Source organism: Actinomadura sp. BRA 177 (genome assembly GCF_013372625.1).
GTDB lineage: Bacteria > Actinomycetota > Actinomycetes > Streptosporangiales > Streptosporangiaceae > Spirillospora.
Map to the genome: position 1 here is coordinate 1 of NZ_JABXFD010000328.1, position 56,233 is coordinate 56,233.

48 protein-coding genes, 1 rRNA gene and 2 pseudogenes are annotated in these 56,233 nt (G+C 71.3%); 26 read left to right on the plus strand and 25 right to left on the minus strand.

All coding sequences use genetic code 11. The annotated features are described in order from the left end of the window. The first annotated feature begins 495 nt into the window (after positions 1 to 495). Positions 496 to 1,404, plus strand: coding sequence for a ParB/RepB/Spo0J family partition protein (locus tag HUX53_RS16970; protein WP_217919528.1), 909 nt, complete (start codon positions 496 to 498; stop codon positions 1,402 to 1,404). Between the two features lie 202 nt (positions 1,405 to 1,606). Next, a complete protein-coding gene (locus tag HUX53_RS16975; protein WP_309237279.1) occupies positions 1,607 to 2,362 on the plus strand; it encodes a helix-turn-helix transcriptional regulator in 756 nt (251 codons plus the stop codon). Between the two features lie 83 nt (positions 2,363 to 2,445). On the opposite strand, the gene HUX53_RS16980 is transcribed toward HUX53_RS16975, so the two are convergent. From HUX53_RS16980 to HUX53_RS17045, 14 genes are all read right to left on the minus strand, one after another. Next, the gene (locus HUX53_RS16980) at positions 2,446 to 3,825 is read right to left on the minus strand and encodes a cytochrome P450 (RefSeq protein WP_176404174.1); all 1,380 of its coding nucleotides are present in this window, start codon (positions 3,823 to 3,825) and stop codon (positions 2,446 to 2,448) included. 50 nt (positions 3,826 to 3,875) lie between these two features. After that, positions 3,876 to 4,409, minus strand: a complete 534-nt coding sequence (locus HUX53_RS16985) for a flavin reductase family protein (protein WP_309237280.1) — start codon at positions 4,407 to 4,409, stop codon at positions 3,876 to 3,878. Continuing rightward, entirely contained in the window at positions 4,406 to 4,867 is a 462-nt protein-coding gene (locus HUX53_RS16990) for a thioesterase family protein (RefSeq protein ID WP_176404175.1), read from the minus strand. The genes HUX53_RS16985 and HUX53_RS16990 overlap by 4 nt, the downstream gene beginning before the upstream one ends. Positions 4,868 to 4,869: 2 nt before the next feature. Continuing rightward, positions 4,870 to 10,671 carry a type I polyketide synthase gene (locus HUX53_RS16995; RefSeq protein ID WP_176404176.1) on the minus strand — a complete coding sequence of 1,934 codons (5,802 nt, stop codon included), beginning with the start codon at positions 10,669 to 10,671 and terminating at the stop codon, positions 4,870 to 4,872. Then, on the minus strand, positions 10,668 to 11,675 hold the full coding sequence (locus tag HUX53_RS17000) for an enediyne biosynthesis protein (protein ID WP_176404177.1): 1,008 nt from the start codon (positions 11,673 to 11,675) through the stop codon (positions 10,668 to 10,670). Before HUX53_RS17000 ends, HUX53_RS16995 begins: the two co-directional genes overlap by 4 nt. Before the next feature lie 5 nt (positions 11,676 to 11,680). Continuing rightward, positions 11,681 to 13,591: a CRTAC1 family protein gene (locus tag HUX53_RS17005; protein ID WP_309237281.1), complete on the minus strand. Its 1,911-nt coding sequence runs from the start codon at positions 13,589 to 13,591 to the stop codon at positions 11,681 to 11,683. Between the two features lie 51 nt (positions 13,592 to 13,642). Next, complete coding sequence (locus HUX53_RS17010) at positions 13,643 to 14,632, minus strand: DUF1702 family protein (protein ID WP_176404179.1); 990 nt, start codon at positions 14,630 to 14,632, stop codon at positions 13,643 to 13,645. Positions 14,633 to 14,852: 220 nt separating this feature from the next. Continuing rightward, on the minus strand, positions 14,853 to 15,851 hold the full coding sequence (locus HUX53_RS17015) for a DUF1702 family protein (RefSeq protein WP_176404180.1): 999 nt from the start codon (positions 15,849 to 15,851) through the stop codon (positions 14,853 to 14,855). 131 nt (positions 15,852 to 15,982) lie between these two features. Beyond that, entirely contained in the window at positions 15,983 to 17,230 is a 1,248-nt protein-coding gene (locus HUX53_RS17020; RefSeq protein ID WP_176404181.1) for an RNA polymerase sigma factor, read from the minus strand. Next, positions 17,227 to 17,622: a YciI family protein gene (locus HUX53_RS17025; protein ID WP_176404182.1), complete on the minus strand. Its 396-nt coding sequence runs from the start codon at positions 17,620 to 17,622 to the stop codon at positions 17,227 to 17,229. The genes HUX53_RS17020 and HUX53_RS17025 overlap by 4 nt, the downstream gene beginning before the upstream one ends. 43 nt (positions 17,623 to 17,665) lie before the next feature. Continuing rightward, positions 17,666 to 18,052, minus strand: a complete 387-nt coding sequence (locus HUX53_RS17030; RefSeq protein ID WP_176404183.1) for a VOC family protein — start codon at positions 18,050 to 18,052, stop codon at positions 17,666 to 17,668. A 166-nt stretch (positions 18,053 to 18,218) separates the two neighbouring features. Then, on the minus strand, positions 18,219 to 19,517 hold the full coding sequence (locus HUX53_RS17035) for a nucleotide disphospho-sugar-binding domain-containing protein (RefSeq protein WP_176404184.1): 1,299 nt from the start codon (positions 19,515 to 19,517) through the stop codon (positions 18,219 to 18,221). 136 nt (positions 19,518 to 19,653) lie between these two features. Then, positions 19,654 to 20,805: an epoxide hydrolase family protein gene (locus HUX53_RS17040; protein ID WP_176404185.1), complete on the minus strand. Its 1,152-nt coding sequence runs from the start codon at positions 20,803 to 20,805 to the stop codon at positions 19,654 to 19,656. Positions 20,806 to 20,963: 158 nt separating this feature from the next. Beyond that, positions 20,964 to 22,451, minus strand: coding sequence for an MFS transporter (locus HUX53_RS17045; protein ID WP_217919529.1), 1,488 nt, complete (start codon positions 22,449 to 22,451; stop codon positions 20,964 to 20,966). Between the two features lie 209 nt (positions 22,452 to 22,660). On the opposite strand from HUX53_RS17045, the gene HUX53_RS17050 reads away from it, so the two are divergent. Together HUX53_RS17050 and HUX53_RS17055 are read left to right on the plus strand one after the other, a co-directional pair. Further along, positions 22,661 to 23,842, plus strand: coding sequence for an acyl-CoA dehydrogenase family protein (locus HUX53_RS17050; protein WP_309237282.1), 1,182 nt, complete (start codon positions 22,661 to 22,663; stop codon positions 23,840 to 23,842). Between the two features lie 164 nt (positions 23,843 to 24,006). Then, complete coding sequence (locus tag HUX53_RS17055; protein WP_255205336.1) at positions 24,007 to 24,546, plus strand: TIGR03086 family metal-binding protein; 540 nt, start codon at positions 24,007 to 24,009, stop codon at positions 24,544 to 24,546. Positions 24,547 to 24,624: 78 nt separating this feature from the next. On the opposite strand, the gene HUX53_RS17060 is transcribed toward HUX53_RS17055, so the two are convergent. Beyond that, positions 24,625 to 26,031: an NAD(P)/FAD-dependent oxidoreductase gene (locus tag HUX53_RS17060; protein WP_176404188.1), complete on the minus strand. Its 1,407-nt coding sequence runs from the start codon at positions 26,029 to 26,031 to the stop codon at positions 24,625 to 24,627. A 254-nt stretch (positions 26,032 to 26,285) separates the two neighbouring features. On the opposite strand from HUX53_RS17060, the gene HUX53_RS17065 reads away from it, so the two are divergent. Genes HUX53_RS17065 through HUX53_RS17080 form a run of 4 tightly spaced genes read left to right on the plus strand, consistent with a single transcriptional unit; the run spans position 26,286 to position 30,538 of the window. After that, complete coding sequence (locus HUX53_RS17065) at positions 26,286 to 27,518, plus strand: acyl-CoA dehydrogenase family protein (RefSeq protein ID WP_217919530.1); 1,233 nt, start codon at positions 26,286 to 26,288, stop codon at positions 27,516 to 27,518. A 10-nt stretch (positions 27,519 to 27,528) separates the two neighbouring features. Further along, positions 27,529 to 28,650: a DegT/DnrJ/EryC1/StrS aminotransferase family protein gene (locus tag HUX53_RS17070; RefSeq protein ID WP_176404190.1), complete on the plus strand. Its 1,122-nt coding sequence runs from the start codon at positions 27,529 to 27,531 to the stop codon at positions 28,648 to 28,650. A gap of 17 nt (positions 28,651 to 28,667) precedes the next feature. Continuing rightward, entirely contained in the window at positions 28,668 to 29,909 is a 1,242-nt protein-coding gene (locus tag HUX53_RS17075) for a class I SAM-dependent methyltransferase (protein WP_176404191.1), read from the plus strand. Then, positions 29,906 to 30,538, plus strand: coding sequence for a dTDP-4-dehydrorhamnose 3,5-epimerase (locus tag HUX53_RS17080; protein ID WP_309237283.1), 633 nt, complete (start codon positions 29,906 to 29,908; stop codon positions 30,536 to 30,538). The genes HUX53_RS17075 and HUX53_RS17080 overlap by 4 nt, the downstream gene beginning before the upstream one ends. A 24-nt stretch (positions 30,539 to 30,562) precedes the next feature. Here HUX53_RS17080 and HUX53_RS17085 read toward each other — a convergent pair whose 3' ends face one another. Together HUX53_RS17085 and HUX53_RS17090 are read right to left on the minus strand one after the other, a co-directional pair. Next, positions 30,563 to 31,558, minus strand: coding sequence for an NAD(P)-dependent oxidoreductase (locus HUX53_RS17085; RefSeq protein WP_176404192.1), 996 nt, complete (start codon positions 31,556 to 31,558; stop codon positions 30,563 to 30,565). Next, positions 31,555 to 32,466 (minus strand): putative sugar O-methyltransferase, encoded by a 912-nt coding sequence (locus HUX53_RS17090; RefSeq protein WP_176404193.1) that lies wholly within the window; start codon positions 32,464 to 32,466, stop codon positions 31,555 to 31,557. Before HUX53_RS17090 ends, HUX53_RS17085 begins: the two co-directional genes overlap by 4 nt. A gap of 129 nt (positions 32,467 to 32,595) precedes the next feature. Between HUX53_RS17090 and HUX53_RS17095 the strand changes: the two genes are divergently transcribed. Then, complete coding sequence (locus tag HUX53_RS17095) at positions 32,596 to 34,212, plus strand: FAD-binding oxidoreductase (protein ID WP_217919531.1); 1,617 nt, start codon at positions 32,596 to 32,598, stop codon at positions 34,210 to 34,212. A 6-nt stretch (positions 34,213 to 34,218) separates the two neighbouring features. Here HUX53_RS17095 and HUX53_RS17100 read toward each other — a convergent pair whose 3' ends face one another. Continuing rightward, on the minus strand, positions 34,219 to 34,668 hold the full coding sequence (locus tag HUX53_RS17100; RefSeq protein WP_176404194.1) for a helix-turn-helix domain-containing protein: 450 nt from the start codon (positions 34,666 to 34,668) through the stop codon (positions 34,219 to 34,221). Positions 34,669 to 34,743: 75 nt separating this feature from the next. Further along, positions 34,744 to 35,766, minus strand: coding sequence for a class II fructose-bisphosphate aldolase (gene fbaA, locus HUX53_RS17105; RefSeq protein WP_176404195.1), 1,023 nt, complete (start codon positions 35,764 to 35,766; stop codon positions 34,744 to 34,746). A 173-nt stretch (positions 35,767 to 35,939) separates the two neighbouring features. On the opposite strand from fbaA, the gene HUX53_RS17110 reads away from it, so the two are divergent. Next, on the plus strand, positions 35,940 to 36,665 hold the full coding sequence (locus HUX53_RS17110) for a DedA family protein (protein ID WP_176404196.1): 726 nt from the start codon (positions 35,940 to 35,942) through the stop codon (positions 36,663 to 36,665). Between the two features lie 72 nt (positions 36,666 to 36,737). Beyond that, complete coding sequence (locus HUX53_RS17115) at positions 36,738 to 37,142, plus strand: RodZ domain-containing protein (protein WP_309237284.1); 405 nt, start codon at positions 36,738 to 36,740, stop codon at positions 37,140 to 37,142. Here HUX53_RS17115 and pyrE read toward each other — a convergent pair. Continuing rightward, positions 37,139 to 37,672, minus strand: a complete 534-nt coding sequence (gene pyrE, locus HUX53_RS17120) for an orotate phosphoribosyltransferase (RefSeq protein WP_176404198.1) — start codon at positions 37,670 to 37,672, stop codon at positions 37,139 to 37,141. The genes HUX53_RS17115 and pyrE overlap by 4 nt on opposite strands. A gap of 41 nt (positions 37,673 to 37,713) precedes the next feature. On the opposite strand from pyrE, the gene HUX53_RS17125 reads away from it, so the two are divergent. Next, positions 37,714 to 38,226 carry a hypothetical protein gene (locus HUX53_RS17125; RefSeq protein WP_176404199.1) on the plus strand — a complete coding sequence of 171 codons (513 nt, stop codon included), beginning with the start codon at positions 37,714 to 37,716 and terminating at the stop codon, positions 38,224 to 38,226. Between the two features lies 1 nt (position 38,227). On the opposite strand, the gene HUX53_RS17130 is transcribed toward HUX53_RS17125, so the two are convergent. Both HUX53_RS17130 and HUX53_RS17135 read right to left on the minus strand, forming a co-directional pair. Beyond that, positions 38,228 to 38,875: a tetratricopeptide repeat protein gene (locus tag HUX53_RS17130; RefSeq protein ID WP_309237285.1), complete on the minus strand. Its 648-nt coding sequence runs from the start codon at positions 38,873 to 38,875 to the stop codon at positions 38,228 to 38,230. Between the two features lie 80 nt (positions 38,876 to 38,955). Beyond that, positions 38,956 to 39,198 (minus strand): annotated as a pseudogene (locus HUX53_RS17135) (NYN domain-containing protein); the annotation flags it as partial. 115 nt (positions 39,199 to 39,313) lie between these two features. Here HUX53_RS17135 and HUX53_RS17140 point away from each other — a divergent pair. Then, a pseudogene (locus HUX53_RS17140) lies at positions 39,314 to 39,973 on the plus strand (ATP-binding cassette domain-containing protein); the annotation flags it as partial. A 62-nt stretch (positions 39,974 to 40,035) separates the two neighbouring features. Then, positions 40,036 to 40,779: a hypothetical protein gene (locus tag HUX53_RS17145; RefSeq protein WP_255205338.1), complete on the plus strand. Its 744-nt coding sequence runs from the start codon at positions 40,036 to 40,038 to the stop codon at positions 40,777 to 40,779. A gap of 343 nt (positions 40,780 to 41,122) precedes the next feature. On the opposite strand, the gene HUX53_RS17150 is transcribed toward HUX53_RS17145, so the two are convergent. From HUX53_RS17150 to HUX53_RS17160, 3 genes are read right to left on the minus strand one after another with little or no spacing between them, the layout of a single operon-like run. After that, positions 41,123 to 41,965 carry an ABC transporter permease gene (locus tag HUX53_RS17150; protein ID WP_176404200.1) on the minus strand — a complete coding sequence of 281 codons (843 nt, stop codon included), beginning with the start codon at positions 41,963 to 41,965 and terminating at the stop codon, positions 41,123 to 41,125. Continuing rightward, entirely contained in the window at positions 41,962 to 42,936 is a 975-nt protein-coding gene (locus tag HUX53_RS17155; RefSeq protein WP_176404201.1) for an ATP-binding cassette domain-containing protein, read from the minus strand. Before HUX53_RS17155 ends, HUX53_RS17150 begins: the two co-directional genes overlap by 4 nt. Further along, positions 42,933 to 43,430: a MarR family winged helix-turn-helix transcriptional regulator gene (locus tag HUX53_RS17160; RefSeq protein ID WP_176404202.1), complete on the minus strand. Its 498-nt coding sequence runs from the start codon at positions 43,428 to 43,430 to the stop codon at positions 42,933 to 42,935. The genes HUX53_RS17155 and HUX53_RS17160 overlap by 4 nt, the downstream gene beginning before the upstream one ends. A 228-nt stretch (positions 43,431 to 43,658) precedes the next feature. On the opposite strand from HUX53_RS17160, the gene argC reads away from it, so the two are divergent. The 12 genes from argC to HUX53_RS17220 all read left to right on the plus strand — a co-directional run. Continuing rightward, positions 43,659 to 44,687 carry an N-acetyl-gamma-glutamyl-phosphate reductase gene (gene argC / locus HUX53_RS17165; RefSeq protein ID WP_176404203.1) on the plus strand — a complete coding sequence of 343 codons (1,029 nt, stop codon included), beginning with the start codon at positions 43,659 to 43,661 and terminating at the stop codon, positions 44,685 to 44,687. Further along, on the plus strand, positions 44,684 to 45,841 hold the full coding sequence (gene argJ, locus HUX53_RS17170; protein ID WP_176404204.1) for a bifunctional glutamate N-acetyltransferase/amino-acid acetyltransferase ArgJ: 1,158 nt from the start codon (positions 44,684 to 44,686) through the stop codon (positions 45,839 to 45,841). Before argC ends, argJ begins: the two co-directional genes overlap by 4 nt. Then, positions 45,838 to 46,776, plus strand: a complete 939-nt coding sequence (gene argB, locus HUX53_RS17175) for an acetylglutamate kinase (RefSeq protein WP_176404205.1) — start codon at positions 45,838 to 45,840, stop codon at positions 46,774 to 46,776. Before argJ ends, argB begins: the two co-directional genes overlap by 4 nt. Further along, entirely contained in the window at positions 46,773 to 47,957 is a 1,185-nt protein-coding gene (locus HUX53_RS17180; RefSeq protein WP_176404206.1) for an acetylornithine transaminase, read from the plus strand. Before argB ends, HUX53_RS17180 begins: the two co-directional genes overlap by 4 nt. 2 nt (positions 47,958 to 47,959) lie before the next feature. Next, positions 47,960 to 48,877 carry an ornithine carbamoyltransferase gene (argF, locus tag HUX53_RS17185; protein WP_176404221.1) on the plus strand — a complete coding sequence of 306 codons (918 nt, stop codon included), beginning with the start codon at positions 47,960 to 47,962 and terminating at the stop codon, positions 48,875 to 48,877. 8 nt (positions 48,878 to 48,885) lie between these two features. Next, positions 48,886 to 49,389, plus strand: a complete 504-nt coding sequence (locus HUX53_RS17190; RefSeq protein ID WP_176404220.1) for an arginine repressor — start codon at positions 48,886 to 48,888, stop codon at positions 49,387 to 49,389. 64 nt (positions 49,390 to 49,453) lie between these two features. After that, positions 49,454 to 50,656, plus strand: coding sequence for an argininosuccinate synthase (locus tag HUX53_RS17195; RefSeq protein ID WP_176404207.1), 1,203 nt, complete (start codon positions 49,454 to 49,456; stop codon positions 50,654 to 50,656). 228 nt (positions 50,657 to 50,884) lie between these two features. Next, positions 50,885 to 52,303 carry an argininosuccinate lyase gene (gene argH, locus HUX53_RS17200; RefSeq protein WP_309237286.1) on the plus strand — a complete coding sequence of 473 codons (1,419 nt, stop codon included), beginning with the start codon at positions 50,885 to 50,887 and terminating at the stop codon, positions 52,301 to 52,303. A gap of 59 nt (positions 52,304 to 52,362) precedes the next feature. After that, positions 52,363 to 52,998, plus strand: coding sequence for a DNA-3-methyladenine glycosylase (locus HUX53_RS17205; RefSeq protein WP_176404209.1), 636 nt, complete (start codon positions 52,363 to 52,365; stop codon positions 52,996 to 52,998). A gap of 192 nt (positions 52,999 to 53,190) precedes the next feature. Continuing rightward, positions 53,191 to 54,471: a tyrosine--tRNA ligase gene (tyrS, locus tag HUX53_RS17210; protein ID WP_176404210.1), complete on the plus strand. Its 1,281-nt coding sequence runs from the start codon at positions 53,191 to 53,193 to the stop codon at positions 54,469 to 54,471. Between the two features lie 679 nt (positions 54,472 to 55,150). Further along, positions 55,151 to 55,303, plus strand: a complete 153-nt coding sequence (locus HUX53_RS17215) for a hypothetical protein (protein WP_176404211.1) — start codon at positions 55,151 to 55,153, stop codon at positions 55,301 to 55,303. A gap of 816 nt (positions 55,304 to 56,119) precedes the next feature. Further along, a 16S ribosomal RNA gene (locus tag HUX53_RS17220) occupies positions 56,120 to 56,233 on the plus strand; the annotation flags it as partial.

The window sequence follows — 56,233 nt, forward strand, 5'->3', positions numbered from 1 at the left end:
ACCCGCGACGCCCTCCTGGGCCGGCCCTGGATGCCACCCGACCCGGCCACCGCCTGAACACCCATCCGCGTTGCGCTCACGCAACGCCATCTCGCCATGCCTCAAAGCGCCTGCGCTGAATGCTTACCGCCCAGGCTGATCATGATGAATGGAGACGGGTGGAGATGATCGATGGGGCGACCATTTAATGGCCGATGTCAAGGCCCGTCATGGAGTAAGCCACTTATATCCTGAAGGTAATGTTTAATGGTCAACGGAATCGTCTCCGCCGAGGGGTCCGTCCCGTTACACCAGGGCAGGTCGCCGAGGGTGCCTTTCGTAGCGCCCTGTGATCACCGAGCGTAGTCGGGTACGGGCTTGTCAAAAGCCGGGCGGTCGGTATCTTTCTAGATGATCGAGCGTGTGCGTACTGAGATCGTCGACTGTTCCCCGATCGGCCATGCATGTCCGAAGCGGGCGATCTCCAGGTGAGCTGGAACGAAGCAGGAGAGGCCCGTGGGTGACGAGCGTGCAATGACATCGCCGGACCTTGTCATGATCAGCTCGTTGCAGTTCGGGTACTCGCCGCGCAGGTTCGTCGACGAGGAGCACGTCCATCGGCTGGCGCAGACGGAATGCGCATTGCCGCCGATCACCGTGCACCGGAGCACCATGCAGGTCATCGACGGCGTTCATCGCTCGCGCGCGGCCGTGCTGCGCGGCCGCCGGCATATCGAGGTGGTCTATTTCGAGGGCAGCGGCGAGGACGCGTTCCTGCAGGCGGTGACCGCGAACATCTCTCATGGCCTGCCGCTTTCGCTGCCCGAGAGGAAGGCGGCGGCGATGCGCATCGTCAGCACGCATCCGCACCTGTCCGACCGTGCGATCGCGCGCCATGCCGGCCTCGCCGCCAAGACCGTGGCGGCGCTGCGGGAACGTTCGACCGATGAATCCGCCCAGTCGAACGCCCGGCTGGGCGTCGACGGGAGGGTCCGCCCGCTGAGCGGGGAGGAGGGCAGGCGCCGTGCCGCCGAGGTGATCACGGAGCGGCCGCACGCCCCGATCCGGGAGATCGCCAAGGTCGCGGGCGTCTCCGTCGGCACCGCGCACGACGTGCGCGGCCGGATGCGCCGCGGGGAGGATCCGGTGCGCCCCCAGAGCCGCGGCGGTGCGGTGCCGGACGACCCCGTCGACGTCTCCCCGTTGCTGCGGAGGCTGGTGCTGGATCCGGCGATGCGGCACACCGAGGCCGGCCGAAAACTGCTGCACCTGCTGCATACCCGGTCGGTGCCGGTGCCCGACTGGTCGCAGCTGGTGGGCGGGGTGCCGTCGCACTGCTCCCCGGCTGTGGCCGCGATCGCCCAGCAGAACGCGGAGAACTGGCAGCGGCTCGCCCGCCTGCTCTCCGAAGGGGAATTGCGTTGACCATCGGCCCCCGGCCGTTTCGCTCATGTACCGGTGGTCGCTTCAAGAAGACATCTCATCCTGTTCAGGTTGCTGTAATGCCCGATATGTGCCCGAATGTTAGGGTGCTCGGTAGAAGCAAAGGGCGATGAGGGAATGCCGGCGGCAGTGGTCGAGTCGCGGCCCGCGACGGCATTCTGGTGGTCCGGAAGGCGGGGTAGCCGTGAACAGCGCATCCGAGCAGGGCGTGCAGCGAGCCATCGAAAGCATTTACCGGAACGTCGGCGAGCAGATCACCATCGAGGATATGGCGCGAACTGCGATGTTCAGCAAGTTCCACTTCACCCGGCTGTTTCAGCGGGCCACCGGGGTATCGCCAGGGCGTTTCCTGTCGGCGGTCCGTTTACAGGAGGCAAAGAAACTGCTGCTGTCGACCTCCCTGAGCGTCACCGACATCAGCCATAGGGTCGGCTACAACAGTGTCGGCACCTTCAGTTCCAGATTCAAGCGAAGCGTCGGGCTGTCGCCGACCGCCTACCGCGAACTGGGCGGCTTCGCCCCGCAGATTCACACCGACGGCCAGCGGTATGGCGCGCGGACGGCGGTCGTCCACGGCCAGGTCTCCAACAGGCCGGACGACATGGAGGAAGGGCCGGTCTTCATGGGGCTGTTCCCCGACACCATTCCGCAGGGCTCGCCGGTGCGGTGCACCGTGCTCGAACGCCCCGGGTCCTTCAGGCTGGAAGACGTGCCGGAAGGCAGCTGGCATCTGCTGGTGCAGTCGGTGCGGCCCGGGGACGAGGAGATCATCGGGACGAGGCCGCCGACGGTCGCCACCCACGGCCCCATCCGGATCCGGCCGGGTGCGGTCGCCGGACCGCTGGAGATGTGGCTTCGGCCGATGCGGGCGCTGGACCCGCCCATCCTGCTCGCGCTCCTGGACGCGCGCCGCGTCGCCCTCAGCGGCGCCGCGAGCTGACCGCGCCCCGAGCACGGCGGACGCCCGAAGCGCCCGGCCCCGGTGGAAACCGGTGCCGGGTGCTTCTCGGTCTTCGGGACAGCTCAGCTGGTGTGCACCGTCATCGGGAGGCCGTCGCGGATCCGCAGGGAGAGCATGGGCTCGGCGACCACCCGGTATCCGGAGAGCTTGACCAGCCGCAGCTCCCGGGCGACCATCGCCAGGACGAAGACCGCCTCCATCATGCCGAGATGGTTGCCGACGCAGAATCGCGGCCCGGCGCCGAAGGGGATGTAGGCGTAGCGGGGACGGGCCTCGGAGTTCGCCGGGTCGAACCGGTCCGGGACGAAGCTCTCCGCGGCGTCCCCCCACAGCCCCCGATGGCGGTGCATGGTGTAGGGGGAGATGAGGACGTCCGAGCCGGCGGGGACGTGGTAGCCGCCCACCTCGTCGTCGTCCAGCGCCACCCGCGACAGCAGCCACACCGGCGGGTAGAGCCGCATCGCCTCCTGCACCACCATCGTCGTGAAGCGCAGTTCCTGCAAATCCTCGAACGTGGGCAGCCGGTCGCCGAGCACGGCGACCGCCTCCGCGCGGACGCGTTCGAACACGTCCGGATGCCGGTCGAGGAGAAGGAACGACCAGCCGAGCGTGCTCGCCGTGGTCTCATGGCCGGCGAGCAGCAGCGTGACGAGCTCGTCCCGCAGCCGCCGCCGGGCGACCCGCGGGTCCGGCTCCTCCCGGACCGAGACGATCAGGCGGGACAGCGCGTCGTCCCCGGCGTCGCCGCCGCCGGCGGCGGTGCGCTCGGCGACCAGCCGGCCCACGATCCGGTCCAGCTCCCGGCGCGCCCGGTGGAACCGCACCTGTTTCGGCAGCGGCGTCCAGAGCGGGACCACGCCCTGCGTGACCATCTCGAACATCGCCTGGTCCTGCACGGCCTGGAACGCCCCGCCGATGGACCCGTGCGCGCCGAGATCGGCGTCCAGCAGCGTCCGGCCGAGCACCCCCAGGGTCAGGTCGGTCATCTCGTGAACGATGTCGACCGGCCCGCCACCCGCCCGGCGGCGCAGCCGCGCCACCAGCGCGCCGGCCTCCTCGGCGACCACGCCGGCCTGCCGCGCGATGCGCCGGTGCTGGAACGCCGGCTGGACGACCTTCCGTTGCTTGCGCCACAGCTCGCCCTCGCTGGTCAGCAGCCCGTCCCCCAGGGCGCGGCGCGCCTGCGCGAGGCCGACGCCCTTGCGGTAGTTGCCGCTGTTGTCGGTGAGGACGTGTTTGGCGTGCTCGGGATCGTTGAAGAAGTACATCGCACGCGGCCCGAGGGTGAGCTTCGCCGCGTCCCCGTACCGGGCCGCGCTCGTCATCATCCCGAGCCGGTCGAAGACGAGCATCCACAGCAGCCGCGGCGTGGCCGTCCAGGGCGGCCCCGGCGGGACCCGGCGCGCGGAGGCGGCGCGCCGGGCCCCGGGCGTCTCGCCCATGCCTGTTCCCCGCAGGGGGGCGCCTCCCAGCGCCCCCCGTTTCGCTGCGCTCATGCTTTGACCTCGCTCCGTTCAGGCTCCAGCAGCCGGAACCGGCCCCGGTAGAACAGCAGGGGGTCGCCGTTGGCGAACAGGTCCATGCCGAGGAGCCTGCCGATGAAGATGGTGTGGTCTCCGCCGTCGCAGCGCCGCTGCACCTCGCACTCAATGTGGGCCAGTGCGCCCTCGATGAGGGGCGCGCCGGTCAGCGGGCCGGTCCGGCAGCCGACTCCGGAGAACTGCGCGGCCCCCAGCGGACGGCCGCGGTCGGCGAAGTGCCGGGCCACCGCCTCCTGGCCGTCCGAGAGCACCGACACCCCGAAGCGGCCCGCGGCCATGCAGTCGTGCATGACCGCGTCATGGCCGACGCAGACCAGCACGAGCGGCGGATCCAGGGAGACCGAGGTGAAGGCGTTCGCCGTCATGGCGTGCGGGGCGGCGCCCCCGACGGTCACCACGGTCACGCCCGTGGCGAACGTGCCGAACGTCCGGCGCATCTGCTTCCGGTCGCCGAGCAGCGTCGGCGGATCTGGTCGTTCTGTCACGTCCTGCCTCCCACGGGCGCGCCCCGGCCGTCCGGGACGTACGGTGCGAGCGCGTTCGCCAGCGACTCCGGGACGGGAGTCGGCACCGTCATCGTGTTGGGCCCGCGCATGCAGGCGACGCGCTGTCGGCCGCGCGCGATCAGCGACTCGACGCCGCCCGCCGTGAGCCGCACGTAGTCGAACCCGAACTCGAGCTGGGTCTGCCCGAGCTCCAGCAGCCGCATCCTGATCGACAGCTCGTCGAACGCGGTGATCTCGGCGAAGAACTCGCAGTCGACCTTCAGGGTGAAGAGCTTGAGGTCGTCGCGCAGCTCGGCGAGCACGTCGGGAGCCCGCTCCTTGAGGAACAGCTCCCGGCAGCGGCCCTGCCAGCTCAGGTAGTTGACGTAGTAGACGTTGCCGACGAGGTTCGTCTCCTCGAACCCGACGATGTGCCGTAGTTCGTAATACCCGTTCATCCTTACGACCTTCCTTCCGTGAGGACCGCGAACACGACACGGCCGGGTACGTCGCGCAGGGCCGTGACGAGCGTCGCGATCCGCAGCCGGCCCGAGTTGAGGACGAGCCAGCCGTCCCGGTGCTCCGGAGCGAGGGAGAGCGGGGCGTCGGCCGGCAGCCCGGCCTTGCGCAGGCATTCGGCGGCGGACCACACCCGCGTGGCGGCGGTGCCGGGCGTCTCGCCCTCCTCGGCGGCCACCAGCACGGCCATGCCGGCATGGGCGCCGAGAAGGTCGTCCCAGGTTCCCGCCGACCGTTCGGTGACCGGTTCGACGTCGCAGGCCAGCGTGCCGTCCCCGATGACGCACAGGGTGGTGCCCGCGCCGTGCGCGGCCGAGACCGTCCGGCCGTTGTCCAGCTCGGGGCGGCCGTCCGCCCGGTACTGGACGGTGGCCGGGCGGCCCGCGGCGCGGCCGGCCGCCAGCGCGGTCCGCTCCCGGCGGGCGACCCGGTCCGCGCCGTCGCCGGCGGCCCGTTCCACGGCCACGGCGACGCGGGCGCCGGTCAGCTCTTCCGTCTCCCGCTCCAGATAGGGGCCGAGGAGCGGCGGCGTCCACGGCCCGCCGCCCCCGGACTTGCGGATGGCCCGCAGCGTCAGGCCGTCCCACCGTTCGACGACCCGTCCCTCGCCGTCGCGGACCGCGATGTCGTAGACGTAGGTGTCGCCGTCCCGGTGCCGTTCGGTGGCGCAGTAGCGCAGCTCCCCCGCGGGCGTACCGCCCATCGGGTGGATCCGGTCCACACCGGACGGGAGCAGCGTCGCGTTCGGCACGCAGACCTGGTTGCCGTGCATCAGCGCGTCCCGCAGCCCGGGGTCGCCGAGCAGCAGGGCGCCCGGCAGGAAGCCGGCGAACCACTGCGCGGCGGGGTCGGCGGCGACATCGGCGTCGACGTGCCGGGCCGCGAACCGGTGGTAGCGGCGCAGCCGCCGGAACCGGCCGCCCTGGAACAGGACGTCCCCGTACAGGTCGCCCGCCGGGTCCAGCGGCACCGCCGGCAGGCCGGCGGCGCTCTGATCCGGCGGGCCGTCCGGTACCGGGCCGCCCGTGTACTCCACACGCGCCCGGAAGTGGTCGGCGGCGAAGCCGGTCTCCGCGCTGCGGATGGCGACCTCGACCCGGCCGGGTCCGGTGACGGTCGCGGCGACCCGGATCACGGTGCTGCCGTCCGGCGGGACGACGATCGGCCGGGTGAACTCGGCGTCCCGGACGACCGGCGGCTCCTGCCGCCCCGTGACCGCCATGGCCGCCTGCGCCATCGCCTCCATGCCGATGACGGCCGGGAACAGCAGGTTGCCGTCCAGCAGGTGGTCGCCGAGGTAGGGGTCGGTGCCGACGTTCAGCTCGGACTCAGCGACCAGTTCGACATCGTGGTAGCGCACGAGCGGCCGGTCCACGAACCGCAGCAGCGGCAGCGGGGGCCGGTCGTGCCGGACGGTGTCGATGGTGCCGGTCCGGCCGCTGATCACCACGACCGGCGGGGTGTCCGGTTCGGCGAGGAGCCGCCGCATGATCCGCACGCCCTGGTCGGGGGTGACCGCCGTGATGCCCTCGCGGGCCAGCCCCTCGACGACCGACAGGCGTTCGCCCATGCCGACGCCGGACCAGACCGACCACTCCATGCAGAGCGCGCGGCATCCGGGGTTGCGCTCACCCACCTCGCGGGTCAGCTCGGCGAGCCACTCGTTGGCGGTGGCGTAGTGCGCCTCGCCGCGCAGGCCGGCGCGGCCGATGATGCTGCCGAACGTCACCAGCAGCTTCAGGTTCCCGGCGCCGACCGCGTCCAGCACGTTCCGCAGCCCGTCGATCTTCGGGGCGAAGGCGGCGCGGAACGCGTCCGGGCCGAGCCCGGTGAGCGCGGCCGGCTCGTTGCGTCCGGCACCGTGCAGCACCGCGGTGACCGTTCCGGCGGCGCCCGCCAGAGCCGCCACCGCGGCCCTGACTTGCGCCGGGTCGGTGACGTCTGCGCGCGCGTACTCGACCCGCACCCCGCTGTCGGACATCCGGCGCAGGTTGGCGGCCAGCTCCTCGTCCTCGGCGGGGTCGGATCGGCCGAGGACGGCGAGGCCGGCTCCGGTGTCCAGGGCGACCGTCAGCGCGCACTCCGCTGTGATCCCCTTGCCGCCACCGGTCACCAGCAGTACGTCGGCGGCGTCGAGAGGCGGCCGGGTGCCGGACGGCTCGACCGGCATCGCGCGCAGCGTCGGGACGCGCCGCGCACCGGCCTCGTCGTAGTGGACCTCGGCGAATCCGCCCGTCACGGCCACCTCGGCGGCGACCCTCGCGGCGGCCTCGTCCACCGGTCCCGGATCGGCCGGAAGCTGGACGATCGTGACCCGCAGGTGCGGCGCCTCCTGCCGGAGTGTCTTGGCCAGCCCGGCCGCGCCGCGGCCGTGCTGGACGAGGACGAACCGGCCGTCGGGCGGCCCGCCGATGGCCTGCCGCGCGCCGTTCAGCGCCACCTCGACATGGTCCTCGGCGCAGTCCGGCGGCAGGCAGACCAGAACCCCCGAGCCGAGGTTCGAGCGTTCCAGCGCCAGCCGGACGGGCTCGGCCAGCGGATGGCCGTCCGGGGCGAAGACCTGCCACGCCCCGCCTTCCGCCCCGCCGTCCGGCGGGGCGGAAGGCGGCGGCGTCTCGTCCATGTCGATCCGGAAGGCGCGTGCCCAGGCCGCCGCACCGGCCACTACGGGGGCCGACGTGTCGCCGGACTGCGCCGTCTCGGCGAGCGTGTCGAGCGTCTCCGCCAGTTCGCGCAGTGTCGCGGTGGCGAAGTTGGTCGGTGCCTGGGTGACGGGCAGCCGCAGCCGCCGCGCCGCCTCGTTCATGATCTGTCCGACCGTGATCGAGCTGAGGTGTATCCCGTCGAGGAGCCCGTCGTCGTCGGAGACTGTCTCCGGCGGCAGTTCCGCGCGCTCGGCGACCAGCCGGCGCAGCACCTCGATGGTCGGCTCGCCGGGGTCCGGCCGTTCGGCGGCGTCGTCCTCGGCCTCCGGCGCCGTCGGTGCCGGTGCCGGTGCCGGTGCGGTGCCGCCCGCGGGGAGCGCCGGGGCGGCCTCGCACGGGCTGGTGAGGAAGGAGAACTCGGCGCCGATCTCCAGCGGCCGGACGAGCCGCCCGCGGAAGAGCGCGTCGTGCCGCAGCGACGCTCCGGCCACGTACGCGGCGGCGGCCACGCTCAGCAGCCCGTCCAGCGACTCGCCGTCGGTGTCGAGCGCGACGGCCGGCACGTCGGCGATGGTCTCGGCCAGCCGGGATAGGACGCGTCCGGGGCCGACCTCGACGAACAGGTCGATGTCCTTGGAGGCCAGCCCGACCGCCTGCGCGAACAGCACCGGTTCAGTGATCTGGGCGCGCAGCAGGCCGGGGATATCGGTGCCGGGCGCGAGCGCCTCGCCGGTCACCGTGGAGATCACCCGGTGGCCGACCGGACCGAACGTCTCGCCGGCCAGCCGGGCGGCGAACGCGTCCGCGGCCGGCGCGACGAGCGGCGAGTGGAAGGCGTGCGAGACGGCCAGCCGGGCGAAGCCCGTCCCCGCCGCCGCGGCCCGGCGCCCGGCCTCCTCGATGGCCTCGGCCGTCCCGGCGATGACGGTCTGCTCCGGCCCGTTGTACCCGGCGACCAAGACGGGCAGGCCGGCGATCAGCTCGCCCGCCGCTTCTGGCGCGGTGGCGAGGCCCGCCATGGTGCCGGACGCGCTGTGCTCGGTCATCGTCGTGCCGCGCGTGCCGGCGATGCGGAGCAGGGCGTCCTCGTCGATCGCGCCGGCCCAGTGCAGCGCGGAGAGTTCGCCGAGGCTGTGCCCGACGGCGACCTCTCCGCCCAGACCGAGCACGGCCAGCGCGCGTAGCCCCGCCATCGCCCCGGTGACGATCCGGGGCTGCGCCACGGCGGTCGCGACCGTGTCGCCGCCGGTGGGCAGCGCCGCCTTGAGATAGACGTCCTCGACCTCGGCGAACCGGCGGCGCAGCGCGCCGCCGCTGGTGCCGCTGCCCGAGCCTTGCCCGGGGAACAGCAGCCCGATCCGGCCCGGCCCGTCGGCGTGGCCGAGGAACGCGCGGCCGCCCGGTGCGGCCGCCGCGGTCTCGCCCGCGTCCAGGACGTCGATGAGCCGGCGCAGCCGAGCCTCCGCGTCTTCCGGCGAGGAGACGATCACGGCGGCGCGGTAGGGCAGGTCGCGCAGCTCCCGCTGGAGCGTGGCGGCGAGGTCGGCGAGCTGCGCGTAGGCCAGCCGCGGCACGAAGCCCGCGAGCTCGGCCAGCCGCGCCCGCAGCGCCTGCGGCGAGTCGCCGTCGGCGAGCAGCAGCTCCATGTCCTGCGCGGAGGCCGCCAGTGCCTTGGTGCGGGTGTCGAGCGGGGCCCACCGGGGCGGTGCGGCGCCCGTCACCACGAGGTGGGTGTTGATCCCGCCGAACCCCATGGCGCTGACGCCCGCCCGGAGCGGCGCGCCGGACGGCCAGGGCTCGGCCTTGCGCAGCGCCCGCAGCGCGGGGGCGTCCTCGGTGAGGATGGGATGCGGGTCGACGCAGCCCGTCGTCGGCGGCAGCACCTGGTCGTGCACCGCCAGCACGGCCTTGATGAGCCCCGCCACGCCCGCCGCCGCCTTGGTGTGCCCGATCATGCCCTTGATCGAGCTGATCGCGGCGGGCGGCGCCTGCGGATCGGCGGTGCGCCGCGCCTCCGTCAGCGCCCGCAACTCGGTCGCGTCGCCGACCTCCGTCCCGGTGCCGTGCCCTTCGAACATCGGGACGGTGTCGACACCGAATCCCGCTCGCTCGTAGGCGCGCCGCAGCGCAAGCTGGTACCCGGCGGCCTCCGGGCGGGTGATGCCGCCCTGGCCGTCGGACGAGATGCCCCACCCCGCGATGGACGCGTAGATCCGCCGTCCCGCCGCACGGGCCTCGGGCTCGCGCATGAGGACGACCATGCCGGACCCCTCGCCCGGCCAGAATCCGTTGGAGCGGCGGTCGTACAGCCGCATCTCGCCTTTCGCCAGGGCGCCGGTCTTGGCGAACCCCACGATTTCGAACGGGTCGATCGACAGGTCTACGCCGCCGGCGACGGCCACGTCGATGTCACCCTCCAGCAGCGCCTTGCACGCCGTGGCGACGGACAGCAACGACGACGAGCAGGCGCCGTCGACGGTGAACCCGCCGCCCTTGAGGTCGAAGTGGTTGCAGATGCGCCCGGCGATCGTGTTGGACAGCCCGCCGGCGAGCGAATCCTCGTCGATCGGCGGGAACGGCTTCTTGTAGGCGGCCTCCAGATCGGTGAGGAAGCCGGCCAGCGTGTCCTCGTCCCAGCCCGTTCGGCCGGTGAGCGCGGCGCCGACGACGCGGCGCACGTACGGCCAGCGCAGCCGCATCAGGTTGGCCCTGGTGAACTCGCCGGTGAGCGTGTTCCCCACGACCACGCCCGTCCGCTCACGGGGCAGCCCCTCGCCGGCCGGGAAGCCCGCGTCGGCGAGCGCCTGTTCGGCTGTCTCCAGTGCCAGCCAGTGGGTGAGGTCGGTGGACCGGTAGGTGCTCCCCGCGACGCGGTGGGCGACGCGGTCGAAGGAGTAGCCTTCGAGCACCGCGGCGTTCTTCGCGTAGAACCGGTCGGGTGCGCCGGGGTCGGGGCTCCAGTAGTCGGCGTGGCGCATGCGCTCGTCCGGCAGCCGGCGGAAGGCGCGGCGCCCGGCCAGGACGTTCTCCCACAGTTCGCGGGGGGACCCGGCGTCCGGATAGCGGCACGCCATTCCTACGATGGCGAGCTCGGTCATGCCGTCACAACCTTCTTTCCGGCGGAGTCGGTGGGGTCGGCGGTGCCCGCGGTCGCGTCGCCGCTTCGCGCCCCGTCCAGGACGGCGCGCTGCGCGCGGGCTTTGTCGGAGATGTACAGCGCCCAGAGGAACCCGCCTCGGATCGCGCACACGACCGCGGTGGCGAAGAACAGCCCGTAGGCGATCCCGGCACCGGTGAAGAACCCGTAGACGACGGCGATGCCGCCGCCGAAGGCGAACTGGGAACCGGGCGCCGACGGACTGGTGCCCGGGTCGGTGACCATGTAGTTCGTGTAGAGGACGAACGCGACCCCGGTCATCATGATCAGCGCGGCCGGGATGGACGTGTCGAGGACGAGCCCGCGGAAGACGGCCTGGACGACGTAGACCGACAGCCAGCCGGCGATCAGCCACATCCGCCCGGTCAGCTTGGCGTTCAGCATCGTCCCGCCGATGAGGACCAGGCCCGGGACGATCCAGTCGACCGTGGTGCCGACGCGCTCGGTGAACTCGTACGGCGGCGCGATGCTCGCCCACGGGAACAGGATAAGGATCACGGCTATCCCAAAGTTGGACGGGTTCATGAAGTGCCGGAGCTTGCCGCGCACCGGGGCGCGCAGCACCCACTTGGCGCCGACCGCGACCAGCACGCCGAAGATCATCACGTAGACGCGGTCGTTGACGTAGATGAGCATGTTCATCGCCAGCGCGGTGATGTGTGAGGGGTAGAGGAACTCCACGACTCCGCGCACGCCGTTGCCGGTGAAGCGCGGCGCCCGTGCCTCGACCCGCGCCGAGACGGCCTCCAGCACCATCTCGAACGCGTAGGCGGTGAAGAGCGCGACGAAGGGCCACGACCACGGCTGCTCGAAGCCGAGCACGGTGTAGCCGAAGATGTTGAACACCGAGATCGAGATCGCGAAGTTGCGCAGCGCCTTGATGATCGTCGGGTTGTGGCGGGCTGGAATGGGCTTGCCGATCGTCGGGGACGTGCCGTTGGACATGTCCGTCACTTCTCCTTCGCCTGAGTGCCGAGCGTCAGCGAATGACGGCCCGGGGAGAGCCGCAGGTCCTGTTCGCGCACCGTTCCGGTCCGGTCGCGCCAGCGGAGGTGCGCCTGGACGGGCCCGGTCACGCCGGTGCCGAGGCCGATGTGCACCTCGTCGCTGCGCTTGCCGGAGTGGCCGCTGCCGCCGTCCACCCGTCCGAGCAGGACGCGGCCGTCGGTCGTCTTCACGGTCACCTGCGCGCCGACCACCGGGGATCCGGGAGCCGCGAGCCCGCCTCCGGCCGGTGCCGCGGGCGTGTCATGGGTGAGCTTCAGATGCAGGTAGGACCCCTTGGAAGGGCTGGTGTTGTGGTAGAAGGCCGGCTCGTCCCACTGCCGTGCGACGGCCATGTCGAGCAGCCCGTCGCCGTCGCTGTCACCGACCGCTATGCCCCGGGTAGGGACGGGCACGGCCAGCCCGAGCTCCTTGGCCACGTCCTGGTAGCGGTCGCCGTCCTTGACGAAGAAGTGCAGCCGCTGGCTTCCGGCGACGTCGTCACCGGCCCGGACGTGCGGCCACCAGTACGGGTCCGAGACCACGGCGTCGTTGGACGCGGCCAGTTCCTGCAGCTGCGGCCACCGGTTGACTTCCCCCTTGACGAAGCCGGTGGTCTGCGCGATCGCCGTCTGGCCGCTGTTGTCGAAGTCGGCGATCTTCACGTCCCAGGCCCAGCCCGACCAGGCCGTCCCGAGGTCGGCGCTGCGGTCCTCCCACGGTGCCTTGCCGTCGCGCAGGTCCGAACGCAGCTCGGTCTTGTTCTTCGCGGTGCTGATGAACTGGAGGTTGCTCTCCTGGATGCCGAACGTCGTGGTGATGTCGCTGACGAACATGTCGTAGAGGCCGTCGTGGTCGAAGTCGGCGAAGTCGATGCCCATGCCCTTGAAGGAGTCGGAGCCGAGCCGCTTCGACTTCGGCACTCCGGGGGTGCGCACCCCGTGCACGAGCGAGAACTCGATCTTCCCGGGGCGGGAGCGGTTGTAGAGCAGCGCGTCCTTGCCGTGGTCCTGCGCGATGTAGAGCTCCGGCAGCTGGTCGCCGTCCAGGTCGTTCGCCCCGGCCGCGAGCACCCAGCCCTTGGACACCGGTTTGGGCAGGACGCCGCGGGCCTCCATGAACGAGACGGTGCTCGCGGACGCGCCCGTCCAGCGGAAGACGTGGTCCTCGCCGCCGTTGGTCGCGTTCGACAGCGACTTGTTCATCGCCACGCCGCCGCTCTTGCGGTCGTCGAGGACGGGCCCGTCGGGGAAGTAGTCGCCGAGGTAGACGTCGACGTGGCCGTCGCCGTCGAAGTCGTCCAGTGCGACTGCGTTGGAGTTCCACTGCGGGCCGCTGTAGGTGGTGCCTCCCGCGTTCGGGACCAGCTCGGCGGGCGTGTAGGCGTCCGCGGTGAGCCCGTCCGCCCCGGGCTTGGCGAGGAACACGACGGGTGTTCGTCCCCAGTAGTAGACGAGCAGGTCCATCCGCCCGTCCTCGTTGAGGTCGGCCGGCGCGCAGCCCATCGGCGCGATGGCGTACCCCATCGGGAGCGGGGCCGCGTTCAGCGCGAACGGCGCGTACCGCTGCGAGCGTTTGCCCGGCGTGGGCGTCACCACCACCTGGTCGATCCGCGGGTCGGTGATGCACAGGTCGTTGGGCAGGCCGTCGCCGTCGAGGTCGTTCATAGCGACGCCCGCGCCGACCGACGAGATCCAGGCGTCGATCTGCTTGTAGTCCTTGTTGACCTTCCGGATCGTCTGCTGCTCGTACCCGCCGGGCAGCGCGATGTTCATCGGCGCGAACCCGTACGCGGACGCCAGCTCGGCGCGTTCGGTGGACGACGCGCTCGGGAGCCGGACCGCGAAGAACACTCCCACGACCAGCACCAGCGCCACGACTCCCGGTAGCTGCCTGCGAAGCCATCCGACCATGGCCGTTGCCATGGGCTAACCCCTTCCCGACGATGTCAACTCTTCGGCGATGCGCCGCCGCCACACCTCGTAGGCGGGCAGCTCGCCCTGGACCGGCCCTGTTGGACGAGTCCGTACACAGACGTCCGCCGCCGCGTCCGGCGGCAGGCCGCAGAACACCTCGGTCGCGACTCGTGTGTGCGGTGTTTCGAGGCCGGCCCTCTGCCGTGCCTCGGCCGCGAACGCCGCACCCTGCGCGAGGTGCGGCTGGAACCTGCCGGCCCGCTTCCAGAACCCGGCCAGCTCGTCCCGGCCCGCCCCGCCGGCGTACGTCGCCGCCAGCCCGGCGCCGCTGTAGAGGTCCGCCTGCCGGCTCGCCGGGAACCCGTCGATCAGGGTCGCCACCTCGTCGGCGTCGGCGCCGCCGACGAACCACAGGGCCCGGCCCACCCCCTGGTCGAACGCGCGCGGGGCGTACCTGTCATGGGGACCGCCCGGCCAGCGTGGCGTGTCCCGGATGTGCCGGTGGACGTACGTGCCGGTGTGGAAGTACGCCTGGTGGAAGCCGTAGCCGTCCAGGACGAGCCACTGGAGCAGCGGATCGAAGGGGAACTTCGGCCACCGGAACCGGGGCAGCCGGGCCATGGCCCAGCCCGCGCCGACGTAGGCCATGTAGGTGTGGTCGCGGCCGGGGCCGTCCAGGAACCGGGAGAGCCGGCGATCGCCCGCCAGCGGCAGCGCGCCGACCACCGAGTACCCCATCGCGGCGCCCTCGTAGGCGAATCCCCGGAACCGGACGGGTATGTCCGCCATGCGTGCGGCCGCGGCCTCCGGATCGGCCTCCTCCACCGCGTGGGCGAAACCGGCCAGGAACGTGGCGCCGATCGTCTCCAGCAGTTCCCGCGCGGTCCGGTCTTTTACGTGGAAGCCTCGTTCGGCCAACCGGGTATTGGATATGTCCGGGGTCAGTACACGACGCTCCAGCATCCGCAGGAAATGGGCCAACGCGCTCTCCAATCCGTTCATGGAATGCCTCACAAAGAGACGCACCAGGCCACTCGCATGCCCGCAGTGCTATTCGCGGGCGACGCGAAATCGTTGATGACTCTCCAATAACTGTAAGTCGGGGGCCGTTGCCGGCGTCTACTCCAATATTGCGCAGCCATCGCAATTTGCGGGCATGCCAGAATGCCGGGCATTTGCTGCTCGGATGCCCGGCTCCGGATGTGGATTTGTGCTGCTCGGCTCAGCGTGCGGAACGGCCCGCGGGCGCCGCGAAATGGGCCTGGACGCCGCGCCGCCAGAGTTCGTAGGCGGGCGCGGCGGGCCCGGCGGAGGCGGGGTCCGGCGCCGCCCCGTCGGCCAGGGCGACGGCGGCCTCGACCGGCAGCCCGGTGAGTGCCGTGGCGGCGGTGCGGGTTTCGGGCGGCACGTACCCGGCGTGGGCACGCGCCTTGATCGCGAAGACGGCGCCCTGCGCCAGAGCGGCGGTGTGCGGTCCGGCCTCCCGGCTCAACTCCTCCAGGGCGAGGCCATCGCCGCCGCCGGCGAAGGCCGCCGCCAGGCCGACGCCGCTCCACAGGTCGGCGTGCCGGTGCGAGGCGAAACGCCGCACCGCCGCCGCCACGTCCGGCGTCCGGCCGCCGCCGATGAACCACAGGGCCCGTCCGATGCCCTGGTCCACCGCCCGCGGGAAGTACTCGGGCGCGCCGTCCCAGGGGTAGCTCGCGGGGATCTCCTGCCGGCCGACCCAGCGCGGGGTGTCGAAGTAGGCCCGGTCGAAGGCGTAGCCGTCGACCGCCAGCCACGACATCGCCGGGTAGTACTCCGCCGAGCGCAGGTCGGGCAGCACCCGCTTCCACAGGACGCGCGGCAACCGCGCCATGGCGAAACCGATGCCGATATAGGCGAGGAAGATGTGCGGCTTGCCCGAGCCCGCAAGCAGCTTTCTGGTGCGGTTGCCGGTTCGGCCGGGCATGACGTCGAGAATGGTGTACGCCATCACCGCGCCTTCATAGGCGAATCCGCGTTGCTCCTCGTCGACGAGGTCCAGTCGCCGCTCGACTTCCCATAGACCGCGTGTTTCCATGCCCCATTCGAACCCGCAGACAACGGATTGCGGCACTTTTTCCAGGCGCCGGGTGGCCGCCGTGCTCGCGCCGGAGAACCCACGCTTTTCGAGCGTGACGTCTGCCAGCGACGGAGCCAAAGCGAGCCTCCGCAGCGAACCGAGGACGGAAGCCATGACATCTCCCTTGAACTCCACCTGTCCGGCGGTGTCATCATCACACGGCCCGGATAACGGACACATCTCCATAAATGCGACAAGCGCCACAAGGAGTGCCGGACCGGCCGGCGTCCCGGCCGTGTCCCGGGCTAGCAGCCGTTCAGGCGCGCCAGGCGTTCTTCCAGGTAGCGGTGCTCGGGGAGGCTGGTCGTCAGGCGCGCGGCCAGCCAGTACGAGGAGCGTGCCGCGCCGAGGTCGCCGGCCATCTCCAGCAGGTGCGCCCGGACCGCGTGCAGCCGGTGGTGGCGGGACAACCGGTCATCGGCGTCCAGGCGTTCGAGCATCTGGAGGCCGTCCTCCGGGCCCTGCACCATCGCGACGGCGACGGCCTTGCCGAGGGTGACGACGGGGTTGTCGTCCACGTCCTCCAGCAGCCGGTAGAGCTCCAGGATCTGCGGCCAGTCGGTGTGCTCCGCGCTCGCCGCCTCACTGTGCACGGCGGCGATGGCCGCCTGGAGCTGGTACGGTCCCAGCCGCGCGCGGGCGAGGCTCCCGCTGATCAACTCGACGCCCTCGCGGATCGACTCCGCGTTCCACCGGCTGCGATCCTGCTCGGCCAGCGGGACCAGCCCGCCGTCCGGCCGGGTGCGCGCCGCCCGCCGTGCGTCGATCAGCAGCATCAGCGCCAGCAGGCCCGTGATCTCGCCGTCGCCCGGTAGCGCCCGGTGCAGGACGCGGGTCAGCCGGATCGCCTCGCCGGTCAAGTCCGGGCGGTGCAGGTCGGGGCCCGAGGTCGCGGTGTACCCCTCATTGAAGATCAGGTACAGCACGTGCAGCACGACCTGGAGCCGGCCCGGCAGCTCGTCCTCCGGAGGCATCTCGAACCGCGCGCCCCCGGCCTTGATACTCCGCCGCGCCCGGCTGAGCCGCTGCGCCATCGTCGTCTCCGGAACCAGGAACGCCCGCGCGATCTCCGCCGTGGTCAGGCCGCCGACCGCGCGCAGCGTGAGCGCGACCTGCGAGGACGGGCTGAGGCTGGGATGGCAGCAGAGCAGCAGCATGATCAGCGACTCGTCCGCGTCCCGTGGGCCGGTGTCGGCGGGAGGCGCGAGCAGCTCGTCCGGTGGAGTCCGCTCGGCGATCCGCTCCTCGCGTCTGCGCCCCGCGCGTTCGCTGCGGAGCCGGTCGGTCAGCTTGCGCGAAGCGACCCTGATCAGCCAGCCCGCCGGGTTGCCGGGCACCCCGTCGGCGGGCCAGTGCGTCGCGGCGGCCAGCAGGGCCTCCTGCACCGCGTCCTCGGCGGTCTCCGGGTTGCCGTGGTGCCGCACGAGCGCGGCGAGGACCTGCGGCGTCAGCCGGCGCAGCAGGTCCTCGATATCGTCGTCGCCCGCGGTCACATCTCCTCGCCCGAGGTGCCCATGATCGGATGCACCTCCACCGCGGCGAACCGGGCGTCGGGTACGCTCGCCGCGATCTCCGCGGCGCGTTCCGGGGTGTCGCAGTCCACCACCATGTACCCCGCGAGCTGCTCCTTGGTCTCCAGGAAGGGCCCGTCCGTGGCGGCCGGCACCCCGTCGCGGACCGTGACGGTCTTGGTGGCGAGCGGGTCGGCGAGCGCCGCGGCGATGATCAGCTCGCCGGACTCGGTGGTCTCTCGGTGCATGGACTCGGCCTGCCGGGTCAGCTCCTCCCGCTCGTGCTCCGGCATCGCGAGGAACCGCGGATCGCGCAGGAACAGCGGATGCTCCCAGTTCTCCGGGTTGCTGTAGATCAGCAGCAGGTACTTCATCTCGGTCCCCTCCGGACGTGCCCGGTCGGCTCGGCAGGCCAGGCTACGCCGACGGTCCCGCCACGCCGATGACGTTGCCCTCCGGGTCGGTGAACCGGCCGACGGTGAAGCCGCCGGACTCCGGCGCCGGGCCCATGAGCCGCTTGCCGCCCAGGCTCTCGGCCTTCTTGAGGGCCGCTTCGACGTCCGGGACGCCGACGTAGAACAGGACCCCCGGCCGGTGGCCCTCGCCGCCGCCGACCCCGCCGTTGATACCGTCGCCGTCGCCGGTCGTGGTGCCGTCCACGAATCCGTACACGCCCGGCTGCGAGACCTCCTCACTAATCGCGTCGCCGGTCTGCATGTCCCAGCCGAAGAGCTCCCCGTAGTAGCCCTGCAGCTGTACCGGGTCGGCCCCGATGATCTCGAAGTGCACCACCGGCTGTCCCATGATCCGTCCCCTCTCCGCGCCGGAATCCCGGCGCCCTGTGATGTACCCAGGTGGGTACCTCACCCATAGGACGGAGCAGAATCCCCTTGTCTCGACATCCGTGGCCGATCGGTTTCCGCGGGCTCCGCGGCCCGGCGTGCTCCGGTCCGGTGTGCTCCGGCGCGTGTCAGGCCCGGCGGCGCTCGGCGACGAGGCGCTCGAACACCGAGACCGTCTCGTTCGGGCTCGGCGTCCGGTGGTGCTCCTCGCGCAGCCGGGCGGTGTGCTCCGCCATCGACGGGTCGGTCAAGGCCCGCTCGAGGTGCTCGCGGAGCAGCCCGGGGGTCAGCTGGTCGGCGTCGGCGACATAGGCGCCCGCCTTCTGCTCCTCAAGCCCGTTGGCGAGCGCGATCGCCGCCCACCACTTCTCGTTCCAGTAGATGTTCGGCACCACGAGCTGCGGCACACCGTGCTCCAGCGAGGCCGCCATCGTGCCGTAGCCGCCGTGGTGGATGATGGCCGAGCAGGTCGACAGCACCACGTTGAACGGCACGAAGTCCGCGACCCGCACGTTGTCCGGGACGGAGCCGACCGACCGGAGCTGTTCGGCGTTGAACGTCGCGATGACCTCGATGTCGAGACCCGCGACCGCTTCGAACAGCGCCTCGATCGAGGCGGTCTGGCCGAAGTTGTAGTCCCGGTGAGAGATGCCCTGCGTGATGCAGACGCGCTTCTTCGCCGGCTTCTCGTACATCCACTCCTCGATTTTGTGCGGGCCGTGGAACGCCACCGGGCGGGTTTGCACGTACCGGACGCCCTTCGGGCGGTACGTCCAGGGCGGCAGCCCGATCACCGTGTACTCGCCGAGCATGAGCCCCTCGTCGAAGGAGAAGCCGTATCGCCGCGCGACCGGCTGCAGCCAGTCGCGCAGCGGGTCGGGCCTGCCCTCGCTCCGGTGCAGCTGTTCCTCCGGCCCGCCCCCCGTGCCGAAGCAGGCGGCCCGGATCTGCCCGAGGGTGTCGGCGCCCCACAGCATGCGGGCGTCCAGCGCGCCGGCCGCGCGGGCCGCGAAGCCGCCGGCCCACATGAACGGGTCCCTGAGCACCAGGTCGGGCCGCCAGTCCCGGGCCAGTCCGACGATGTCGTCGAAGATCGATTCGTGGTGGTACAGGGTGCGGGTGCCGAACGCGGTCGTCTCCAACTCGGGAAAGGGATCGTCCTTCGTGTAGTCGCTCTGCTTAGGCTTCTCCAACGGCAGGCCGGCCCGGCCGGGCTCCCGGTCGGGCTCGCTCGCGGACATCATCACGTCCATGGGGATCACCTCGCCCACCGGTATCCCGGTCAGGCCGATCTGCCCAATGGCGTCCATCAGGTCCGGCGCGGCGGCGATCCGGACGTCGTGCCCCGCGGTGCGGAACGCCGAGGCCAGCGGCGCCTGCACGTACAGATGCGACTTGAAGGGGGCAGTCACGAACAGCACGCGCATCGCAGTCCCTCTCGTTGGGACGCCGTCGTCGGGGACGGCGCCAGGGCGGGTCGTCCTCAGCATGGGTCGGCCCGGTACCGCGGCACATCTCCAGGATTGCGGAAGGACGTCCGCGGGGTGCGTCCAGGCAGGGCCGCTAGGTCCGGACGAGCCGGAAGAAGGCCCGCACGTCCGCGACGAACGTCTCGGGCTGCTCCAGTGCGGCGAAATGCCCGCCCCGGTCGAACTCGCTCCAGTGGACGATCGTCGGGACGTCGCGGTCGGCGAACCGGCGGATGGGCAGGACCAGGTCGTGAGGGAAGACGGCCACCCCCACCGGAACGGTGATCGGCCGCTCCCGGGCTGGGGGCGTGGCGAGCAGTTCCCGGGCGTACTCGTAGTAGAACTGGGCGGACGAGCCGGCGGTCCCGGTCAGCCAGTAGATCATGACGTTGGTCAGCAGGTGGTCTCGGTCCACCGCGTCCTCCGGAACGTCGCCCTCCGTCCACTCCCAGAACTTGTCCATGATCCAGGCGAGCTGCCCGACGGGCGAGTCGGTCAGCGCGTAGGCCGGAGTCTGCGGCCGCGCGGCCAGCAACCGGAAGTGGCCGGAGAGCTCGTTCTCGAAGCGCGCGTGCTGCTCCAGCCGCCGCCGCTCCGGTTCGCTCAGCCCGGCCAGCTCCGCCGGGTCGTCCGGCGGTGGGACGAGGAGCATGCTGGAGTGAACGCCGGCGACGCGGCCGGGCGCGACGCGTCCGAGCTCCAAGGAGATCATGGAGCCGAAGTCCCCGCCCTGCGCGCCGTACCGGTCGTAGCCGAGCCGCCGCATCAGCTCGGCCCACGCCTCGGCGATGCGCCGGACGTTCCAGCCGGCCCCGAGGCCGGTACCGGAGAACCCGAACCCGGGAAGGGACGGGGCCACCACGTGGAACGCGTCGGCGGGGTCGCCGCCGTATGCGCGCGGGTCGGTCAGCGGCCCGATGACCTCCAGGAACTCGGCGACGGAACTGGGCCAGCCGTGGGTGAGGACCAGCGGGAGCGCTCCCGGTTCGGGCGAGCGCGCGTGCAGCAGGTGCACCTGCGCGCCGTCGATCTCGGTGCGGTACTGCTCGTACCCGTTCAGCCGCGCTTCGGCCGCACGCCAGTCGTACTTGTCGCGCCAGTAGCCGACCAGTTCCCGGAGGTAACGGGGCGGGGCGCCGCGGTCCCATTCGCCGCCGGGCGGATCGGCGGGCCAGCGGACGGCGTCGATCCGCCGCTGGAAATCGTCGAGGTCGGCCGCCGGGACGTCGATGCGGAAGGTTTCCATGAAAGGCCCCTTACCGTTGGTTCCGAACAGTGCCAATTTCGCGTTTCGCGCCCCGGAAGACAAGACCCTGGGCGCATATTCGGCACGGCGGAAGAAAAGGGCCGGGAAGCCGTACTCCGCCGCGCCTGGAAGCACATTTCCAGGCGCGGCGGAGAAGGTCACTTCTGTTTCTGCGGTTCGGCGGCGGGCTCGGCCGCGACCACCTCCCGGGTGCGGAGGATCAACGGCCGCAGCAGCGCCAGCACGACGCAGATGCCGGCGAGCGCGAAGATGACGTCGGTGGTGAAGCCCGCCTGGAAGGCATCGGTCAGCACGGCCGGAGCGGTGGAGCCGTCCGCCCGGGAGACCACCACCCCGGAGACGACCGCGGTTCCGAGCCCGCCGCCGATCTGGAAGGCCGCGTTGTTCGCGCCGGAGGCCACGCCCGCCATCTCCGGTTCGATCGACGACATCGCCGCCGAGATCGCCGCCACCGGGCCGGCGCCCAGCCCGAGGCCGAAGACGAGCAGGCCCGGGAACAGTTCGGTGAAGTAGCCGCCATCCGGCGACACCTGCGTCAGGAGGAACGCCCCAACGCCCATCAGGGCGAAGGCGACGGCGGCGGTGCCGAAGCCGGTCTTGGTGACGCCCGCCTGCCCGCCGTAAGCCCCGACCATCGTCATCAGCGTCATCACCACCATGCCGAGGCCGAACTCCATGGGGGAGTAGTCCAGCACCTGCTGCGCGTACGCCGAGACGGTGGTGGACATGCCGAGCGCGGTCACGGCGAAGAGGAGCATCCCAAGGTTCCCGCCGACGAACTGCCGGGAGCGGAAGATCCGCAGCGGCATCAGCGGCGCGGCGGACCGGGACTCGGCGACGATGAACAGGGCGATGAGCACGGCGGCGCCGAGCAGCATGCCGATGACTGCCCCGCCGCCCCAGCCGTGCGAGGAGGCCTGGACGACCGCGCCGATCAGCAGCATCAGCCCACCGGTGATCGTGAGCGCGCCGACCGGGTCGTAGGCGCGCACCTGCGCCCTCTCCCGGCTCTCCCGGAGCAGGATCGGGGCGAACCCCAGCAGCCCGAGGGCCACCGGAACGTTCAGGTAGAAGATCCATTCCCAGCCGAGGGCCTCGGTGATGGGGCCGCCGATCAGCAGCGCCGCGGTGGCTCCGATCCCGCCGACCGCCGAGAAGTAGGCCAGCGCCTTGTTGCGCTCCGCGCCGTCCGGGAACATGTTCATCAGGATCGCGAGGGACGCCGGCGCCATCACGGCCGCCGAGATGCCCTGCACCACGCGGGCGCCGATGAGCACTTCCGCCGACCAGGCGGCGCCGCACAGCGCGGAGGAGACGAGGAACAGCACCGTCCCGACCATGAACATCCGGCGTCTGCCGCGCAGGTCGCCCAGCCGCCCGCCGAACAGCAGCAGGCCGCCGAAGGCGAGCATGTAGGCGCTCAGAACCCACTGCCCCACCTCCGCCGTCACCTTCAGGTCGTGTTCGATGGACGGAAGTGCCAGGATCACGATCTGGGCGTCGAGGATCACCATGAATCCGGTGGTGCAGAGCAGGATGAGCGCCTTCCAGCGCCGCGGGTCCGGCCCTTCTCGCTCTGTTCCCGGCCCGGCCGCGGCCGGCTCGGATCGAAGACCGTCGCTCACGTCGTACCTCCACGTCGGCTGGCTGTCGTCTGGAACGACGGAGCCGAACGCCGCATCTCGACATCCCCCGGCCGGCATTCGCGGCGCGCCCCGGCACCGGGGACGGCGAGGCCGCCGCTCCCGAAGTCGCCACTCTCGAAGATGCGCGCCCGGCCGGGGCGCGCCGACGATGGGGCGGACCGAGCCCCGCGGATCCCAGGGAGGAAACGGTGCTGCGAACAGAGGCTCCGACACGGGAGGACCTGGTACGGAGGGCGTCCGAACTCGTCCCGCTGCTGCGCTCGCGGGCTCGTTGGATCGACGAGCACCGGCGGCTGCCGGAGGACGTCATCGAGGCGTTGGAAGGCTCCGGGCTGCTCCGGATGCGGGTGCCGACCCAATACGGCGGTTACGAGAGCGACGCGCGGACGCTCATCGACGTGCACGCCGAACTCGCCCGCGGCGACGGCTCGGCAGCCTTCTGCGTCTCCGTCTGGTCGCTGATCAACTGGGTCGCCGCGCGGTTCCCGGACGAGGTACTGGACGAGGTGTTCGCCACCCCGAACACCCGGGTGTGCGGCACCATCTCCGCGACGGGCACCGCCACCCCGGTCAAGGGCGGCTACGTCTTCAACGGCAGATGGCGCTTCAACAGCGGCGTCCTGCACAGCCAGTGGAAGTTCACCGCCGCGATGCTGGACGGGCCGGCCGGCGAGCAGGAGCCGTACACGGCGCTCATCCCGGTGTCCGACTTCGAGATCGTCGACGACTGGGACGTCTCGGGCCTGCGCGGCACCGGCAGCGTGACCGCGGTGGCGAAGGACCTGTTCGTGCCCGCCGAACGGGTGATCGCGACCCGCGTCCTGTTCAGCGACGAGTGCCAGTCGAAGATCAACGCCACGAAGCCGATCTACAACGTGCCGCTGCTGGTGACGTCCACGGCGGCCACCGCCGGCCAGACGATCGGCTCCGCGAAGTACGCCATGGAGAACATCCTGGAACGGCTGCCCGACCGGAAGATCACCTACACCGACTACACCAGCCAGCGGGAGGCGCCGATCACCCATCTCCAGGTCGGCGAGGCGGCGCTGCTGACCGAGGAGGCCGAGGCGCGCGCCCACCGGTTCACCGACCTCTGCGACGCCAAGACGCGGAACGATGAGACGTGGACGGAGGAGGAGCGGGTGCACTCCCGCGTGCAGATGGGCCGCATCGCCCAGCTGGCCAAGAAGGCGGTCGACACCCTTGCGATGGCCGGTGGCGGATCGTCGATCTACTCCGACGTGCCCATCCAGCGGATCCAGCGCGACCTGAACGCGGTGACCATTCACGCGCTGACCAACCCGTCCACCAATATCGAGCTGTACGGCCGGATGCTGTGCGGACTCAAGCCCAACACCCCGTATCTGTGAAATACACGCATCTGTGAAATGCACGGTGCCTGCCGGGGCGGGCCGGCGGAAGGACGCGCCTGCCCGCCCCGGCGCGCATTGGCGGTCGTGCGAAGAGTTCGTCCGTCCGGGAATCGCGGACTAGGGTGAGGGTCATGGACATTAGCGACGCATATCGGCGAGCGATGAACGCTTTCGGCGGCCATGTGCACGCTGTCGGGCCCGGCGAATGGGGCCTGCCCGTGCCGTCCTGCGAGGGATGGTCCGTACGCTCGCTGGTGCAGCACGTGGTCTTCGCCAACCGCTGGGCGGCCGAGCTGTTCGCCGGGAAGACGGTCGCGGAGGTCGGCGACCGCCTGGACGGCGATCTGCTCGGCTCCGACCCGGTGGACGCCTTCGACGGCTCCGCGGCGGCCGCGGTCCGCGCCGTGTCCGCCGACGGGGCGCTCGGCCGTGTCGTTCACGTATCGTTCGCCGACGGCCTCACCGGCGGGGAGTACGCGCCCCAACTGTTCGCCGACGTCCTGGTCCACGGCTGGGACCTGGCGCGTGCCATCGGCGCGGACGACACGCTGGACCCGGAGCTGATGGCCCTGTGCGAGGAATGGTTCACCGGGAAGCAGGACTGGTACCGGCAGGGCGGCGCCGTCGGGCCGCGGGTCGACGTCCCCGGGGATGCGGGCCGGCAGACGCGGCTGCTGGCGCTCTGGGGCCGGGTCGGCTGAGCTGGCCGCGGCGGTACGGGGGCGGCGAGCCGCTCCCGTACCGCCGCCCCCGTGTGGGTCGCGGCCCGCCGCCTCCGCTCAGGCGTGGTCGCCGACTCCGGCCGCCCGGCCCTGCTCCAGCCACGATCTGCCGGCCGGGGGGCGGCGGACGGCGTGCCGGAACACCCGGGCGGCCATCCGGGGCCGCATCAGCGCCTCCGGCGGATCGAGGAGGCCGGCGACGCGCATGAACGCCTCGGTGACCTTGGCGTCCCTCGTCGCGGCGTACTGGAGCCTGGCGAGATAGGCGTTCCCCATCCGCACCTTCATGGTGCGGGGCCCCTCGACGCCGGGGAAGTCCAGGTCGCCGCCGACGGAGACCTGCCAGGGGGTGTCGATGATGCGGGCCGCCTCGGCGAAGAACTCGCGCGGGCTCGGCGGGCCGCCCGGCCGCAGCCGATCGCGCAGCGCCATGGCCTCCATCGCGGCGACGGTCATGCCCTGGCCGTAGATCGGGTTGAAGCTGCACACCGCGTCCCCCATGACCAGATAGCGGTCCGGGAAGCGGCCGAGCTTCTCGTAGCGTCGCCGCACGCTCGCGGGGAAGCCGAAGGAGACCGGTGCGAACAGCGGCTCGGCGTCGCGGACGGCCTCGTAGATGTCGGGGATGGGGAGGGTACGGGCGTAGTCGAGAAACCCCTCGGGGTCGGTCGGCGGGCGGTCGCCGAGCATGCCGGTCAGCGACAGGTTCACGCGGTCCGGGCCGATCCTGCCGCAGAACGCGCCCCGCGGATGGTCGGGGGACGCGACCGGGATGATGGACGAAACGCCCTCCAGCATTCCCGGATACGTCTTGTAGTGCTGGGTCGTGTAGAAGAGGCCGATCTTCACGCGTTCTTCGGCCGGCCGCCGGTAGCCCAGTTCCTCCAGCCAAACGGGGGTGCGTGAGCCGCGGCCGGTGGTGTCGACCACCAGGTCGGCCTCCAGCACCTGCTCACCGCCGTCCGTGCCGCCGCCGTCCAGTGCGTCCGGTGGTTCGACCCGCACCCCGACGATGCGGCCGCGGTCCGGCGAGGGGACCACGCCGAGAATGCCGTGCCGCTCCAGGAAGGTCACGTTCGGCAGCACGGCCACCCGGGCCCGGATGCACTCCTCCAGCAGCGGCCTGGGGGCCATCACGGAGACCAACCCGGTCCGCGCGGGCCGGATCCGCCGGGCGTTCAGGTACCAGTGCATCTCGCCGAGATCGCAGCTCGGGATGCCCGCGCCCGTCAGCTCCTCGGTGAGGCCGGGGAACAGGTCCTCCAGGATGAGGTGTCCCCGGGCGTGCAGCGCGTGTGCGTGGACGGTGTGCGGCGTGCCGGGCCGCGCCTCGCTGACGCCGAGGACCTTGTCCCGGTCGACGACCAGGACCTCCGCGTAGGACTCGGCCAGCACCCGTGCCGCGAGAATCCCGGCCATGCTCGCGCCCAGCACCACGGCGCGACGTTGTTCCTGGCTACTCATGATGGCTTCCCCGGTCTTTCTTCGGCCGTAGTGGCATAATGCAGCCCTTTCAGCTCACCTCGATATTTCCGCCGGCGCATCTTCTGAGTTGCGTTGTGCGGCCGTACGGTGCACTGCCATTGGCGGCGGGTAAGAGCAATCTCGAAGATGGTTGTGCGGCGGGGAACGCAGTTACGATGAGCCATATCGTCGTTGACCTCGCAGCGTTGGGAATTGGTATGGCGGAAACCGTGTGGTCCCGGGCTGCGGGGGACATGGACGTGCCATTCACCGCGTCCGGGCGGGCGCTGCTCGACCGGCTGGCCGCGTACGAGCCGCGGATCAGGGCGGAGGCCGAGCGGAACGACCGGGCGGGCGTCCTGTCCGCCGAGGTGTTCAAGGGGTTCGCCGAGGACGGGATCATGGGCGCGACCGTCCCCGCGGAGCTCGGCGGCCTGGGGGTGAGCCGGCTGCACGACGTCGCGGTCGCGCTGAAACGGCTGGCCGAGAGCGACCCCTCGGCGGCACTCGCCCTGCACGTCCAGTTCAGCCGGGGCCTGACACTCACCTATGAGTGGCGGTACGGCGCCCCGCACGCGCGGATCCTGGCCGAGCGGCTGCTGCGGTCCATGGCGACCGGTGTGGCGGTGGTCTGCGGCGCGGTGAAGGACGCGCCCGGCGTGGTCACCGAACTGGCCCCGGACGGCGCGGGCGGCTGGCTGCTGTCCGGCCGCAAGACGCTGGTGAGTCTCGCCCCGCTCGGCACCCACTTCTTCGTGCACGCGCAGCGGCGGGTGGACGTGGGCCCGACGCGGTTCGTCGTCCCGCTGGTGCGCCGGGACACGCCGGGGTTCGCCGTCCTCGACGACTCCGGCGGCCTGGGCATGCGGGCGTCCGGCACCGTCGACATCGTGTTCGACCGGTGCCCCGTACCCGCCGACGAGATCCTCGTGCGGGCGCCGGAGCCGGCCGGCGGGCGCAACGACGCCGTGCTCGCCGGCCATACGGTCAGCTCGATCACGATGCTCGGCATCTACGCCGGCGCGGCGCAGGCGGCGCGCGACCTGGCGGTGGGGACCGCCGCGCGCCGGTCGGCCGATCCGCCCGCGGCGGTGCGGACGCTCATCGCGGACATCGACGCCCGGCTCTACAGCCTGAAGGCGTCCGCCGTGGCCGCGCTGGTCAACGCCGACGTCCACAATGACGATTTGGGCGCCGACCCGGCGGAACGCGGGCGGGCGATGATGACCCCGTTCCAGTGCGCCAAGCAGATGGTGAACCGCCTCGCCGCCGAGGTCGTCGACGGGTGCCTCACCGTGGTGGGCGGCGCGGCCTACGCGGGCGGTCACCCCTTGGGGCGCCTTTACCGCGATGTGCGGGCCGGCTGGTTCATGCAGCCCTACACCTATGTCGACGGCGTCGAATACCTGAGCGGCCAAGCCTTAGGAATCGACCGCGACAACGATTACGTGAGCCTTCGGGCGGCCCGCGACCAGGTCCATTACTAGGGAGGCACCGATGTCGATTGGCGTATGGGACTACCTCCCGGAATACCGCACGGAAAGAGCGGACGTTCTCGATGCCGTGGCGCAGGTCTTCGAATCCGGGAGGCTGGTCCTCGGGGAAAGCGTCCGCTCCTTCGAGGAGGAATTCGCGGACTACCACGGGCTCGGGCATTGTGTCGGGGTCGACAACGGGACGAACGCGCTCGTGCTGGGGCTGCGGGCGCTCGGCGTCGGGCCGGGCGACGAGGTGATCACCGTTTCCAACACCGCGGCGCCGACGGTGGTGGCGATCGACCAGGTGGGCGCCGTGCCCGTGTTCGCGGACGTGCGCGCCGGCGACTACCTCATGGACACGTCCCGGGTGGCCGACGCGATCACGCCGCGGACGAAGGCGCTGCTCCCGGTGCACCTGTACGGGCAGTGCGTCGACATGGCCCCGCTGGAGCGGCTCGCCACCGAGCACGGGCTGGTGATCCTGGAGGACTGCGCGCAGGCCCACGGCGCACGGCGGCCCGGCCGGATCGCCGGCTCCATGGGACACGCCGCGGCGTTCTCCTTCTACCCCACCAAGGTGCTGGGCGCGTACGGTGACGGCGGCGCGGTCGTCACGCCGAGTGCCGAGACCGGCCGGAACCTGCGCCGGCTGCGCTACTACGGCATGGAGGAGCGGTACTACGTCGTCCAGACACCGGGGCACAACTCGCGGCTGGACGAGGTGCAGGCCGAGATCCTGCGGCGCAAGCTGCGCCGCCTGGACACCTACATCGCGGGCCGCCGCGCCGTGGCGCGGCGCTACCGGGAGGGGCTGGCCGGCATCGCGGACGAGACCGGGCTGGTGCTCCCGGAGACCGCCACCGGGAACGAGCACGTCTACTACCTCTACGTCGTCCGCCACCCCCAGCGGGACAAGATCATTGAGAGGCTGCGGCGGTACGGCATCGCGCTGAACGTCAGCTACCCGTGGCCCGTCCACACGATGACGGGCTTCGCGCACCTCGGTTACCCGCGCGGCTCCCTCCCGGTCACCGAAGCGCTGGCTGGCGAGATCTTCTCCCTGCCCATGTATCCGGCCCTGCCGCCCGACCGCCAGGACGCGGTGATCGACGCGCTCCACGAGGTGCTGCGGACGCTCTGATCGCGAGGAGACCAACGATGACCGAACACCAGGCGCCTTCGACGGCCGCCTGCCGCATCTGCGGCGGAACCGTGACGCAGTTCCTCGATCTCGGGCGCCAGCCGCTGTCGGACGCCTTCCTGGACGAGGCGCGGACAGGGGACGAGTTCTCCTACCGCCTCGCCGTGGGGATGTGCGGCCGGTGCACGATGGTGCAGCTCATGGAGGAGGTCCCGCGGAAGCTGATGTTCCACGAGGACTACCCATACCACTCGTCCGGGTCCGCCGTGATGCGCGAGCACTTCGCGAAGACCGCGAAACGGTTCCTGGAGACCGAGCTGACCGGGTCCGACCCGTTCATCGTGGAAATCGGCTGCAATGACGGCGTCATGCTCGGCACCGTCCGGGAGGCCGGGGTCCGGCACCTGGGCTTCGAGCCGTCCGCCGGGGTGGCCGAGGTCGCGCGGGCGAAGGGGGTGCGGGTCCGCACGGACTTCTTCGAAGAGCGGACGGCCCGCGAGGTGCGCGCGGCCGACGGCCCGGCCGACGTCGTCTATGCCGCCAACACCATCTGCCACATCCCCTACCTCGACTCGATCTTCCGGGGCGTCGACGCGCTGCTCTCGCCGCGCGGCGTCTTCGTCTTCGAGGACCCCTACCTGGGCGACGTGCTGGAGAAGACCTCCTTCGACCAGATCTACGACGAGCATTTCTTCCTCTTCACGGCCCGGTCGGTGCGGGAGGCGGCGCGGCGCTTCGGGTTCGAGCTGGTCGACGTGGAGCGGCTGCCCGTCCACGGGGGCGAGGTTCGGTACACCCTCGCGCGGGCCGGCGCGCGGACGCCGACGGCCGAGCTCGCCCGGCTCCTGGCGGACGAGGACGCGCGCGCCCTGACCGAGCCCGCGACGCTCGCGGCGTTCGCCGGTTCGGTCGGCCGGATCCGCAACGACCTGCTGGCCCTCCTCCGCCGGTTGCGCGACGAGGGCAGGCGTGTCGTCGCCTACGGCGCCACCGCGAAGAGCGCGACCGTCACCAACTTCTGCGGTATCGGCACCGACCTGGTCGAGTGCGTGTACGACTCGACCCACGCGAAGCAGGGGCGCCTGACGCCCGGCGCCCACCTGCCGGTCCGGCCGCCGGAGGAGTTCGCGGCGGACCGTCCCGACTTCGCGCTGCTGTTCGCCTGGAACCACGCCGCCGAGATCATGGCGAAGGAGCGCGCCTTCCGGGACGCCGGCGGCCGGTGGCTCCTCTACGTCCCCGCGGTCCGGGAGGTGTGACCGCCGTGCGCGCCGAGCGGCTGGCGGTGGAGGGCGCGTTCGCGTTCGCCCCCGCGGCCTATCCGGACGGACGCGGCGTGTTCGTCTCGCCGTACCAGGAGTCCGCGTTCGAGGAGGAGGTCGGCCATCCGCTCTTCCCCGTGGCGCAGGCCAGTCACAGCGTCTCCCGCAAAGGGGTGGTGCGCGGGCTCCACTACACGGCCACCCCGCCCGGCTGCGCCAAGTACGTGCACTGTCCTCGCGGCCGTGTTCTCGACATCGTCCTCGACACCCGGGCCGGGTCGCCCACGTTCGGCCGCTGGGACAGCGTCGTCCTCGATTCGAGTGATCACCGCGCCGTGTACTTCCCGGTGGGCGTCGCGCACATGTTCGTCGCGCTTGAGGACGAGACCGTGATGAGTTACCTGCTCTCGCGGGAGTACGCGGCGAGGAACGAGCTGGCCGTGGCGCCGCTCGACCCCTCGCTGGGGCTGCCGCTGCCCCGCGGCTTCGAACCGGTCATGTCGGCGCGCGACCGCGCGGCGCCCACCCTGAAGGAGGCGATGGCGGCGGGCGCGCTGCCGTCCTACGACGTGTGCGCGGCACTGGAGGAGCGGTTCCGCCGCGCGGGTTCGGCCGGGATCGGCTGACCGCGGGCCGTCGCTGGAAGAGCCTCACCCGAGGCGCCGCTCCCGCGCCAGCGCCCCCACCAGGCGGTCCAGCCCGTCGTGGAAGGGAACTTCGGCGCGCCAGCCCGTCACCGCGGTGAAGGCCGACGCGTCGACGACCACACCGCTCATGTCCGTTTCCGACGCCGCCGGAGGCGAGGGGACGGAGACGACGGGCACCGGAGGGCGCCCGTAGCGCGCCGCGACCGAGTCGGCGACGGCGCGGAACGCGTCGCGCAGCCGCCTCCCCTCGCCGGTGCCGATGACCCAATGCCCGCCGCAGAGCGGGCCGGGACGCGCCACCGCCGCCGCGAAGGCCGCTGCGGCGTCCCGGACGTGCAGCAGGTCGCGTTCCATCCCGCCGTCGCCCCACACGGTGAGGGGCTCCTCGGCGAGCGCCCGGCGGGCCATCGTCGCGAGCACGCCGCGATCGGCGCACCGGCCGCCGGGCCCGGTGCCGTACACGGTCGGCAGCCTGAGCGAGACGCCGCGCAGCGTGCCGTCGGCCGTGGCGGCCTTCAGCAGCAGCTCGGCCTCGTGTTTCCGCCGGTCGTAGGGCCCCTGGGGGCGGTCGGTCTCCGACCCGTCGAGGGGCAGCCTGGGCGGGTGCCCCGCCTGGGACACCGAGCCCGCGAACACGACCACCGGCCGGTGCCGCTCCGTCCGGGCCCAGGCGACGAGGTCGCGAACGACGCCGGTGGTCAGCCGTTCGGCCTCCTCGCCGCCCGCGCGCCAGCCCGCCGACGGAAGCAGCAGGTCGACCACGGTGTCGGAGCCGGCGACCGCGGCCCGCAGCTCGCCGGGCACGGTGGCGTCGGCCTTCCGCGCCTCGACGCCGGCTCCGGGCGCCGTGAGCCGGACGTCCCCCGACCACCGCGCCACCGCCCGCACCGTGACGGGCAGGGGGGCCAGCGCGGCGACGAGGGCGGAGCCGATGAAGCCGGAAGCCCCCAGGACGGTCACCACGGGCCGGGCCGTCCGGGGGTCCTCGGTGCGGGTCACTCGTCCGTGTCCGCGCGGTACAGGGCCTGCCAGTAGTAGCTCCACGGCGGCGCCCAGGCGTCCGCGATGCGGGCCCAACCCGGCGCGGGGCGGTAGGCGGAGACGAACGCGGTGGACTGCTCGCGCACAGCGTCGCTGTCGTGGATGTCGATGACATCCCGCAGCAGCCCGGTGCTCAGTGCCATCGCCACCAGTTCGCGGCCTCCGGCGTGGCCGTCGAGGCTGGGGTCGAAGTACTTGCCGACGGGGTTCTTCACGTAGAGATGCCGGCAGTGCCCGGCGATGAACCGGAGGTAGTCGCGGACGATGTCCGGGTCCATCTCGGCGAACGAGTCGATGTTGACGCACAGGTCGAACCGGGACTCGCCGAGTGCCTGCTCCAGGTCCGCGGCCCGCATCAGCCGCACCTTCATGAAGTCCTCGTCGTCCAGGGCTTGCCGCAGGTAGGCGCGCGCCAGCTCGAGCGAGTTGTCCAGGTCCACGATGCAGTACTCGGCGACGTCGTGGTTGGCGAGGACGGCGTGGCACGTCCGGCCGAAGCCGGCCCCGACCTCCAGTACGGCCGCGCCGTCCAGCACGACGTGGCGGGACATGAACCCCAGCTCCAGGACGGCCTGCAGGTAGTCCATGCACACGGGCTCGCCGTGCGTCCGCACCTCGATGGGCCGCCCCGTCCGGCGGTTGCGGATCCGGTGCAGCCGTGCCCAGTCGGCCTCGTCCAGCCGCTCGGCCAGGTTGTAGATCAGCGACTTCAGGTAGCGGACGCCGTTGGTCCCCGGATCCCACAGGCCGAGCTTGAAGTTAACGTCCCCCGATCTGAAACCGGACAGGTCGCGACTCGCGTCCACGGTGATGCGCGTCCGGTGGTACGTCTCCCACAGCGCGCTTCCGCCGTACTTGTCAGCCATGTCGCCAATCTGCGCGCACACCCGGGCGCGGAGCATCTCGCGTGTTGCCCGATCTCTCGCAAAGTTAGCAATTCAGAAGATGCGGACGTTGGCGTAGATCACCACAGTGTCTCTGGAACAGGAGGCCGTGTGAGAGAGCTGCGACGACGTGAAATGCTGACGGGCGCCACCGTGGTCACGGGGGCGGCCCTGGTGGCCGACGCGAACACGCCCGCGACGGCGGACGCGAGGAGACCCCCGGGCGGGGACTGCGCACCCCCGTTCGGCCCGGTCGGCGTCGGGTCCGGGGACGCGCGCTACGCCAGCCTGGTGACCGGCCACAACCAGCGTTTCCAGGGCGACCCCGAAACCGTCCACCTCGTCGGATCCGCCGAACAGGTCCGCCAGGTCGTCGGCGAGGTGGTCGCGGCGGGCGGGCGCGTCGCCGTCCGCAGCGGCGGCCACTGCCTGGAGGACTTCACCGCCTCGCCCGAGATCAAGAGCCTCATCGACCTGTCGCAACTGGACGACGTCTGCTACGACCCGGAACGCCACGCCTTCGCGGTGGAGCCCGGCGCCGACCTGGGGAAGGTCTACGGCACGCTCTTCCGCGGCTGGGGCGTGGTGATCCCCGGCGGCACCTGCCCCGACGTGGGGGTCGGCGGTCATTTTGCCGGCGGCGGGTACGGGCTCCTGTCCCGCCGCTACGGCCTGGTGGTGGATCACCTGTACGCCGTGGAGGTCGTGGTCGTCGACGGGTCCGGCCGGGCCCGGACGGTCGTCGCCACCCGGGAGAGCGGAGATCCCAACCGTGACCTGTGGTGGGCGCACACCGGCGGCGGAGGCGGCAACTTCGGCGTGGTTACGCGCTACTGGCTGCGCTCGCCCGGCGCGTCCGGTGACGACCCGGCCCGGTTGCTGCCCAGGGCGCCGGGCAGCATGAAGCGGCGGTTCCTCAGCTGGTCCTGGGACGCGATGGACGAGGCCGCCTTCTCCCGGCTCCTGCGCAACTTCTGCGACTGGTTCGAGCGCAACAGCCGGCCGGGCTCGCCGAACGTCCGGCTCTGGGGTGCGTTCCTCGGCACCCACCGGTCCGCAGGCCAGCTCTCCATCTTCGTGGGCTGCGGCGACGACGTCCCGGACGCGGACAGGCTCATGGCGGGCTACGTGGACCACATGGTCGCGGGCGTGGGCGTGGAACCCGCCGCCGACGTCTCCCAGGCCGCCCCCTTCCTCGACGACTCCAACTGGGTCTTCGAACTGGCGGGCCGGTCCAAGGACAAGGGCGCCGACCTGCGCAAGGGCTTCACCGACGCGCAGATCGCGGCGATCTACCGGAACCTCACCAAGGACGGCTACACCAACCCGTCCGCGCTGCTGAGCCTGTCGGGGTACGGGGGCACCATCAACGCCGTGGCGCCCGGTGCGACCGCGACCGCGGGCCGCGACTCGATCCTGCGCGGCTACTTCACCGCGGGCGTCTGGCACTCTCCCGACGAGGACGCCAAGCACATCGGCTGGGTGAGGGAGTTCTACCGCGACGTCTTCTCCGCGACAGGAGGCGTGCCCGCTCCCGGCCCGGTCAACGGCGGCGCCTACATCAACTACCCCGACACCGACCTGGCCGACCCCGCGTGGAACACCTCGGGAGTGCCCTGGTCGACGATCTTCTACCACGGCAACTACGCCCGGCTTCAGCGGATCAAACGCCGCTACGACCCGCGCGAGGTGTTCCGCCACGACCTGTCGATCCGGCCGGCCAGATGACGCCGGTCATGCGGTGGGGCCCGGCCGCGCCTCCACGTCGGACGGGCCGAGGTGCGCGCCGCAGGAATGGCAGGTGAACTTCGGGGTCAGGGTGCCGTCGCAGCCGCGGTGGCCGATGATCAGCGGCGGCCCGTCGGGGGCGTAGTGGCGGTCGCCCCACATCAGCAGGGTCATGACCGCAGGCCACAGCTCGACGCCCTTGCGGGTGAGGCGGTACTCGAAGCGCTCCGGACGCTGCTGGTACGGGACGCGGCGCAGGATGCCCTCGTCGCACAGCCGGACGAGCCGGTCGGTGAGGACGTTGCGCGCCACGCCCAGGGCGTCCTGGAAGTCGTCGAAGCGCCGCACGCCCTGGAAGGCGCTGCGGATGACCAGCATCGTCCAGCGGTCGCCGACGACCTCCAGCGAGCGGGCGACCGAGCAGTTCTGTGACTCGTACGTGCGGGGTAGTGCCACATGTCGGACACTACCCGAGTTTCATCACACAACGCGGCCCCAGGGGCGTTCCCTGGGGCCGGTGTTGCGGGTTCTTTACTTCAGCTTCTGGCCGGCGGACTGCAGGTTCTCCGCGGCCTCGACGATGCGGGCGGCCATCGCGGTCTCGGCGGCCTTGCCCCACGAGCGCGGGTCGTACTGCTTCTTGTTGCCGACCTCGCCGTCGATCTTCAGCACGCCGTCGTAGTTGCGGAACATGTGCTCCGCGACCGGACGGGTGAACGCGTACTGCGTGTCGGTGTCGATGTTCATCTTGACGACGCCGTAGGACACGGCCTCGCGGATCTCCTCCAGCGACGAGCCGGAGCCGCCGTGGAACACGAGGTCGAACGGCTTCTCCTTGCCGTACTTGGCGCCGACCGCGTCCTGGATCTCCTTGAGCACCTCGGGACGCAGCTTGACCGAGCCCGGCTTGTAGACGCCGTGCACGTTGCCGAACGTCGCGGCGAGGATGTAGCGGCCCTTCTCGCCCACGCCGACGGCCTCGGCGGTCGCGATCGCGTCGCCCGGCGTCGTGTACAGCTTCTCGTTGATCTCGTTGGCGACGCCGTCCTCCTCGCCGCCGACGACGCCGATCTCCATCTCCATGATGATCCGCGCCTTGGCGCACTGGTCGAGCAGCTCGGCGGCGATGTCGAGGTTCTCGTGCAGTTCGACGGCGGACCCGTCCCACATGTGCGACTGGAACAGCGGCTCCTCGCCGCGCGCCACTCGCTCCTGGGAGATCTTGATCAGCGGACGCATGAAGCCGTCCAGCTTGTCCTTCGGGCAGTGGTCGGTGTGCAGGGCGATGTTCACCGGGTACTTGGCGGCCACGACCCGGGCGTACTCGGCGAGCGCGCTCGCGCCGGTGACCATGTCCTTCACCGTGGAGCCGGACAGGTAGTCGGCTCCGCCGGTGGACACCTGCACGATCCCGTCGCTCTCGGCCTCGGCGAAGCCGCGCAGCGCGGCGTTCAGCGTCTGGCTGGACGTCACGTTGATCGCGGGGAAGGCGAAGCCGTCCTGCTTCGCACGGTCGAGCATCTCCGCGTAGACCTCGGGCGTTGCGATGGGCATTGTCAGCGTCCTTTCATACGCAGCGGTGCCGCCGGGCAACTGGGCCGGGCGGTAGCACCCGGACGCCCTGTGTACCCAGGTGAGTGCCCAGGTCACATGGTTTCCGGGTCGGGCATGCCGTCCACCCTCAGTATCCCGCGTCTTCGGAGTGCGTTGAAAGGTACGCTCGCGGTGTGGATCTCACGACCCTTCCCCTAAACATCACCGAGTGGCTGCACCCGACGGCATGGCTGCAGCTCTTCGGCACATTCGCGACGATCGGCGTGCTCGCCATCATCTTCGCGGAGACCGGACTGCTGTTCGGCTGCATCCTTCCAGGCGACTCGCTGCTGTTCACGGCGGGGATCCTCACGGCGGTCTCGACCGTCAACGGCCAGGAGTTCCAGCCCCTGTCGCTGCCCTGGCTGCTCATCGGCGGGCCGATCGCGGCGATCGCCGGCGCCCAACTCGGGCACTGGCTCGGCGCCAGATACGGGCGGAAGCTCTTCGACCGGCCCGACTCGCGCATCTTCAAGCAGGAGTGGGTCGAGAAGGCCGAGCACTACTTCAACCGGTTCGGCCCCGCGAAGGCGGTGGTGCTGGCCCGGTTCATCCCGATCGTGCGGACGTTCCTGAACCCGCTCGCCGGGATGCTGGGCATGGACGCCAAGAAGTTCTTCATCTGGAACGCCATCGGCGGCATCCTCTGGACGGACGCCCTGTTCCTGCTCGGCCACTTCCTCGGCGCCAAGGTGCCCGACATCGAGCGGTACATCCTTCCGGGGGTCGCGCTGATCCTGGTCCTGTCGGTGATTCCGATCATCCGGGAGGTGCTCAAGGGGCGTAAAGCGGACCGTGGTCCGAATAAGAATGGTCCCGAAGAGTCACGTCCGTCGCTCAGGAGTGACAGTTATCGCTAACCTCCCCATGTGGGACGTCATCGGTCGGACCCTAGGGGTCTCGCGCGCATACTGATCGCGGCATTGGCCGTGGTGGCCGCTTTGGCCCTTCTCGTCGTGGGCGGCATGGCCCTGGTCAACGCGGTTACGGGCGAACCCGACCAGAAGGGACCATCGGGGGTCGCCTCGCCGTCCGCCGAGGACGGCGGCAAGACGTCCCCGAGCAGCAACGAGAAATCCACCCCCGCCTCGGACGTGCCCCTCGTCATCAGCGTGACCGGCCAGCCGACGACCGTGGTCGTCCGCGTCGCCGACACCCAGGGCGAGGTGCTCACCAACGGCACGCTCCAGACCGGGGTGACGCTCAAGTACGACCAGGCGCCCCTTCAGGTCGTCGCCGGCAACGGCGGCTCCCTGAAGGTCGTCATCTACGGCGAGGTGCAGCCGGAGAAACCCGCGGGCCAGCGCGGCCAGTGGTTCGTGAAGGCCAAGAGCTAGAGACCCAGATCCGCCACGTCGTACGGGTGGCGGTACGTGAGCCCGTCCTCGGCGATGCGCCCGGCCGCGCCCCGCTCCAGGATCGTCGCGACCGCCACGACCTCCGCGCCCGCCTCCCGCAGCGCCTCCACCGCCGTCAGGACGGACCCGCCCGTGGTCGAGGTGTCCTCGACGGCGAGGACGCGGCGCCCCTGCACGTCCGGCCCCTCGATGCGGCGCTGCAACCCGTGCGCCTTGCCCGCCTTGCGGACGACGAACGCGTCCAGCACCTGCCCGCGCGCCGCCGCCGCGTGCATCATCGCGGCCGCCACCGGGTCGGCGCCGAGCGTGAGCCCGCCGACGGCGTCGTAACCGAGGTCGGCGGTCTCGTCCAGCATGACCCTGCCGACCAGCGGCGCCGCGGCCCCGTCCAGCGTCACCCGGCGCAGGTCCACGTACCAGGACGCCCGCTTGCCCGACGACAGCACGAAGTCGCCGTGCACCACGGCCTTGTCCTTGATCAGCTGCAGCAGCTCGTCACGATCGCTCACGCTCAGACTCTATTGACCCGGCCGCCGTGTAGGTTCGGCAGGTGACACCCGGAACCGTCGTCCTGCTGCACGCCCCCGGCGCCACCGCGGCCTCCTGGGGCGATCTGCCCGAGATGCTCCGCTCGTACGGTCTGGACGTGGTGGCGCCGGACGTCCCGGACGCGACCGGCCCCCGCTACATCGCCCGCGTCTCGCTGACCATCACCGCGACCGACCCGGTGGTGCCGCTCGTCCTCGTCGCGCACGGCGCCGCCGGCCCGCTCCTGCCGGGCCTCTCCCTAGCGCAGCGCGCGGCCCACCGTCCCATCGCCGCCTTCGTCTTCGTCGACGCCGACCTCCCGCGCCGCGGCCAGCACGACCACGCCGCCCCCGAGGACACCCTCCCCACGGCCCCAGATTGGCCCGAGGCGCCCTGCGGCTACCTCCGCACCCATTCGGACGGCACCCACGCCGAAGCCCGCAGAGAGGCGCACCTGCGCGGCTGGCAGGTGATCGACCACGAACCCCCGAGCACCGTCGCCCAGTCCCTGAGCGAACTGATAGCCGAGCTGTGACTCACGCGTTCTTTAGGAGGTCGTCCAGGAGGGCGTCGTAGTCGTCTTCGCCTCGGCCGAGGTCTACGCGGGCGCGGTAGCGGAGGCGTAGGAGGGCCTCCAGGCTGTCTTCGGCGATGGCCGCGTCGTCCGGGCCCGGCGTGAGGGAGTCGGCGTCGGGGGTCGGGGCCTCGTCGGGGCCGCCGCCCATGCCGGTGCCGACGGCACGGTCGCGGATGGCGAGGACGACGTCGGCGCCGCTGGTGGCCCATTCGTGGGCGCCGGTCGCGTCGCCCTGCGCGTACAGCACCTCGGCGACGGCGCGGTACACCTCGGGGTCGCGCGGGCTGTCGGCGCGGATCTGGTCGAGGAGTGTGCGCGCCTCGTCGGCGTCGCCCAGTTCGAACAGCGCGTCGGCGAGGTAGGCGCGGGGGTCGCCGTAGGTCTCGCCGCCGTCGTCCATGGCCCTGCGGTACAGCTCGGCGGCCCGGCCGTGGTCGCCGGCGTGCTGCCACTGCTCACCGGCGCGCAGCAGGACGTTGGCGCGTGACACCCCACCGGAGACCGAGTCGGCCAGCTCGGCCAGCCGCCGGGCGGCCGAGATGTGATCGCCGGTGCGCAGGGTGTCGAACTCCAGGTCGTCGAGATCGTCTTCCGTCACATGCGTCACGGTTCAACGCTACCCGGCGGCGCCCGGCCGAAGCGGGCGAATCGACGATGATCGTGGAATACCGCCGCGTACCTGTCAGCTCACCTGCGGGAACGTTCTAGCGCGTCCCAGAATCCGCGGCGCAGCGCGTGCCGCACCTCGTCGTGCAGCAGGAAGTCGATCGGCAGCGAGGAGCCCTGCAGGAGCCGCGCCTCCAGGTCGGACGGCATGCGCGGCTTGCGGGCGAGGACGGCCTCCAGCCACAGCGCGGGCGCGTCCCGGGCGATGGATTCGCCGAAGTCCTGGCCCTCCTGGTGGGCGGCCTTGACCGCGTCCGCGAGGGTCGGGGTGTTCTGCGCCGGGACGGAGGACACCTGCTGCGGCCCGGTGTAGGGGCCGTGCTGGCCGCCGTGCGGGCCACCGTGCTGCGCCGGCAGCGTCTGCGGGGGAGGCGGCGGGGACGGCGCCGGGATCCGCGTCAAGCTGCCCGCCACCCGCGTCCCGGCCGGCCGCACGGTCGCCACGGTGACGGGCCTCACCGCACCGGAACCGGAGACCGGCACGCTCACCGAGCTGATCGTCCGCGGCCCGGAGCGGATCGCACTGACCGGCCCGAACGGCTCCGGCAAGACGACGTTCCTGCGCGCCCTCATCGGCGAGCGCGTCCCGGAAGGAGCAACGGTGAAGATCGGCGTCGACGGCGTCCGCTACCTGCCGCAGCGCCTCGACGTCCTGGACGAGGAGCTGAGCGTGATCGACAACGTCCGCGCCCAGGCACCGTCGGCCCGGGTGCAGGACATCAGGGCCGGCCTGGCCCGCTTCCTCTTTCGAGGCGCCCGCGCCGAACAGCCGGCCGGCATGCTGTCGGGCGGGGAAAGGTTCCGCGCCGTCCTCGCGTCCCTCCTGCTCGCCGAGCCCGCCCCGCAGTTGCTCCTGCTGGACGAGCCGACGAACAACCTCGACATGGCCAGTGCCGCACAACTGGCCCAAGCCCTGACCGCCTACGAGGGCGCGCTGATCGTGGTCAGCCACGACGTCCCGTTCCTGCGCACCCTCGCCCTCACCCGCTGGCTCCACCAGGACCGCACGACCGGCCTCACCGAAACAGCACCGATGTAACGGAAATTCAGGTGATCTTGGGATATCGCCGCTGTTACGGTCGTGCTCGCAATCGAGGGGAAGTGAACGAGGTGCCGACGAAGCTCAACCAGATCATCGCGGTGGAGAAGGGCGTCAAGAGCAAGTCCGTCCAGGACCTGGCGGCGGCGCACCAGTCGACGCAGAAGGCCCCGCTGCTGTCCGGCATCTCGCGGGCCTACCAGCCGAAGGACGAGGACGGCGAGCAGCTGCCTGCCGAGTCCACCCGCGTCCAGGTGACGGTCGAGGGCGTGCTGCGGGACGTGACGCGCTCGCTCACCCGGCTGTTCGACGTCACCGCCACCAAGGACTGGGCGAACTGCGTCGCCCGCGCCGACGTGACCGTGGACGGGACGACGCTCGTGCGCGATGTGCCGGTCACCTACCTGCTGTTCCTGGAGAAGCAGCTGAACGACCTGCACGCCTTCCTCCGCAAGCTGCCGATCCTGGACGCCGCCGAGACGTGGACGTTCGACCCGTCCACCGACGTGTGGCGGACCGAGCCCGTCCGCACGGTGAAGACCAAGAAGGTGCCGCGCAACCACGTCAAGGCGGAGGCGACCGAGAAGCACCCCGCCCAGGTCGAGGTGTACTACGAGGACATTGCGGTCGGCCACTGGACGACGGTGAAGTTCTCCGGCGCGCTACCGGCAAGGCGGGTCAACGAGCTGCTGGAGCGCATCGAGAAGCTGCAGGACGCCGTGAAGTTCGCGCGGGAGGAGGCCAACGGCGCCGAGGTGACCGACCAGCGCGTCGGCGACGCGGTGTTCGGCTACATCTTCGGGTGACGCGGCCCCGCCCGCGACAACTCAATAGGATCCCCCCGCCGCTGCGCGGGGGGTGCGCGAGGAGCGCAAGCTGAAGCTGAAGCCGAAGCTGATGATCAACCTCAGGTTCTCGCTCCAAGCTCAGCATTCACCGCCGATCGCCGGATCGCGCGGACGTGGACGACAGCCCTTGGGATGCCGGTTCGAATCCGGCTCGCCCCGCTCGTGGGGCGATGGCGTAACGGCAACGCACAAGGGAGCTCAGGATGATCCGCGTCCACTTGACGTCGGCGTGCGAAGTGGGCGGTAACCACAGGGGCCCGGAGGCTGGCTAACCCTCCGGGCCCCGCTCCGTCCGCGCGGATCAGGTCAGGACGCGCTTGGTGAAGGTGCGGGTCGCGGCCCAGGTCAGCAGGATCGTGCCGCCGACGATGGCGAGCAGGAACGCCCACGCCGGCATGTGCGGGATGGCCGGGGTGAGGGCGCTGCGCAGGCCCTCGCTGACGTAGACGAGCGGGTTGAACAGGCTGGCGATCTGCAGCCAGCGGATGTTGTCCAGCGCCGACCACGGGTAGTACACGCAGCCGAGCATCGTCATCGGCAGCAGCACCATCGCGAACAGGACCTGGACCTTCTGCGGGTTCATGATCGTGCCGAGCAGAAGGCCGCCGGCGGCGGACATCAGCGAGCCGGCCACCATCACCAGGACCAGCACCGGCCAGTTGGCCACGTGCACCTCGGGCGACTGGCCCTCGGCGTGGATGAACAGCACCGCGGGGAAGACCAGCAGCCCGCCGATCAGCCCCTGCGCCGCCGCCGCGATGATCTTCTGCGCGGCCAGCAGCGGGATGGGCACCGGCGCCAGCGCCCGGTCGGTGATCGACTTCTGCCAGGTCAGCTCCATCATCAGCGGGAAGATCACCGCCATCATCGCCTGCATGATGATGGACGAGCCGACGAGGCCCGGCACGAGGATGGTGGAGAACGACGGCCCGCCGGGACCGCCCGCCATCGCGCCGCCGCCGAGCTTCGGCAGGACGTAGGCGAACACGAACACGAACATGACCGGCTGCACGAGCACCCGGACGAACGTCGACAGGAAGTTCTTGCGCATGACCCGCGCCTCGCGCGCCATCATCGCGGCGAACGTGCGCGGGATCGTCGCCCGCGCCGGAGGCGGCGGGGCCAGCACGGCGGGAGCGGTCATTCTCGGTATTCCCTTCCGGTGAGGGTGAGGAAGACGGTTTCCAGGCTGGGCCGGAGCTGGGTCGCGTCGGTGACGCCGACGCCGGCGGACGAGCCGATCGTGACGAGCTCGCCGAGGATGCCCTCCGGGTCGGCGGCGAAGACGCGGACCTGGCCGTCGTTGACCTCGACCTTGCTGATGCCGTCGCGGTCGCCGAGCTTCTTGATCTGCTGCGGGGCGGCGTCGTCGTAGGTGACGGTGATGACGGTGTCGGCGCCCGCGCTGGACTTCAGCTGGTCGACGGTGCCGCTGGCCAGGATCTTGCCGTGGTCCACGACGGCGACCCGGTCGCAGAGCGCCTCGGCCTCCTCCATGTAGTGGGTGGTGAGCAGGATCGTCTGCCCGGCCGCCTGGAGCCCGCGCAGCACCTCCCACAGGTTGGTGCGGGTCTGCGGGTCGAGGCCGGCGGTCGGCTCGTCCAGGAACAGCACCTCGGGGCCGTGCATGAGGGCCCGGCAGATCATGACGCGCTTGGCCTGCCCGCCGGAGATCTCGAACGGGTTGCCGCCGCGCGTCTCGGTGAGCCCGAACAGCTCCAGCAGCTCGGCGGCGCGCTTGCGGGCGTCGCGTGCGCCCAGGCCGAAGTAGCGGCCCCGGAACTCCAGGTTCTCGACGACGGTCAGGTCGCTGTCCAGGGTGTTGTTCTGCGAGACGACGCCGATGCGCCGCTTGATCTCGACGGCGTCCTTCACCACGTCCAGGCCGGTCACCTGCGCGCTGCCGCCCGTCGGGACGACCAGCGTGGTGAGCATGCCGATGGTGGTGGACTTGCCCGCACCGTTCGGGCCGAGCAGCCCGAAGAACTCGCCGCGCGGGACGTCCAGGTCGATGCCCTGCACAGCGGGCACCGCGGGGCGCGGCCCGGACGCGGGATAGGTCTTCTCCAGGCCGGCCGTGCGTACGGCGGCCTCCTCCGGGGGTGGTTCGGTCATGCGCGGTCTCCCTCCGCTTCCTCTTCGTGGGAGTGGTTCTCGAACCGTTCGATCAGGTTGATCAGGAACCTGCGGACGGCCTCCTCGTCGCCCTCGTCCACGACGTCGTAGAGCCGTGCCAGCTCGCGGCTGATGGGCTGGGACTTCTCCGCGAGGAGCCGCCGCCCGGAGTCGGTGATGCGCAGCATCACGCCGCGCCGGTCCCGGTACGACCGCTCGCGCCGCACGTGCCCGTTGCGCTCCAGCGTGTCGACCACCGAGGTGATGGTCGCGGGGGTGACGACGAGCCGCTTGGCGGCCTCGCCCGGGCGCAGCCCGTCGTCGACGATGAGCAGGCGCAGGAGGTAGAAGCCGACCGGGCTGATGCCGTGCTGCCCGATGATCCGCCACGCGACGGGCATCGACAGGCGGGCGGCCGCCGCGAACAGATGGCCGGTCGGCCAGTCCGAGTTGGGCGGGAACGCCGTGAGATCGTCCACGCCGAGGTTCTCCATGCGGGCGATGTTAGAGGCCTAATGATTAGAGAGCAAATCTTTAGAGCACTAAAATCTTTCGAATTCATGCTGTCAACATAGGTTGACGCGGCCCGAGTGTCAACGTTGGTTGACGGGCGGAGTGCTGTGGCGCTCGTCTCAGCAGGTGGGAAAACGGGGCCCCGGCGTTGAATAGGCATCCACGGTCCTGCATACTCTTGCTTGTTGTCTTCGAGAGGGCATGGGGAGATGGGAATCCGGACGGCGGTCGCCGGCGCCAGCGGGTACGCGGGCGGCGAGCTGCTGCGCATCCTGGCGGCACATCCAGAGTTCGAGATCGGCGCGCTGACGGCGGGCTCCAACGCGGGCACCGAGCTGGGCGCGCACCAGCCCCACCTGCGATCCCTGGCCGGGCGCGTCCTGGCCGAGACCACCCCCGAGACCCTGGCCGGCCACGACGTCGTGTTCCTGGCACTGCCGCACGGCCGGTCCGGCCCCCTCGCGGCGCAGCTCGGCGAGGACGTGCTGGTCATCGACTGCGGCGCCGACCACCGGCTCACCGACGCGGCCGCCTGGGAGACCTTCTACGGGACGTCCCACGCGGGCACCTGGCCCTACGGACTGCCCGAGCTGCCCGGCCACCGGGACGCGCTGCGCGGCGCCAGGCGGGGCGCCGTCCCCGGCTGCTACCCGACCGCCGGGTCGCGCGCGCTGGTCCCGGCGTTCGCCTCGGGGCTCGCCGAACCCGATGCCGTGGTCGTCGCCGCGTCCGGCACCTCGGGCGCCGGGCGGGCCCTCAAGCCGCACCTGCTCGGCAGCGAGGTCATGGGCTCGGTCTCCGCCTACGCCGTCGGCGGCACGCATAGGCATACGCCGGAGATGGTCCAGAACCTGAGCGCGGCGGCGGGGGAGCCGGTCACGGTGTCCTTCACCCCGACGCTCGCGCCGATGAGCCGCGGCATCCTCGCCACCTGCACGGCCAAGGCGCGTCCCGGCGTCACCGCCGCGACGCTGCGCGCCGCCTACGAGAAGGCGTACGCCGATGAGCCGTTCGTCGGCCTGCTGCCCGAGGGCCGGTGGCCCGCCACGTCCATGACGCTCGGCGCGAACACCGTCCTCCTCCAGACGGCCCTGGACGAGGCCGCCGGCCGCATCGTCGTGGTCGCCGCCGTCGACAACCTCGCCAAGGGCACCGCGGGCGGCGCGGTCCAGAGCGCCAACATCGCCCTCGGCCTCCCGGAAGAACTCGGGCTGACCACGATCGGAGTGTCCCCTTGAGCGTCACCGCCCCCCGGGGTTTCCGCGCCGCCGGCGTCGTCGCCGGGCTGAAGGACAGCGGGAACCGCGACCTGGCCCTCGTCGTCAACGACGGGCCGTCCCGCGCGGCGGCCGGCGTCTTCACCCGCAACCGCGTCAAGGCCGCGCCCGTCCTGTGGTCGGAGCAGGTCCTCAAAGGCGGCCGCGTCGGCGCGGTCGTGCTGAACGCCGGCGGCGCCAACGCCTGCACCGGCGCTCCCGGCTTCCAGGACACCCACGCCACCGCCGAGAAGGCCGCCGAGCTGCTGGAGGACTCCGCCGGCGAGGTCGCGGTCTGCTCCACCGGGCTGATCGGCGTCCGGCTCCCCATGGACCTGCTGCTGCCCGGCGTCGACAAGGCCGCCGCCGAGCTGTCGCGGGGGGACGGCGGGCTCGCCGCCGCCGACGCGATCCGCACCACCGACACCGTCGCGAAGATCTCCTTCCGGCAGGGCGCGGGCGGCTACATGATCGGCGCGATGGCGAAGGGCGCCGGCATGCTCGCCCCGTCCCTCGCCACGATGCTGTGCGTCATCACCACCGACGCCGACCTGCCCGCCGAGACCCTCGACCGGGCGCTGCGCGCGGCGACCGGCGTCACCCTCGACCGGCTCGACTCCGACGGCTGCATGTCCACCAACGACACCGTCCTGCTGCTGGCGTCCGGCGCCGCCGGGACCGTCCCGGACGAGGAGGAGTTCACCGCGCTGCTCACCGAGGTGTGCGGCGACCTCACCCGGCAGCTGCTCGTGGACGCCGAGGGCGCGTCCAAGGCCATCGCGATCGAGGTCGTCGGCGCCGCGTCCGAGGACGACGCGGTCACCGTCGGCCGGTCCATCGCCCGCAACAACCTGCTCAAGTGCGCGATCCACGGCGAGGACCCGAACTGGGGCCGGGTGCTGTCGGCGGTCGGCACCACCGACGCCGTCTTCGAGCCCGACCACGTCAACGTCGCGATCAACGGCGTGTGGGTGTGCCGGAACGGCTCGTTCGGCGACGACCGCGACAAGGTCGACCTGCGGCCCCGGGACGTGACGATCACCGTCGACCTCGCGGCGGGCCCGCACAGCGCCACCGTCTGGACGACCGACCTCACGGCCGACTACGTCCACGAGAACTCGGCGTACTCGACATGAGCGCCGTCACCAGCGGCGCGGAGATCCGCGGCAACCGGGCGGGCGTGCTGTCCAAGGCGGAGACGCTCATCAAGGCACTGCCGTGGCTGGAGCGCTTCCACGGCACGACCGTCGTGATCAAGTACGGCGGGCACGCGATGACCGACGAGGAGCTGCGGCACTCCTTCGCCGAGGACATCGTGTTCCTGCGCTACGCCGGGCTGAAGCCGGTGATCGTGCACGGCGGCGGCCCGCAGATCAACGCGGCGCTCGCCCGCAACGGCATCGACTCGACGTTCACCGCCGGGCTGCGGGTCACCACGCCGGAGGCCATGGAGGTCGTCCGGATGGTGCTGACCGGGCAGGTGCAGCGCGACGTCGTCGGCCTCATCAACCGGCACGGCCCGTTCGCGGTCGGCATGTCCGGCGAGGACGCGAACCTGTTCACCGCCGAGCGCAAGCACGCGGTCGTGGACGGCGAGCGGGTCGACATCGGCCAGGTCGGCGAGATCGTCGAGGTCCAGGTCGGGGCCGTCCGGGCGCTGCTGGACGACGGCCGCGTCCCGGTCGTGTCCAGCATCGCGCGCGGCGACGACGGCGAGGTCTACAACGTCAACGCCGACACGGCCGCCGCCGCGCTGGCCGTCGCGCTGGACGCGGCGAAGCTCGTCGTCCTCACCGACGTCGACGGCCTCTACGCGAACTGGCCGGACAGCGACGACGTGATCGACAGCCTCACCACCGACGAGCTGGCCGCGCTGCTGCCGGGCCTGTCGGCCGGGATGGTGCCGAAGATGGAGGCCTGCCTGACCGCCGTGCGCGGCGGCGTCCCGCAGGCCCACGTGCTGGACGGACGCGTCCTGCACTCGCTGCTGCTGGAGATCTTCACCGACGAAGGGATCGGAACGATGGTGCTGCCCAGCCTCCCGGGCGCCCCTCTTGAGGTGACGTCATGAGCGATCTGCGAAGCCGGTTCGAGTCCGCGTTCATGCCGAACTACGGCGTGCCGCCGCTGGCGCTGGCGCGCGGCGAGGGCTGCCGGGTCTGGGACGCGGACGGCCGCGAGTACCTCGACCTGATCGCCGGGATCGCGGTCACCTCGCTCGGCCACGGGCACCCGGCCCTCGTCGAGGCGGTGTCGGCGCAGGCCGCGACGCTGGCGCACACGTCCAACCTGTTCCTGCACGAGCCCGAGGTGCTGCTCGCCGAGCGGCTGCGGGAGCTGCTCGGCGGCGACGGGAAGGTGTTCCTCAGCAACAGCGGCACCGAGGCCAACGAGTGCGCGCTGAAGCTCGCCATCAAGTACGGGAAGGCCAACGGCCGGTCGTACTTCGTCGCGGCGGAGAACGGGTTCCACGGCCGGACCATGGGCGCGCTGTCGCTGACCGGCAAGGCGGCGATCCGGGAGCCGTTCGGGCCGTTCGGCATCGACGTCCGCTTCGTCCCCTACGGTGACGCCGACGCGCTGAAGGCCGCGGTGGACGAGGACTGCGCGGCGGTGTTCCTGGAGCCCACGCAGGGCGAGGCCGGGGTCGTCCCGCCGCCGGAGGGCTACTTCGCCGCCGCCCGCGAGATCTGCGACGCGACCGGCGCGCTGTTCGTCGCCGACGAGATCCAGTCCGCGATCGGCCGCACCGGAACGTGGTTCGCGTTCGAGCACGAGAACGCCAAGCCGGACATCCTCACCCTCGCCAAGGGCCTGGGCGGAGGGCTGCCGATCGGCGCGTGCATCGGGTTCGGGCCGCACGGTGACCTGTTCGCCAAGGGCGACCACGGCAGCACGTTCGGCGGGAACCCGGTCAGCGCCGCCGCGGCCCTCGCCGTCCTCGGCACCATCGAGAAGGACGGCCTCCTCGCCAACGCCGTCTCGGTGGGGGAGACCCTGGCCGCCGGCCTCGACGCCATCGACCACCCGCTGCTCGCGGGCGTGCGGGGACGCGGGCTGTGGCGCGCCGCCGTCCTCACCGGGCCGCACGCGCCCGCCGTGGAGGCCGCCGCCCGCGACGCCGGCTTCCTTATCAACGCACTCCAGCCGGACGCGCTGCGGATCGCGCCGCCGCTCGTCCTCACCTCGCAGGAGGCGCAGTCGTTCGTCGACGCGTTCCCCGCGATCCTCGACGCGGCGCAGGAGGGATGACCGTGACCAGGCACTTCCTCCGCGACGACGACCTCACCCCCGCCGAGCAGGCCGAGGTCCTCGACCTCGCCGTGAAGGTGAAGAAGGACCGGTTCGGCCACCGGCCGCTCGAAGGCCCGCAGTCGGTCGCCGTCCTGTTCGACAAGCCGTCCACCCGGACCCGGCTGTCGTTCACCGTCGGCATTGCCGAACTGGGCGGCAACCCCCTCGTCATGGACGCGGGAACGAGCCAGCTCGGTCGCGGCGAGACGATCGCCGACACCGCGCGCGTCCTGGAACGGCAGGTCAGCGCCATCGTGTGGCGGACGGCCGGGCAGGAGCGCATCGACGAGATGGCCGCCGGCACCACCGTCCCGGTCGTCAACGCCCTCACCGACGAGTTTCACCCCTGCCAGATCCTCGCCGACCTGCAGACCGTCCGGGAGGCCAAGGGCGACCTGGCCGGCGCCACGCTCGCCTACTTCGGCGACGGCGCCAACAACATGGCGCACTCCTACCTGCTGGGCTGCGCCACCGCCGGGATGCACGTCCGCGTCGGCGCCCCCGCGTCCCTGCCGCCCGACCCCGCGATCGTGGCCCGCGCCACCGAGATCGCCGCCGCCACCGGCGGATCGGTGACCGTCACCGACGACGCCGCGAAGGCCGCCGCCGGAGCCGACGTCCTCGCCACCGACACGTGGGTGTCGATGGGCCAGGCCGGCAAGGACACCTCTCTCTACGAGCCGTACGCCGTCAACGAGGAACTGCTCGCCCTCGCCGACCCGGCCGCGATCGTTCTGCACTGCCTGCCCGCCTACCGCGGCAAGGAGATCGCCGCGTCCGTCCTGGACGGCCCCCAGAGCCGCGTCTGGGACGAGGCGGAGAACCGGCTGCACGCCCAGAAGGCCCTGCTCGTCTGGCTTCTGGAGCGCTCCCGGTGACGACCCCCATGACCAAGGCCGCCCGGCACGCCCGGGTGATCGAGCTGCTGACCCGGCACCCCGTCCACTCGCAGGGGGAGCTCGCCAAGCTCCTCGGCGACGAGGGCGTCGACGTCACCCAGGCCACGCTGTCGCGCGACCTGGTCGAGATCGGCGCGGTGAAGCTGCGCGCCGACGACGGCAGCCTGATCTACGCCGTCCCCGGAGAGGGCGGCGAGCGGATCCGGCGGGCCCGCACCGGGGCCGCCGAGACCTTCACCGGACGGCTCTCCCGGCTCGCCGCGGAGCTGCTCGTCTCGGCCGAGGCGTCGGCCAACCTGGTCATGGTGCGGACTCCGCCGGGGGCCGCGCAGTACCTGGCCTCGGCGATCGACCACGCCGAATGGCCGACGATCCTCGGGACCGTCGCGGGCGACGACTCGATCCTCGTCATCGCCCGCGACCCCACCGGCGGGGAGGACGTCGCGGAAGCGCTCCTCAGGCTGACCAACGGGCGCGAACGACGAAGCTAGGGCCGCTCGGCGGCCCCCATCCCAGCCTTCCGAATCCGAACACTTCGCACAGGAGACAAAGACCATGAGCGAGCGCGTCGTACTCGCGTACTCCGGGGGCCTGGACACCTCCGTCGCCATCCCGTACCTCGCCGAGCAGACCGGCGGCGAGGTCATCGCCGTCGCCGTCGACGTCGGCCAGGGCGGCGAGGACCTCGACACCATCCGCAAGCGGGCCCTCGCCTGCGGCGCCGCCGAGGCCGTCGTCGTGGACGCCAAGGAGGAGTTCGCCGCGGACTTCTGCGTCCCCGCCATGCAGGCCAACGCCCTCTACATGGACCGCTACCCGCTGGTGTCGGCGCTGTCCCGGCCACTGATCGTCAAGCACCTCGTGACGGCCGCCAAGGAGTTCGGCGGCACCACCGTCTCGCACGGGTGCACCGGCAAGGGCAACGACCAGGTCCGCTTCGAGGCCGGCCTGTCCGCCCTCGACCCCGACCTGAAGGTCATCGCGCCCGCCCGCGACTTCGCCTGGACGCGCGACAAGGCCATCGCGTTCGCCGAGGACAAGGGCCTCCCGATCGACGTGTCGGCCAAGTCGCCGTACTCCATCGACCAGAACCTGTGGGGCCGCGCCGTCGAGACCGGGTTCCTGGAGGACATCTGGAACGGGCCCATCGAGGACGTCTACGACTACACCGCCGACCCCGCCGAGCCGCGCGAGGCCGACGAGGTCGTCATCACGTTCGCGTCCGGCGTGCCGGTCGCGCTGGACGGCCGTCCGCTCACCCCGTACCAGGTCATCGCCGAGCTGAACCGGCGCGCCGGCGCCCAGGGCGTCGGCCGCATCGACATGGTCGAGGACCGCCTCGTCGGCATCAAGAGCCGCGAGGTGTACGAGGCCCCGGCCGCGATCGCGCTGATGGCCGCGCACATGGAGCTGGAGAACGTCACCGTCGAGCGCGACCTCGCCCGCTTCAAGCGGTCCGTCGACCAGCGCTGGGGCGAGCTCGTCTACGACGGCCTGTGGTTCTCGCCGCTGAAGGAGTCCCTGGACGCGTTCATCGCCGACGCGCAGAAGCAGGTGTCCGGCGAGATCCGGATGACGCTGCACGGCGGCCGCGCCGTCGTCACCGGCCGGCGCAGCGACGCGTCCCTCTACAGCTACGACCTCGCCACCTACGACACCGGCGACGCCTTCGACCAGAGCCTCGCCAAGGGCTTCGTCGAGCTGTGGAGCCTGCCCAGCAAGATCGCCGCCAAGCGCGACCGCGACCTGGACACCTGACAGGTCACGCCGGGCCAGCGGCCGTCGAGCGAAGCTCGTCCGTTGAATGGTGGCGGGTGGGGGCTGGAGGACGGTCGTTACGCCGTAGCCTGGGCGGACGCCGTAGTGCCGCGCGGGGACGCCGTGAGCCCGGCGTCCCCGCGCGGCGCGCGCATGCCCGGCCACGGCCGGCGCGGCGGGGCGTGGTGAGATGAGATGGCAACGATCAGCAGTGGGAAGAGGAATTCCGTGACGAAGGCACCGACGCGGCTGTGGGGCGGCCGGTTCGAAGGCGGCCCGTCGGACGCGCTCGCGCGGCTCTCGGTGAGCGTCCAGTTCGACTGGCGGCTCGCCCCCTATGACCTGATGGGCTCGCGCGCGCACGCCCGCGTCCTGAACCGGGCGGGGCTGCTCACCGACGACGAACTGGAGCGCATGATCGGTGCCCTGGACGACCTGGAGGAGGCGTGCCGGAACGGCGAGTTCCGGCCCACCGTCGCCGACGAGGACGTCCACACCGCCCTGGAGCGCGGCCTGCTGGAGCGGCTCGGCGCCCTCGGCGGCAAGCTGCGCGCGGGCCGCAGCCGCAACGACCAGGTCGCCACCGACCTGCGCCTCTACCTGCGCGACCACGCCCGCCAGATCGTGTCCCGGCTGGTCGAGCTGGAGACCGCGCTGATCGCGCAGGCCGAGCACAATTTCGGCGTCGCCGCGCCCGGCATGACGCACCTGCAGCACGCGCAGCCGGTGCTGTTCTCCCACCAGCTCCCCGCGCACGTCCAGCCGCTGACCCGCGACCTCGCGCGGCTGCGCGACTGGGACAAGCGCGCCGCGATCTCCCCGCTCGGCTCCGGCGCCCTCGCCGGCTCGTCGCTGCCGCTGGACCCGCAGGCGACCGCCGCCGAGCTGGGCTTCGACGCGGCCGCGCCCAACTCCATGGACGCCGTCGCCGACCGCGACTTCGTCGCCGAGTTCCTGTTCGCCGCCGCGCTGGTCGGCGTGCACCTGTCGCGTCTCGGCGAGGAGATCTGCCTCTGGGCGTCGCAGGAGTTCCGCTGGATCGAGATGGACGACACCTACGCCACCGGGTCGTCGATCATGCCGCAGAAGAAGAACCCGGACGTCGCGGAGCTGGCGCGCGGCAAGGCGGGCCGCCTCATCGGCCACCTCGTCGGGCTGCTGACCACCCTCAAGGGCCTGCCGCTCACCTACAACCGCGACCTGCAGGAGGACAAGGAGGGCGCGTTCGACGCCGTCGAGACGCTGCTGCTCGTCCTCCCCGCCATGTCCGGACTTATTGCGACAATGCGGGTGAACACCGAGCGGCTGGAGGCCCTCGCCCCGGACGGCTTCGCCCTCGCCACCGACCTCGCCGAACTGCTCGTCCGGCGCGGCACGGCGTTCCGCGACGCGCACGAGGTCGTCGGCCACCTCGTCGTCTGGTGCCAGGTCAACGACAAGGACTTCGACGACCTCACCGACGAGGAACTCGGCAAGGTGTCGCCGCACCTGACGCCGGACGTCCGCGAGGTGCTGAACGTGCAGGGCGCCCTGGCGTCCCGCAAGGCGTACGGGGGGACGGCGCCCGACCGCGTCCGCGAGCAGATCAGCGCGCTGCGCACGCAGGTCAACGACCACGCCGCCTGGGCCTCCGGCTCCGACGCCTGACCGGCGCGGCGCCATGGGCCGGCCGCCGGCGAACAGTTTCCTAGACCTACGGTGAGGCGATGGACGGAGCGTTGCTGCCAAGGGATTTCTTCGACCGCCCGGTGGAGGAGGTCGCGCCGTCGCTGCTCGGGCATGTGATCGCGCACCGCACCCCGGAAGGCGAAGTGGCGGCGCGGCTGACGGAGGTGGAGGCGTATGCGGGTCCGCTGGACCCGGCGTCCCACGCCTACCGGGGACGGACGCGGCGCAACGAGGTGATGTTCGGGCCACCCGGGCACGTCTACGTGTACTTCACCTACGGCATGCATTTCTGCATGAACCTGGTCTGCGGGCCGGACGGGACGTCCATGGCGGTGCTGCTCCGCGCGGGCGAGATCATCGCGGGTGAGGATCTCGCCCGATCGCGGCGGCCCCGCTCCACCGTCCGCGACCTGGCCCGCGGCCCGGCCCGGCTCTGCCAGGCCCTCGGCATCGCCCGCGAGCAGAACGGCCTGGACGTGTGCACGCCCGGCGGGGAGATGACCGTCCTCGAAAACAAGCCCGCAAACCCCACACTGATCCGCAGCGGCCCGCGGACCGGCGTGACCGGCGCCAAGGACGTCCCATGGCGGTTCTGGATCGACGGCGACCCGACCGTCTCCCCGTACCGCCCCCACGTCCCCAGGCAGCGCAAGAGGACCCCGGCGGATGGCTGACCCGCCCCTCCGGCCGGCGATCAACGCCGCGAAATGGGATGAGAGCGGCTTCTGGTGACGTTCGCCGCAGGACGCGAGGTGTTCGTTCCCGCCCGCCGCTTCGCCGGCGGGCGTTGAATATCGTTGGCGTGACACGCGCCCGCCGGTGCAGTCTGGTGGGCATAGGAAAGCAAGCCGGAGACGAGGGAGACCGTGACCGACATCCTGGACGATCTCGCGTGGCGCGGCCTGATCGCGCAGTCCACCGACCTGGACGAACTGCGGGCCCTGCTCGCCGCGGGACCGGTCACGCTCTACTGCGGCTTCGACCCGACGGCGCCGTCGCTGCACCTCGGCAACCTCATCCAGATCCTCACGCTGCGTCGCTTCCAGCGGGCCGGCCACCGGCCCATCGGCCTCGTCGGCGGCGCCACCGGCCTGATCGGCGACCCGAGTGGCAAGAGCGCCGAACGCGTTCTGAACTCCGAGGACACCGTGGCCGCCTGGGTCGAGCGGGTCCGCGGCCAGGTGTCGAAGTTCCTCGACTTCCACGACGGGCCGACCGGCGCCACCATGGTCAGCAACCTCGACTGGACGGGCCCCATGTCCGCCATCGAGTTCCTGCGCGACATCGGCAAGCACTTCCCGGTCAACCGGATGCTCGCCCGCGAGACCGTGAAGGCCCGGCTCGACTCGACCGGCATGAGCTACACCGAGTTCAGCTACGTCCTGCTCCAGTCGATGGACTTCCTTGAGCTGTACCGGCGCCATGGCTGCCTGCTGCAGACGGGCGGCAGCGACCAGTGGGGCAACCTCACCGCGGGCGTCGACCTGATCCGCCGCGTGGAGGGCGGCAGCGCGCACGCGCTGACCACCCCGCTGCTCACCAAGGCGGACGGTTCGAAGTTCGGCAAGACCGCCGGCGGCGAGACGTACTGGCTCGACCCGGACCTGACGTCGCCGTACGCGTTCTACCAGTTCTGGATCAACGCCGACGACCGGGACGTGGAGCAGTTCCTGAAGTTCTTCAGCTTCCGTCCCCGCGAGGAGATCGACGAGCTCGTCAAGCAGGGCGCCGACCGTCCGGCGGCCCGCGCCCCGCAGCGGGCGCTCGCCGAGGAGATGACCACGCTCGTCCACGGGGCGGACGAGACGGCCCGCGTCGTCGCCGCCTCCCGCGCCCTGTTCGGGCAGGGCTCCCTGGACGATCTGGACGAACGGACCCTGAAGGCCGCCCTCGCCGAGGTGCCCCGCGCCGAGGTGGCGCCGGGCGACCTGCCGACCGTCGTGGACCTCCTGGCGGCGTCCGGCCTGTGCAAGAGCAAGTCGGAGGCCCGCCGCGCCATCACCCAGGGCGGCGCCTACCTGAACAACGCCAAGGTCGAGTCGGAGGACGCCGCACCGGCGGCCGACGACCTGCTCCACGGCCGCTTCCTCGTCCTACGACGCGGCAAGCGAAACGTGGGCGGCATCGAGGTAACCGCGTCGTCCTAAGGGAGCGGCTAGCCCCCTATGGGCGTTGTTCAAACTCCCGACCGCCCACTACGGCTGGCTGATCACGGATCACATCCGCCCCGCCCTCCGCGCTACGGGGGGCGGGGCATGTGAGCAATACCCCCGCTGGAACGCGCGATCGCGCACGTTGACCCCGCCGCTGACGTCGACGGCCCGGCGAGCCCGCACCGACAACATATGAAGCGGTCCCGTACGGCTCGTTCTGTGCCCCGGGCGTCGACGTTGGCGGGGTGAGCGAGCCCGCATCGGCGACAAGCGGAGTGGTCCCGGACGGACTGGTTGGCCCGTTCGGTGTGGCTGCAGCGCGGGCAGCGCTGCGAGGCGCAGGCTGGATCCACCTGGATGTCCGGAACGACGGCGGCGCGCGTGCCTTGTACTCGATGAAGGCGCCGAATTTGGTGCGGGCCAGGAGGACAGACATGCCCGCTGGTGCGTGGAACCGTGACCCGTACGCTGAGTCGCCGCGTTGATCCGACTCAGTTCTTCGAGTGCGATGCGGCGTTCCGTGCATGCAGTGACGGCAACGACCTACACAAATTTTGTGGTTGACGTGGGTGGCGTGCCGCGCTTCCACGGCGGGCCCGCTTCTTCAAGAGCCTGACGGAGGCGCCGGTGCGTTCGGCGCGTCTGCGGGCCTGACACCGTCGGCACCGACCCGATGGTCATCACTGTCGGAGTTGGTGGCCAGGTTGACGATGCCGCCGGTTCGAGGGCGTCGCAGGTGGCGATCAGGAACCATCTGCTGTCCCCGGTGCAGGATGTCGGATTCACCTTTTCGGTGCGCGGCGAGCGTCTTGGCCTGGTCATGTGAGCAGCCGAACCGCAGGTTCTTGCACTGCCCGGCCGTGGTCCAGATGCTGACGGTGCCAGCGTCCCACCGCCACGACAGGCACCGGTGATCGTGGTGGGCACGGCGTCGGGACGTCGCTGGACCACCAGGCCGCCGAGGTTGCCGTTGTGGATGTTGGTGCGAGGGTGGTGTGGGCCATCCACGACCCGTTCGATCACGTGCTGTCGGCCTGAGTGCCCAGCCTGTCGGCCGTGCCGGCGGACGGGTCGCCATGAGGCGGGCAAACTTCGGTAGATACACGTCACATTGCGGTTACGAGGGGCGCGTGCTGGGCATGGTCCCGAGCCTGAAAACAGGATGTGAGCTGGGGTTTCATGCCCAACCAAGGTTGATTTGACGCCTCTGGCGAGTGGATCTAATGTTCTACTCGCCCCAAGGGGGAGCGGGACGCCGAGCAGGCGGCCGGCCCCGAAGGGGATCCTCGTACAGACCACCTCGGTGGAGCTTGTCTCCATTGATTGGGACGTTTGAGGCCGAACCGCCCCAGAGTTGGACAAACGGGACGGATCGGATAAGCTAGAAGGGTTGCCCCGGAGCCGGGGTCCGCGGGAGCGGGGTTCGGCGCGGTGGGTGTCCGTTTCTTGAGAACTCAACAGCGTGTTAAAAGCCAGTGCCTTTATCGGCTCGGCCAGTTGGCCGGGTCGCCCCGTGGCCACCTTTCGGGGTGGTGGGGATTTCTTTGAGGCAATGCGCGACTCTTTGGAGTTGTGCTTTTGCTGGGATTTTCTTCGAGGTTTGGCCGGCTGGGGTTCGCCCCCTGGCTCGGTCGTTTGGACCTTAATGGAGAGTTTGATCCTGGCTCAGGACGAACGCTGGCGGCGTGCTTAACACATGCAAGTCGAGCGGAAAGGCCCCTTCGGGGGTACTCGAGCGGCGAACGGGTGAGTAACA

Coding starts and splice junctions, on each gene's coding strand:
- HUX53_RS17065 (WP_217919530.1), top strand. CDS start 26,286: ATGGACGTGCCATTCACCGCGTCCGGGCGGGCGCTGCTCGACCGGCTG.
- HUX53_RS17160 (WP_176404202.1), bottom strand. CDS start 43,430: ATGGAGAACCTCGGCGTGGACGATCTCACGGCGTTCCCGCCCAACTCG.
- HUX53_RS17190 (WP_176404220.1), top strand. CDS start 48,886: ATGACCAAGGCCGCCCGGCACGCCCGGGTGATCGAGCTGCTGACCCGG.
- HUX53_RS17030 (WP_176404183.1), bottom strand. CDS start 18,052: ATGGGACAGCCGGTGGTGCACTTCGAGATCATCGGGGCCGACCCGGTA.
- HUX53_RS17215 (WP_176404211.1), top strand. CDS start 55,151: ATGGTCATCACTGTCGGAGTTGGTGGCCAGGTTGACGATGCCGCCGGT.
- HUX53_RS17025 (WP_176404182.1), bottom strand. CDS start 17,622: ATGAAGTACCTGCTGCTGATCTACAGCAACCCGGAGAACTGGGAGCAT.
- HUX53_RS16990 (WP_176404175.1), bottom strand. CDS start 4,867: ATGAACGGGTATTACGAACTACGGCACATCGTCGGGTTCGAGGAGACG.
- HUX53_RS17195 (WP_176404207.1), top strand. CDS start 49,454: ATGAGCGAGCGCGTCGTACTCGCGTACTCCGGGGGCCTGGACACCTCC.
- HUX53_RS17035 (WP_176404184.1), bottom strand. CDS start 19,517: ATGCGCGTGCTGTTCGTGACTGCCCCCTTCAAGTCGCATCTGTACGTG.
- HUX53_RS17070 (WP_176404190.1), top strand. CDS start 27,529: ATGTCGATTGGCGTATGGGACTACCTCCCGGAATACCGCACGGAAAGA.
- HUX53_RS17090 (WP_176404193.1), bottom strand. CDS start 32,466: ATGGCTGACAAGTACGGCGGAAGCGCGCTGTGGGAGACGTACCACCGG.
- argB (WP_176404205.1), top strand. CDS start 45,838: ATGAGCGCCGTCACCAGCGGCGCGGAGATCCGCGGCAACCGGGCGGGC.
- HUX53_RS17075 (WP_176404191.1), top strand. CDS start 28,668: ATGACCGAACACCAGGCGCCTTCGACGGCCGCCTGCCGCATCTGCGGC.
- argC (WP_176404203.1), top strand. CDS start 43,659: ATGGGAATCCGGACGGCGGTCGCCGGCGCCAGCGGGTACGCGGGCGGC.
- HUX53_RS17055 (WP_255205336.1), top strand. CDS start 24,007: ATGAACGCTTTCGGCGGCCATGTGCACGCTGTCGGGCCCGGCGAATGG.
- HUX53_RS17010 (WP_176404179.1), bottom strand. CDS start 14,632: ATGAACGGATTGGAGAGCGCGTTGGCCCATTTCCTGCGGATGCTGGAG.
- HUX53_RS17205 (WP_176404209.1), top strand. CDS start 52,363: ATGGACGGAGCGTTGCTGCCAAGGGATTTCTTCGACCGCCCGGTGGAG.
- HUX53_RS17150 (WP_176404200.1), bottom strand. CDS start 41,965: ATGACCGCTCCCGCCGTGCTGGCCCCGCCGCCTCCGGCGCGGGCGACG.
- HUX53_RS16995 (WP_176404176.1), bottom strand. CDS start 10,671: ATGACCGAGCTCGCCATCGTAGGAATGGCGTGCCGCTATCCGGACGCC.
- HUX53_RS17060 (WP_176404188.1), bottom strand. CDS start 26,031: ATGAGTAGCCAGGAACAACGTCGCGCCGTGGTGCTGGGCGCGAGCATG.
- HUX53_RS17180 (WP_176404206.1), top strand. CDS start 46,773: ATGAGCGATCTGCGAAGCCGGTTCGAGTCCGCGTTCATGCCGAACTAC.
- HUX53_RS17015 (WP_176404180.1), bottom strand. CDS start 15,851: ATGGCTTCCGTCCTCGGTTCGCTGCGGAGGCTCGCTTTGGCTCCGTCG.
- fbaA (WP_176404195.1), bottom strand. CDS start 35,766: ATGCCCATCGCAACGCCCGAGGTCTACGCGGAGATGCTCGACCGTGCG.
- HUX53_RS17155 (WP_176404201.1), bottom strand. CDS start 42,936: ATGACCGAACCACCCCCGGAGGAGGCCGCCGTACGCACGGCCGGCCTG.
- HUX53_RS17040 (WP_176404185.1), bottom strand. CDS start 20,805: ATGGAAACCTTCCGCATCGACGTCCCGGCGGCCGACCTCGACGATTTC.
- HUX53_RS16980 (WP_176404174.1), bottom strand. CDS start 3,825: ATGGGCGAGACGCCCGGGGCCCGGCGCGCCGCCTCCGCGCGCCGGGTC.
- HUX53_RS17000 (WP_176404177.1), bottom strand. CDS start 11,675: ATGTCCAACGGCACGTCCCCGACGATCGGCAAGCCCATTCCAGCCCGC.